The sequence below is a fragment of the Kitasatospora sp. NPDC048296 genome (assembly GCF_043201815.1).
In the GTDB taxonomy this organism is placed as follows: Bacteria; Actinomycetota; Actinomycetes; order Streptomycetales; family Streptomycetaceae; genus Kitasatospora.
Genome location: NZ_JBICZB010000056.1, coordinates 1 through 52,958, shown reverse-complemented (window position 1 = coordinate 52,958; position 52,958 = coordinate 1). Strand labels below are relative to the sequence as shown.

The 52,958-nt window shown below is 71.3% G+C and carries 46 protein-coding genes and 3 pseudogenes; 32 read left to right on the top strand and 17 right to left on the bottom strand.

Annotated features, from left to right (window positions below):
• Positions 1 to 196: 196 nt before the first annotated feature.
• On the top strand, positions 197 to 931 hold the full coding sequence (locus ACGF12_RS27820) for a hypothetical protein (RefSeq protein ID WP_393035583.1): 735 nt from the start codon (positions 197 to 199) through the stop codon (positions 929 to 931).
• Positions 932 to 1,190: 259 nt separating this feature from the next.
• Here the strand turns inward: ACGF12_RS27820 and ACGF12_RS27815 are convergent, their stop codons facing one another.
• Positions 1,191 to 2,318 carry a universal stress protein gene (locus ACGF12_RS27815; protein ID WP_393035580.1) on the bottom strand — a complete coding sequence of 376 codons (1,128 nt, stop codon included), beginning with the start codon at positions 2,316 to 2,318 and terminating at the stop codon, positions 1,191 to 1,193.
• 287 nt (positions 2,319 to 2,605) lie between these two features.
• On the opposite strand from ACGF12_RS27815, the gene ACGF12_RS27810 reads away from it, so the two are divergent.
• Positions 2,606 to 4,153, top strand: a complete 1,548-nt coding sequence (locus ACGF12_RS27810) for a Na+/H+ antiporter (RefSeq protein ID WP_393035577.1) — start codon at positions 2,606 to 2,608, stop codon at positions 4,151 to 4,153.
• Between the two features lie 728 nt (positions 4,154 to 4,881).
• Here ACGF12_RS27810 and ACGF12_RS27805 read toward each other — a convergent pair.
• From ACGF12_RS27805 to ACGF12_RS27780, 6 genes are read right to left on the bottom strand one after another with little or no spacing between them, the layout of a single operon-like run.
• A complete protein-coding gene (locus tag ACGF12_RS27805) occupies positions 4,882 to 5,778 on the bottom strand; it encodes an alpha/beta hydrolase (RefSeq protein ID WP_393035574.1) in 897 nt (298 codons plus the stop codon).
• Positions 5,775 to 6,194: a nuclear transport factor 2 family protein gene (locus ACGF12_RS27800; RefSeq protein WP_393035571.1), complete on the bottom strand. Its 420-nt coding sequence runs from the start codon at positions 6,192 to 6,194 to the stop codon at positions 5,775 to 5,777. Before ACGF12_RS27800 ends, ACGF12_RS27805 begins: the two co-directional genes overlap by 4 nt.
• Positions 6,191 to 6,664 (bottom strand): nuclear transport factor 2 family protein, encoded by a 474-nt coding sequence (locus tag ACGF12_RS27795; protein WP_393035568.1) that lies wholly within the window; start codon positions 6,662 to 6,664, stop codon positions 6,191 to 6,193. The genes ACGF12_RS27800 and ACGF12_RS27795 overlap by 4 nt, the downstream gene beginning before the upstream one ends.
• Entirely contained in the window at positions 6,661 to 7,350 is a 690-nt protein-coding gene (locus ACGF12_RS27790; protein WP_393035565.1) for an EthD family reductase, read from the bottom strand. Before ACGF12_RS27790 ends, ACGF12_RS27795 begins: the two co-directional genes overlap by 4 nt.
• A gap of 29 nt (positions 7,351 to 7,379) precedes the next feature.
• Positions 7,380 to 7,688: a muconolactone Delta-isomerase family protein gene (locus ACGF12_RS27785; protein ID WP_393035563.1), complete on the bottom strand. Its 309-nt coding sequence runs from the start codon at positions 7,686 to 7,688 to the stop codon at positions 7,380 to 7,382.
• Positions 7,689 to 7,698: 10 nt separating this feature from the next.
• Positions 7,699 to 8,739 (bottom strand): ankyrin repeat domain-containing protein, encoded by a 1,041-nt coding sequence (locus ACGF12_RS27780; RefSeq protein WP_393035560.1) that lies wholly within the window; start codon positions 8,737 to 8,739, stop codon positions 7,699 to 7,701.
• A 236-nt stretch (positions 8,740 to 8,975) separates the two neighbouring features.
• Between ACGF12_RS27780 and ACGF12_RS27775 the strand changes: the two genes are divergently transcribed.
• From ACGF12_RS27775 to ACGF12_RS27650, 26 genes and pseudogenes are all read left to right on the top strand, one after another.
• Positions 8,976 to 9,800, top strand: coding sequence for a type 1 glutamine amidotransferase domain-containing protein (locus ACGF12_RS27775; protein ID WP_393035557.1), 825 nt, complete (start codon positions 8,976 to 8,978; stop codon positions 9,798 to 9,800).
• 36 nt (positions 9,801 to 9,836) lie between these two features.
• Entirely contained in the window at positions 9,837 to 11,462 is a 1,626-nt protein-coding gene (locus tag ACGF12_RS27770; RefSeq protein ID WP_393035554.1) for a thiamine pyrophosphate-binding protein, read from the top strand.
• A gap of 25 nt (positions 11,463 to 11,487) precedes the next feature.
• The gene (locus tag ACGF12_RS27765; RefSeq protein ID WP_393035551.1) at positions 11,488 to 11,943 is read left to right on the top strand and encodes a nuclear transport factor 2 family protein; all 456 of its coding nucleotides are present in this window, start codon (positions 11,488 to 11,490) and stop codon (positions 11,941 to 11,943) included.
• A gap of 14 nt (positions 11,944 to 11,957) precedes the next feature.
• A complete protein-coding gene (locus tag ACGF12_RS27760; protein ID WP_393035548.1) occupies positions 11,958 to 12,344 on the top strand; it encodes a nuclear transport factor 2 family protein in 387 nt (128 codons plus the stop codon).
• A complete protein-coding gene (locus tag ACGF12_RS27755) occupies positions 12,344 to 13,894 on the top strand; it encodes a GMC family oxidoreductase (protein ID WP_393035545.1) in 1,551 nt (516 codons plus the stop codon). Before ACGF12_RS27760 ends, ACGF12_RS27755 begins: the two co-directional genes overlap by 1 nt.
• A complete protein-coding gene (locus ACGF12_RS27750; RefSeq protein WP_393035542.1) occupies positions 13,887 to 14,480 on the top strand; it encodes a DJ-1/PfpI family protein in 594 nt (197 codons plus the stop codon). Before ACGF12_RS27755 ends, ACGF12_RS27750 begins: the two co-directional genes overlap by 8 nt.
• Positions 14,480 to 14,917: a VOC family protein gene (locus ACGF12_RS27745; RefSeq protein WP_393035539.1), complete on the top strand. Its 438-nt coding sequence runs from the start codon at positions 14,480 to 14,482 to the stop codon at positions 14,915 to 14,917. Before ACGF12_RS27750 ends, ACGF12_RS27745 begins: the two co-directional genes overlap by 1 nt.
• Entirely contained in the window at positions 14,910 to 16,757 is a 1,848-nt protein-coding gene (locus tag ACGF12_RS27740) for an AGE family epimerase/isomerase (protein WP_393035536.1), read from the top strand. Before ACGF12_RS27745 ends, ACGF12_RS27740 begins: the two co-directional genes overlap by 8 nt.
• Positions 16,754 to 17,095, top strand: a complete 342-nt coding sequence (locus ACGF12_RS27735; protein ID WP_393035533.1) for an STAS domain-containing protein — start codon at positions 16,754 to 16,756, stop codon at positions 17,093 to 17,095. The genes ACGF12_RS27740 and ACGF12_RS27735 overlap by 4 nt, the downstream gene beginning before the upstream one ends.
• Positions 17,092 to 19,158, top strand: coding sequence for a glycogen debranching protein GlgX (glgX, locus tag ACGF12_RS27730; protein WP_393035530.1), 2,067 nt, complete (start codon positions 17,092 to 17,094; stop codon positions 19,156 to 19,158). The genes ACGF12_RS27735 and glgX overlap by 4 nt, the downstream gene beginning before the upstream one ends.
• A gap of 32 nt (positions 19,159 to 19,190) precedes the next feature.
• Positions 19,191 to 19,502, top strand: a complete 312-nt coding sequence (locus ACGF12_RS27725) for an STAS domain-containing protein (RefSeq protein WP_393035527.1) — start codon at positions 19,191 to 19,193, stop codon at positions 19,500 to 19,502.
• A 19-nt stretch (positions 19,503 to 19,521) separates the two neighbouring features.
• Positions 19,522 to 19,938 carry an ATP-binding protein gene (locus tag ACGF12_RS27720; protein ID WP_393035524.1) on the top strand — a complete coding sequence of 139 codons (417 nt, stop codon included), beginning with the start codon at positions 19,522 to 19,524 and terminating at the stop codon, positions 19,936 to 19,938.
• Positions 19,939 to 19,945: 7 nt separating this feature from the next.
• Complete coding sequence (locus tag ACGF12_RS27715; protein ID WP_393035521.1) at positions 19,946 to 21,160, top strand: PP2C family protein-serine/threonine phosphatase; 1,215 nt, start codon at positions 19,946 to 19,948, stop codon at positions 21,158 to 21,160.
• 47 nt (positions 21,161 to 21,207) lie between these two features.
• Entirely contained in the window at positions 21,208 to 21,957 is a 750-nt protein-coding gene (locus tag ACGF12_RS27710; protein ID WP_393035518.1) for a MinD/ParA family protein, read from the top strand.
• 8 nt (positions 21,958 to 21,965) lie between these two features.
• Positions 21,966 to 23,318 (top strand): sugar phosphate nucleotidyltransferase, encoded by a 1,353-nt coding sequence (locus ACGF12_RS27705; protein ID WP_393035516.1) that lies wholly within the window; start codon positions 21,966 to 21,968, stop codon positions 23,316 to 23,318.
• Positions 23,318 to 24,505 (top strand): glycogen synthase, encoded by a 1,188-nt coding sequence (glgA, locus tag ACGF12_RS27700; protein ID WP_393035513.1) that lies wholly within the window; start codon positions 23,318 to 23,320, stop codon positions 24,503 to 24,505. Before ACGF12_RS27705 ends, glgA begins: the two co-directional genes overlap by 1 nt.
• Positions 24,502 to 26,556 (top strand): alpha-1,4-glucan--maltose-1-phosphate maltosyltransferase, encoded by a 2,055-nt coding sequence (locus tag ACGF12_RS27695; RefSeq protein WP_393035510.1) that lies wholly within the window; start codon positions 24,502 to 24,504, stop codon positions 26,554 to 26,556. Before glgA ends, ACGF12_RS27695 begins: the two co-directional genes overlap by 4 nt.
• A complete protein-coding gene (gene glgB, locus ACGF12_RS27690; RefSeq protein WP_393035507.1) occupies positions 26,553 to 28,439 on the top strand; it encodes a 1,4-alpha-glucan branching protein GlgB in 1,887 nt (628 codons plus the stop codon). Before ACGF12_RS27695 ends, glgB begins: the two co-directional genes overlap by 4 nt.
• Positions 28,432 to 30,003 (top strand): Na+/H+ antiporter, encoded by a 1,572-nt coding sequence (locus tag ACGF12_RS27685; protein WP_393035504.1) that lies wholly within the window; start codon positions 28,432 to 28,434, stop codon positions 30,001 to 30,003. Before glgB ends, ACGF12_RS27685 begins: the two co-directional genes overlap by 8 nt.
• Positions 30,004 to 30,303: 300 nt before the next feature.
• Entirely contained in the window at positions 30,304 to 31,512 is a 1,209-nt protein-coding gene (locus ACGF12_RS27680; protein WP_393035502.1) for an IS701 family transposase, read from the top strand.
• Complete coding sequence (locus tag ACGF12_RS27675) at positions 31,509 to 32,408, top strand: ester cyclase (protein ID WP_393035499.1); 900 nt, start codon at positions 31,509 to 31,511, stop codon at positions 32,406 to 32,408. The genes ACGF12_RS27680 and ACGF12_RS27675 overlap by 4 nt, the downstream gene beginning before the upstream one ends.
• A gap of 66 nt (positions 32,409 to 32,474) precedes the next feature.
• Positions 32,475 to 33,059 carry a hypothetical protein gene (locus tag ACGF12_RS27670; protein ID WP_393035496.1) on the top strand — a complete coding sequence of 195 codons (585 nt, stop codon included), beginning with the start codon at positions 32,475 to 32,477 and terminating at the stop codon, positions 33,057 to 33,059.
• Positions 33,060 to 33,087: 28 nt separating this feature from the next.
• Positions 33,088 to 33,288: pseudogene (locus tag ACGF12_RS27665) on the top strand (flavodoxin family protein); the annotation flags it as partial.
• 173 nt (positions 33,289 to 33,461) lie between these two features.
• Positions 33,462 to 33,665 (top strand): hypothetical protein, encoded by a 204-nt coding sequence (locus tag ACGF12_RS27660; RefSeq protein WP_393035494.1) that lies wholly within the window; start codon positions 33,462 to 33,464, stop codon positions 33,663 to 33,665.
• A gap of 104 nt (positions 33,666 to 33,769) precedes the next feature.
• Positions 33,770 to 34,360, top strand: a complete 591-nt coding sequence (locus tag ACGF12_RS27655) for a GNAT family N-acetyltransferase (RefSeq protein ID WP_393035491.1) — start codon at positions 33,770 to 33,772, stop codon at positions 34,358 to 34,360.
• Positions 34,361 to 34,545: 185 nt separating this feature from the next.
• Positions 34,546 to 34,724: pseudogene (locus ACGF12_RS27650) on the top strand (flavodoxin family protein); the annotation flags it as partial.
• 106 nt (positions 34,725 to 34,830) lie between these two features.
• On the opposite strand, the gene ACGF12_RS27645 reads toward ACGF12_RS27650, so the two are convergent.
• The 3 genes from ACGF12_RS27645 to ACGF12_RS27635 form a co-directional block, all read right to left on the bottom strand.
• The gene (locus ACGF12_RS27645) at positions 34,831 to 36,777 is read right to left on the bottom strand and encodes a potassium transporter Kup (protein WP_393035488.1); all 1,947 of its coding nucleotides are present in this window, start codon (positions 36,775 to 36,777) and stop codon (positions 34,831 to 34,833) included.
• 372 nt (positions 36,778 to 37,149) lie between these two features.
• Positions 37,150 to 37,674: a universal stress protein gene (locus tag ACGF12_RS27640; RefSeq protein ID WP_393035485.1), complete on the bottom strand. Its 525-nt coding sequence runs from the start codon at positions 37,672 to 37,674 to the stop codon at positions 37,150 to 37,152.
• A gap of 150 nt (positions 37,675 to 37,824) precedes the next feature.
• Positions 37,825 to 38,598, bottom strand: a complete 774-nt coding sequence (locus ACGF12_RS27635; protein ID WP_393035482.1) for a GNAT family N-acetyltransferase — start codon at positions 38,596 to 38,598, stop codon at positions 37,825 to 37,827.
• Positions 38,599 to 39,203: 605 nt separating this feature from the next.
• On the opposite strand from ACGF12_RS27635, the gene ACGF12_RS27630 reads away from it, so the two are divergent.
• A complete protein-coding gene (locus tag ACGF12_RS27630) occupies positions 39,204 to 39,851 on the top strand; it encodes a hypothetical protein (RefSeq protein WP_393035479.1) in 648 nt (215 codons plus the stop codon).
• A gap of 403 nt (positions 39,852 to 40,254) precedes the next feature.
• Here ACGF12_RS27630 and ACGF12_RS27625 read toward each other — a convergent pair whose 3' ends face one another.
• The 4 genes from ACGF12_RS27625 to ACGF12_RS27610 form a co-directional block, all read right to left on the bottom strand.
• Complete coding sequence (locus ACGF12_RS27625; protein ID WP_393035476.1) at positions 40,255 to 40,707, bottom strand: hypothetical protein; 453 nt, start codon at positions 40,705 to 40,707, stop codon at positions 40,255 to 40,257.
• A 486-nt stretch (positions 40,708 to 41,193) separates the two neighbouring features.
• A complete protein-coding gene (locus ACGF12_RS27620; protein ID WP_393035473.1) occupies positions 41,194 to 42,021 on the bottom strand; it encodes a DUF2092 domain-containing protein in 828 nt (275 codons plus the stop codon).
• Positions 42,022 to 42,709: 688 nt separating this feature from the next.
• Positions 42,710 to 42,946, bottom strand: coding sequence for a hypothetical protein (locus ACGF12_RS27615; RefSeq protein WP_393035470.1), 237 nt, complete (start codon positions 42,944 to 42,946; stop codon positions 42,710 to 42,712).
• A 403-nt stretch (positions 42,947 to 43,349) separates the two neighbouring features.
• Complete coding sequence (locus ACGF12_RS27610) at positions 43,350 to 44,075, bottom strand: G1 family glutamic endopeptidase (RefSeq protein ID WP_393035467.1); 726 nt, start codon at positions 44,073 to 44,075, stop codon at positions 43,350 to 43,352.
• Positions 44,076 to 44,322: 247 nt separating this feature from the next.
• Here ACGF12_RS27610 and ACGF12_RS27605 point away from each other — a divergent pair, with 247 nt between their 5' ends.
• Positions 44,323 to 45,324: a LysR family transcriptional regulator gene (locus tag ACGF12_RS27605; RefSeq protein WP_393035464.1), complete on the top strand. Its 1,002-nt coding sequence runs from the start codon at positions 44,323 to 44,325 to the stop codon at positions 45,322 to 45,324.
• A gap of 64 nt (positions 45,325 to 45,388) precedes the next feature.
• The gene (locus ACGF12_RS27600) at positions 45,389 to 46,627 is read left to right on the top strand and encodes an IS701 family transposase (RefSeq protein WP_393035461.1); all 1,239 of its coding nucleotides are present in this window, start codon (positions 45,389 to 45,391) and stop codon (positions 46,625 to 46,627) included.
• A 77-nt stretch (positions 46,628 to 46,704) separates the two neighbouring features.
• On the opposite strand, the gene ACGF12_RS27595 is transcribed toward ACGF12_RS27600, so the two are convergent.
• From ACGF12_RS27595 to ACGF12_RS27585, 3 genes and pseudogenes are all read right to left on the bottom strand, one after another.
• Entirely contained in the window at positions 46,705 to 47,589 is an 885-nt protein-coding gene (locus ACGF12_RS27595; RefSeq protein ID WP_393035458.1) for a thiopeptide-type bacteriocin biosynthesis protein, read from the bottom strand.
• 15 nt (positions 47,590 to 47,604) lie between these two features.
• Positions 47,605 to 48,783 (bottom strand): annotated as a pseudogene (locus ACGF12_RS27590) (lanthionine synthetase C family protein).
• Positions 48,784 to 48,857: 74 nt separating this feature from the next.
• The gene (locus tag ACGF12_RS27585) at positions 48,858 to 50,159 is read right to left on the bottom strand and encodes a thiopeptide-type bacteriocin biosynthesis protein (protein ID WP_393035456.1); all 1,302 of its coding nucleotides are present in this window, start codon (positions 50,157 to 50,159) and stop codon (positions 48,858 to 48,860) included.
• A gap of 391 nt (positions 50,160 to 50,550) precedes the next feature.
• On the opposite strand from ACGF12_RS27585, the gene ACGF12_RS27580 reads away from it, so the two are divergent.
• Positions 50,551 to 51,801, top strand: a complete 1,251-nt coding sequence (locus ACGF12_RS27580; protein WP_393035453.1) for a hypothetical protein — start codon at positions 50,551 to 50,553, stop codon at positions 51,799 to 51,801.
• Positions 51,802 to 52,958 lie beyond the last annotated feature (1,157 nt).

Sequence of the window (52,958 nt, the reverse complement as noted above, 5' to 3'; positions counted from 1 at the left end):
GGGTAGGCCGGACGCGTCCTTGGCACGATGAACTCCTCCTTGCGGGACCCAGTGTCCCAAAGCGGAAGGTTGTCCATCAAACCGGGGCAACTTCAACAGCGACCAGCGCGAGGCGCTGGCCGGCGGCTGGTGGACGATCCTGGTCTTCGGGCTGCTCGCCCTGGCCGTGCTTGGCCTGCTGCAGAGGCTGCTGGCAGTGCGCTTTCGCCGCCTGGTGAACGTGCCGCTGGCCGTCACCTCCCTGCTCGCCCTCGCCGGGCTGATCACCGCGCTGACGCTGGCTTCCCGGGCGGACCACCAGCTGGTGGTCGCCAAGAGCAACTCCTTCGACTCAGTGATCGCCCTCAGCCGGGCGCGCGCGGTGGCGTACGACCTCAACGCCGACGAGAGCCGCTACCTGACCGACCCCGCCCGGGCGGCCGCCTACGAGCAGAGCTACCTCGACAAGACCCAGGCTTTCGCCCGGGTCGACGGTGTCACCCTCGCCACGTACAACGACAAGCTCGCCGCGCTCGCCGACAAGCACCGGGCCGACCACGGCCAGGTCGGGTTCGGCGGGTACTTGGGCGACGAACTGCGCAACATCACTTTCCCCGGTGAACAGGACGCGGCGGAACGGGTACTGGCCGCGTTCCAGCAGTACCAGCGCGACGACCGGAAGATCCGCGAGCTGAACGCCCAGGGCAAGCTCAAGGAGGCGGTCACCTTCGACACCGGTCTCACCCCGGGGCAGTCCAACGCCGACTTCGGCGCGCTCAGCGCCGCCCTCGACGACGACCAGGCGATCAACCAGCGCGCCTTCGAGCGCGCGGTCGCGACCACCGACGACGACCTCGGTGCCATCACCGCCGGGTTGGGTGCGGCGGCCCTGGTGGTGGCGCTCGCCCTGACCGCGTTGGGAGTGCGGCCGCGCCTGCGCGAGTTCGCCTGAGCCGGAGCGCTGGGGGCGGCGCCGTTCGGCCGGATCGATGACTTCCCGGGAACGCGTGGTCTTCGACATCATTCCGGGTGGGGAACAGGGGAGCCGTGTACCTGAAGGATCTGAAGACCAGGGCGGGGCGGTGGTGCCTTGCGCCACCGGTTGCCCTGATCGGTCTTGTCATGATGGTGCTGGGCGCGGCCTTGCGCGAGACCAACGGTTGTCCGAAACGTTTCCCGTGGGCGGCCTGCCTCGGCCGGAAAGATCGTGGTCAACCCTCTTCGCGAGGCTGGCGGCGGTGCAGGAGATGGCCGTGGGCGGCTTCGGAGTGGGTGACGACGTAGACGTCGATGTCGTCGCCGGAACCCTCGATGATGGTCTCGCCGGTGCCACGGCTGAACAGGCCCTTGAGGCGGCTGCGGCGGGTGGCGCCGATCACGATCTGGGTGGCGTTGATCTGCCGGGCGAACGCCAGGACCGCCTGCGCCGGGTCGCCGCCGGTCACCGTGTGCCAGCTTCCGCCCAGGCTCTCCACCAACGCGCGCTGGCGGGCCAGCAGCTGCGGGGACGCGCAGGCCAACGCGTCGTCGTGAGCAACGTGGACAGCCAGGAACTCGCCACCGGCACCGCGGGAGGCGGTGCGCTTGGCCCGCCGGATCAGGGTGTCGCCCTCGGGACCGCCGGACAGCGCGACCAGGACGCGTTCCCGCGTGCCCCACGGCTGCTGGATGCCGTGGTCGTGGCGATAACGCAGCAAGGCCTCCTCGACCCGGTCGGCTGCCCAGAGCAGGGCGAGCTCCCGTAGGGCGGTCAGGTTGCCGGCGCGGAAGAAGTTTGAGAGCGCCGCGTCGATCCTCTCGGGCGGGTAGATGTTGCCGTGGGCCATCCGCCTGCGCAGGGCCTCGGCGGACATGTCGACCAGCTCGATCTGGTCGGCGCGGCGCACCACGTCGTCCGGGACGGTCTCGCGCTGGCGGATACCGGTGATCTGCTCCACGACGTCGTTCAGCGACTCCAGGTGCTGGATGTTGACCGTGGAGATGACGTCGATCCCGGCCTCCAGGAGTTCCTCGACGTCCTGCCAGCGTTTCTCGTGTCGGCAGCCCGGGACGTTGGTGTGTGCCAGCTCGTCCACCAGGGCGACCTGGGGGCGACGGGCCAGCACCGCCTCCAGGTCCATCTCGGTGAAGGAACACCCCCGGTACGACATGGTCCGGCGGGGAACGGTCTCCAGGCCCTCGGCCATCCGGCGGGTCAGCGGCCGGCCGTAGTCCTCGACGTAGGCGATCACCACGTCGGTGCCGCGCGAGGCGCGGCGCTGGCCCTCGGCGAGCATGTCGTACGTCTTGCCGACCCCGGGCGCGGCCCCGAGGTAGACCCGCAACCGGCCGCGAGGCACCGCCGCCCTCCTTCCCAGCCGCCCGGCGGAACCCGGTACGGCTCGACAGTCTTCGTGTCCATGGTCGTCCTCGCACGCACGGAGGCGCACCGGGAGACCCGCCGCGGTGCTCGCGCTCGGTGTGCGCCGACCGTGCTCCCGGTGACGTGCGGACATGCCCTGCCGCTCCCCGCTAATGTCCCGATAAGATGACCGCAGGTGTGCCGGGAAGTCTGGTCGGCTCGGGGGACGACTGCGGCGATCGGGCGGCGGTGACCCCGCTCGTCGTGATGAGGTCTTCACCGCCGATGCATGTTGTCGGGATCGTTCTCGTTCTGGTGGTTCTGGCCACCACCGTGGCCACCTTCGCCCGGCGCCTGCGCATGCCCGCGCCCTCGTTGCTGGTCCTGGCCGGCGTGGGGGCGGCGCTGATACCCGGTGTCCCCGCCTTGCACGTCCCGCCACAGATCATCGGCATGGTGGTCCTGCCGCCGCTGCTCTACTCCTCCGCCGAGGAGCTGTCGCTGCGCGACCTGCGCACGGTCTGGCGCCCGGTGACCATCCTCTCCTTCGGCCTGGTCTTCGCCTCCGCCGCCGCCGTCGGCTTCACGGCCGTCGCCGTCGCCGGGCTCCCGCCCGCGATGGCCTTCGTGCTCGGCGCCGTGCTGTCCAGCACCGACCCCGTGGCCGTCACCGCGCTCGGCCGCCGCCTCGCCCTGCCCGGGCGGGTCCAGGTCCTGGTGCAGGCGGAGAGCCTGTTCAACGACGCCACCTCGCTGGTGCTGTTCAAGGTGGCCGTGGGCATTGCGGTGGCTGTCGGTGCCTCGGTGAGCGTGCCGGCGGCCGTCGGGGAGTTCCTGCTGCTCGGCGGGGGCGGAAGCCTGGTCGGCGCCGCCGTGGCCGGGCTCGTGTGGCTGGTGCGTCGACGCACCACCGACCCGGTGCTGGAGACGGTGATCGCACTGGTCACCCCGTACGCGGCGTACGTGCTGGCCGAGTCGGTGCACACCTCCGGCGTCACCTCGGTGGTGGTCGCAGGCGTGCTGCTGGGCCGTTCCGGTCACCGGCTCACCGACGCCCACATCCGGCTGCAGTTGAACGCCGTGTACGCGGTCGTGGTGTTCCTGCTGGAGAGCGTCGTCTTCAGCATCGTCGGCCTGGAACTGCCAACCCTGGTCCACGACCTGCCTGCCGGCACCGGACTCTGGCCACTGCAGGCACTCGCTCTCGCCGCTGTGCTGATCGCGGTGCGCGTGCTGTCCACGCTGCCGCTGACCCGCGCGGTCAAGCCCACCCAGGGGCGGCTGTCCTGGCGGGTGGCCGGGGTGGTCACCTGGGCCGGTACTCGCGGCGTCATGCCGCTGGCCGCCGCCCTGTCCATCCCGCTGGCCACCGACGACGGCACCAAGCTCGCCGGACGGCCACTGGTCCTGGTCCTGACCACCGCCGTCGTCGTGTTCACCCTCGTCGTCCAGGGCCTGACCCTCGCCGCCGTCGTCAACCGCTCCGGCCTCGCCCTCGAACCCGAACACACCGCCCGCGAGGAGGACGACGCCCGCGACGCCCTCAACCGCGCGGCCCTCGACCACGTCGACCGCCTCGCCGAGCTGGAGACCCTGCCCGACACCGCCCTCGACCGGGTGCGTCGCGGCCTCACCGCCCGCCTCGACCGCACCCCCGAGACCCCCGACGGCACCACCGCCGACGCCGCCTACCGCCAACTGCGCCACGAGATCATCGCCGTCCAGAGCACCGAGCTGCACCGCCTCTACGACGAGCACCGCATCAGCGACACCACCCGCCGCCGCCTCCAGCACGACCTCGACCGCGAGGAAGCCGCCCTCGGCACTCCGTGACCCGTCGGTCTTCCGAAGGGGAGGTTCAGCGGCGTCGCCGCGGTGGGAACACCGCGGTGAGTGTCGCGCACACGGCCGCCCCGAACAGGAGCCCGCCCCACGGCACCACACCAGCAGGACGGTGCGTCACCAGCCCGCAGACGAAGAGGGCGGTTCCGCCGCACACGAGGAAGAGAACGGAGGCGCGAAGCGCGGACCGCCACCGGTGGCGGACTGTCCCTGAGGTCACGGAAGGGATTATCCACATGACGCGGCAGGTGCCGGAGCTGAGCCCTGCCAGAAGGCGCCAGTGCGTTCATCCCCGACCGTGCAGCGCGTCAGCCAACCGCCCGGTAGCGGTGGATGAACGCGACGGCCATGGCGCCCTCGCCGACACCGGAGGCGACGCGCTTGATCGAATTGGCGCGTACGTCTCCGGCCGCGAACACGCCGGGGACACTCGTAGGGGTCGCGTCCCGGCGGCCAGGAGGCCGGCGGTCTGCCGGAGCCCATGAGGTCGGCCCGGTCAGGACGAAGCCGTGGTCGTCGCAGTCCACGACGCCGTGCAGCCAGTCGGAGCCGGCCGCCAGGCACTGCCCGCAGGTGGCGGGTTCGGCAGGGTCTGTGGGCTCGACGGCGATCGCGTCGAGGTGGAGCAGGCGGGCATCGGAGGTCCATTGCAGGTGAGGGGCCTTCGGGGCGCGGGGAACCCGGAGGCTCCCCGCGCCCCTGACCGGTCGCCCGGTGCCTCAGGCCAGCGTTTCGGCGAAGTGGCGGGCGGCGAGGGTGGCGGCCTCGTCGACGGTGGAGTCCCGGTCGTAGAAGTCGAACTGATTGCCCTCGGTCCAGACGAGGTTCTTCGGCCCGCCCAGGTCGGCGTGGAACTTCTCCGAGCCCTGCGGGATGGCCGCGTCGCGGCTGGTGACGATCATTGTGGGTGCCGTGATCCGGGCCGCTGCCGGGTGCGGGTCGAAGGTGAGCCACTGCGGCCAGGACATCACCGCGAACCGGTTGTCCCAGGCCGGCACGGCACCGCGCTGCGCGTCCAGGTAGTAGTCGAAGGGGCCGAACATGGCGGCCTGCGGGTCCGTGGTGCTCACCGCCGGGACGTAGTCCGCCGGTTGGCCCAGCTCGTACCGGTCCCGCGCGGCGAGCCCGAGGTCCATCTTCTGCCGCACGCCGTCCTCGCCGCCGTAGATGTCGCGGACCAGCGCGGCGTCGTGCAGCCACGGCGCGACCAGCGCCAGGCTGCGCACGCGCGGGTCGTTCGCGGCGTTCACGGCGGTGTACCCGGCTCCGGCGCAGATCCCCAGGGCGCCGATCCGGCGCGGATCGACCCGGGCGTGCCGGCCGAGGAAGGTGACGGCGCTGTGGACGTCCCGGATCTTGCGGGCCGGCGATTCCAACTGCCGTGGCCGGCCGCCGGATTCGCCGTAGCCGGCCGGGTCGAAGGCCAGCGCGTGGAAGCCGGCCTCGGCCATCCACCGGGCGTACCCGGCGGCCATCTGTTCCTTGACGGTCGTCCAGGAGCCGAGGACCACGACCGCCGGCCCGCGGCCCCGGCTTTCGGGGCTGTACAGGGTGCCGACGAGCGTGGTGCCGTCGCTGTCGAAGGAGACGTGCTCGGTGTGGACGGCCTCGGTCATATCGCCGCTCCCTTGATGGCGCGCAGGATCTGCGACGGGTCGGTGAACGACTTCCAGTGCACGATCTTCCCGTCCCTGACGGTGAGCCACTGGACGAACTCGATCTCGAACGCCATGCCGGTCCTCCTGACCGTGGACCGCTCGTGGAGGACGCCCATCGCCTGCTCGCCCTCGACGACCAGCTCGATCAGCTCCTCCTTCCCGAGCTCGACCATGCCGGCGAAGACGCCGAGGCTGTCCATGACGGCCGCTTTGCCGTGCAGGGTGCCGATCCACGGCATCGCGTCGTTCCAGCCGGGCACCGGGGTGTAGTTGATCCACTCGACGTCGTCCGCCAGGTAGCCCAGCGCCCGCTCGAAGTCTCCGCTGGTGAGTGCGTCGAACCAGCCGGTGGCGGTCTCCCGCGTCGTGTTCATCCCTTGGTCCTCTCCAGGCTGTGCCGCTCCAGGATGTGCCGATTGCCCTCGGCCCACACGGCGGTCATCGTCAGTCCGTCGATCCGCCACCCCGCCGCCGTGCGGCGGAGCGTGAACCGGTAGTGCCCGCCCAGCGTCCACAGCGGGCCGCCGAGCGCGTTGGGGAGCAAGTGCGTGGCCTGGAAGTCGGCCGTGGCGAGGGCGGTGTCGCCCTCGATCCGCACCAGGTGGTTGGTCAGCAGGTGCTGCGTGGCGGTCAGGTCGGCGAGCAGGCCGCGCCAGGCGGCGATCAGCTCCTCCGCGTCCAGCTCGGTCGGCGCGCCGCCGTTGAGGCTGGTGTAGTCGACCAGGACCTTGCCGGTGAACACGTCCGTCCGCAGCCGTTCCCACTCGCGCTTGTCGGTGTGCCAGCACATCCGGGTGCACACGTCGACGATGTCGAGGCGGTCGCTCAGCCCGTCGCCGGTCATGCGCCGTCCTCGCGGCCCAGGACCCAGTGCTCCTCCAGCAGGAGGGTGTGGATGTACCGGGGTTCGGCGATCCGGCCGAGGTCGGCGAGCAGCGCCCGGTACTGGGGTGTCTGCCGGGCGGCCTCGTACGCCCGCGCGTCGTCGAACCAGAGCTGGTACGCGGCGTCCAGGACCGCCTCGCCCACGCCGTAGAAGGCGTCGCGGGTGTGATTCTGCACGTACCGGCGCAGACCCGGGACCTTCTCGGCGAACGGGGCGTGCCGGGTGAGGCTGTCGGCCCGGAAGTCGGCGAGCGGCAGGCCCTCGCGGCGCTTGACCAGGATCATCACCTTGACCGTGGGCGCCTCGCCAGCGTCGGGCACGACCACGTGCGCGTCGGTGTCCAGGACGACCGTGCGCCAGAACGCCGCCCACCGGGGCTCGTCAAGGCGGGCGCCCTCCAGGAACTCCGGGGTCTGCAGCGAGGCGAGCTGCTCCTGCTCGTTCTCCAGCCAGATCTCGGCGACCCCGCTCCACAACGGGTCCTCCTCGTCGCCGGGCCTCGCGACACGGGTGTCGACGCAGTACCGCTTGATCTGCGGGATCTTCGCGGCGTACCGGACCGCGTGCTCCTCGACCCAGTAGCGCTGGAACTCCCGCTCGGACATCCCAGGCCTCGGGTGGGCCAGGATGATCTGATGGATCACGTCTTCTCCTTCCGATGAGTGATGGGCCGTCAGACCCGGTAGCGCTTCTTGACGTCCTCCGCGAAGCCGAGGTAGTCGCGCAGCGGCCAGACCTCCTCGAACTCCAGGTACTCGCGCATCGGCAGTCGGCCCAGCGCGGTGCGGTCGAGCTCCTCGGCGTCGGGGGAGTCGATGATCGCGATCACCCGCTTCTGCGCCGCGACCTTCCAGATGCCGACGCAGAAGCCGGAGTCGATGGTCTCGACGGCGTGTTCGGCCTCCTCCCGCTCGACCTCCCACAGCTCGTCGAGCGAGATCCGGCCCTCGTGCTTCCACTTCATCTGGACGTAGAACAGCATGCTGTGCTCCTCAGCGGTCGTCGGTCAGGACGCGGGTCAGGGGGTGCTCGGCGCCGAGGCTCTCGCGCGCGATGTCGGCCGGGAGCTTGCCGTCGTGGCCGACCAGGTCGAGCCGTGCGCCGGCGTCGATCAGGACCCGGGCGCACTCCTCGTAGCCGTGCCAGAGCGCGTCGTGCAGCGGTGTGTAGCCGTTGGTGATGCCCTGGAAGTCCAGGTCGATCCCGGGCGCGGCCACCAGCAGCGCGGTGATCCCGGCATGGCCGTTGTAGACGGCCTTGTGCAGGGGCACGGCGCCGAAGGTGGGCTCGGTGGCGTTGACGTCGGCTCCGGCGGCCAGCAGCGCGCGGGCGATCTCCTGGTGTCCGTCGCGGCAGGCCACCAGCAGCGGGGTGTGCGCGTCGTTGAAACCGTTGACCACCGGGAAGCGGGCATCCACCTCGGCGCCCTCGGCGAGCAGCCCGCGGACGGCGGCGAGATCGCCGGAGACAACCGCGGCCATCAGCCGCTGCTGCTCGGCCGCCGACTCGTCCGCCCGGGTACGGGCGGTCAGCAGGCGCTCGGCCTCCAGCAGCTTGTCCTTGCCGCGGGTGTTGACGTCGAGCTCGTACTCGAAGTGCTCGCGCATCGAGAAGCCGTAGTGCGTCGACAGGTTGAGCCCCGCCCCGTGCTCCAGCAGGACGGCCGTCACGGCCGGCCACTTGTACCAGAGCGCGTCCATCAGCGGCGTGTGCCCGGTTGTGGCCGCGACCGCGTCGACGAAGGCGCCGGCCTCCAGCAGCACCCGGACGGTCTCCGGATCGCCGCCCTGGACGGCCTTGTGCAGTGCGGTGCCGCCGCCGCGCGAGTCCGCGGTGTAGAGGTCGGCGCCGGCCTCCAGCAACTGCCGGACCAGTGCGGCGTCCCCGCGGCCCGCAGCGATCATCAGGGCGGTCAGTCCGCTCCGCGCGTCGCGGGCGCCCGGGTCGGCGCCGGCGGCCAGCGACCGTCGCACGGCGGGACCGTCACCCCGCTTCACGGCCGCGAGGAATTCTTCGGACGGATATCTCGTCATTCTCGTATTCGCCTGCCTTCTTCTCTCCCGAGTCGGCGACGGAGAGATTATCCGGGGCGGGGCGGGTCCATGCGGAGACCTAACAAACTCTGCCGGCCGGGCGTCTTCTTGACGCGGCCCGAACACGACCTGACCAACTTGCGGCAACCTCACAAACTGGATCCTGAACCTTTGACAGGAAAGTTCCCCCACCCTCAACCTCAATGTCGAACGACCCGATGAAGGAGGAGCGGAAAGTGCCCAAGCACATTCTGGCGGTGCTCTCGGAATACGGTTACTGGGCCGAGGAATTGGTCGGCCCGCTCAGTGAGTTCGACCAGCGCGGCTATCGCGTCACCTTCGCGACGCCCAACGGCAAACGGGCCCGGGCACTGCCGCCGAGCCTGGACGAGGGGTACGTCGACCCGCCGCTCGGCCGCTCGGTCACCACCGCCGAGGTGGCGGCCCTCGGCCGTGCCGTGGACAGCGGCAACCGGCTCGACAACCCGCTCAACCTCAACGCGTGGCTCCCCGAGCGCCCCTACACCAGCTCGCCGGATCACCTGCGCAAGCTGGAGGACTACCACGGCGCGCTGGAGCGGATCGACACGGACCTGCGGGAATATGACGCGCTGCTGATCGTCGGCGGCAGCGGCCCGATCGTCGACCTGGCGAACAACGAGCGGGTGCACGATCTGATCCTGGCCTTCCTGCGGGCCGGCAAGCCGATCGGCGCCGAGTGCTACGGCGTCGCCTGCCTCGCCTTCGCCCGTGACTGGGACGACCGGAAGAGCATCATCCGGGGCAAGCACGTGACCGGCCACTGCAAGGAGTACGACTACAAGGACGGCACCGGCTTCCTCGGCACCGACTTCGTGATGGGCCCGCCGCCGTATCCGCTGGAGTACATCCTGCGCGACGCCGCGGGGCCCGACGGCGCCTACCACGGCAATTTCGGAAAGCCGCTCTCGGTCATCGTCGACTACCCGTTCGTCACCGGGCGTTCGACCCCGGACTCCTTCCTCACCGGCCGGAAGATGGTCGAAATGCTGGAGGAAGGCCTCACCAGGTTCGGCTGGTAAGGAAATCGGTCGCCAGAAAAGGGTAGGAGTAATTCGGTGGCGGGAAAGACGGGAAACGTCAAACTCATCGAGCAGTTCCGGGCCGAGGGCATCCGGCTGATGTTCGGGAATCCGGGAACGGTCGAGCAGGGGTTCCTGGACGCAGCGGACCACGCCGAGGGCTTCCAGTACGTGCTGGCGCTGCAGGAGACCGTGGCGGCCGGTATCGCCGACGGCTACGCCCGGGCGACCGGAGGGCCGGCGCTCCTGCAGCTGCACTCGGGCGTCGGCCTCGGCAACGGGATCGGCATGCTCTACCAGTCGCTGCGCGGGCACACCCCGCTGGTCGTCATCGCAGGCGACGCCGGGGTGCGTTTCGACGCCATGGACGCGCAGATGGCGGCCGACCTGGTCGCGATGGCACGGCCGGTGACGAAGTACGCGACCCGGGTGACCGATCCGCGCTCGCTGCTGCGGGTGATCCGTCGTGCGGTCAAGATCGCGATGACCGAGCCGCGCGGCCCGGTGTTCGTGGCCGTTCCGATGGACGTCCTCGACGAGATCAATGACGAGCCCGTCCTGTCCGCCTCCCTGCCGGTCACCGCCTCCGTCCCGCCGGCGGAGGCGGTGACCCGGGCCGCCGGGCTGCTCGCGGGCGCCGAACGGCCGCTGATCCTGGTCGGCGACGGCGTGGCGGTCGCCGGGGCGCAGCCGGAGCTGGTCAGGGTGGCCGAGACCCTCGGAGCCGACGTCTGGTCCGTCGACTCCTCCGAGGTCAACATGCCGGCCTCGCACCCCCTGTCGCGTGGCCAGACCGGCCACATGTTCGGCGAGCGCAGCGCGGCCGTGGTCGCGGAGGCGGACGCCGTGCTGATCGTCGGCACGTACGTCTTCCCCGAGGTCTTCCCGGTGCTCACCAGCCCGTTCCGGGCGGACGCGCGGATCGTGCACATCGATCTCAACGCGTACGAGATCGCCAAGAACCACCCGGTGGACCTCGGTTTGGTCGCCGGCCCGAAGCCGACTTTGGCCGCGCTGGCCGCCGAACTGGCAGCCGGCATGACAGTACGTCGGAAGCGGGCGGCCGCCGCGCGACTGACCGCCCGAACGGTCGAGCAGGAGCCGGTAGCACCCGGGGACACGACGCTGGAGCGGTTCGTCCGGGAACTCGCCCGGCAGACCGGCGGCGACCTGATCGTCTTCGACGAGGCGCTCACCTCCTCGCCGGCCGTGGTCAGGCACCTGCCGCCGGACCGGCCCGGCGACTACTTCCTCACCCGGGGCGGCTCGCTCGGGGTCGGCATCCCCGGGGCGATCGGCGCCAAGCTGGCCCACCCCGGCCGCACCGTGGTCGGCTTCACCGGTGACGGCGGCGCGATGTACACGTACCAGGCGCTGTGGACCGCGGCCCGGTACGGCATCGCCGCCAAGTTCGTGGTCTGCAACAACCGCAAGTACCGGCTGCTGGACGACAACATCGCCCAGTACTGGAAGGAGCGGGACATCCCCGAGCACGCGTTCCCCTCCTCCTTCGACCTCTCCCGCCCGGACATCCGGTTCGCCGAGCTGGCCCGCGCCCTGGGCGCCGACGGCATCCGGGTGGAGAAGCCCGAGGAAGCCTCGGCCGCGGTCGAGCGGATGCTCGCCGCCACCGGCCCCTTCCTGGTCGACCTCCAGGTCTGACGACACCCCCCAAGGAGTCATCGCGATGCCGGAGCCCGCCTCCGCCGGGCCGTTCCTCACCGAGCGGGCCGTCCGGAGCCTCGTCGAACAGTGGTACGCCGCCCTGGACCGCCACCGCGACCCGGAGGAGGTGAAGCGGTTCCTGGTCGACGATGGCCTCGAACTGCGCTTCCCCGAGGGCGTCTTCCGCGGCCACACGGGGTTCGCCGAGTGGTACGCCGTCGCCGTCCACCGTTTCTTCGACGAGCAGCACACTGTGCTCCGGGTCCGCGCGGCCGTCGACGGTGCCGAGGCCGTGGTCCGCGTCAACGTGGCCTGGCAGGCCCGGATGTGGGAGCCACCGGCTGCCGACAGCCGGTGGCTGGGCTTCGACGCCGACCAGACCTGGACCGTGGTGGCCGGGGAGGACGGCCGCACGCCGCTGATCAAGACGTACACCTGCAACGCGCTGGAGCCCATGCCGGGCTCCGCCGCCCTGTGACCGGGAGAGAAGCGATGAACGCCCGCGAGGTGCTGGCCAACTACTACGTCCACGCCAACGAAGGCGACTGGGACAGCTGGTGCGACCTCTTCGCCGAGGACATGGTGATGGACGAACAACTCGCCGGCCGCATCGAGGGGCGCGGCAGACTCCGCTCGATGATGCGGGGCATGGGGGAGATGTACGCCTCCTTCGAGAACCTCCCCCGCTACTTCCTGGTCGACGCCGATGGCGAGGAGGCGGCCGTGGTGTCCCACATCTCGGCCCGCAGCTCCTCCGGCAGGCCGATCGAGGCGGACGTCATGAACTACTTCCGCATCCGCGACGGCCGGATCACCTACATGTCCAACTTCCACGACACCCTGCCGTTCCAGGTGCTGTCCCAGAGCCGGCGGTCGTGATGAGGGAGGAGTTCGACTACGTCGTCGTCGGCGCGGGCACGGCCGGCAGCGTGCTGGCCCACCGCCTCACCGAGGACCCGGACGCGCGCGTGCTGGTCCTGGAGGCCGGCGCCGGCCGCATCCCGGCCGAGGTGGACGACCCCACCGCCTGGATGCGGTTGCTCGGCAGCCGCATCGACTGGCGTTACCGGAGCACCCCGCAGCCGGGCCTGGACGGCAGGGGCATCCGCGAACCGCGCGGCCGGGCGCCCGGCGGCAGCAGCAACCTCAACCTGATGATGCACGTCCGGGGCCACCCGGCGGACTTCGACCACTGGGCCTACCAGGGCGCGGCCGGTTGGTCGTACCGTGACGTCCGGCCCTACTTCGACCGGATGGAGGCGGACCGGCCGTTCACGCACGCGGGCCTGAACGGGCCGAACCCGGCCTCCGAGGCCTTCGTCGAGGCCTGCGTCGAGCTCGGCCACCCGCGGCTCGCGGACTTCGCCGACGGCCCGGTACACGGTGTCGGCTGGCACCTCCTGGACACCGCCGGCGGTCGGCGCCGGGGCGCACTCGCCTCGTACCTCGAACCCGCCCTGCGGCGGCCCAACCTGACGCTGCGCAGCAATGCCCAGGCACTGCGGCTGGTGGTGATCGGCGGTCGCTGCGTCGGCGTCGAGTACCTCCAGCGCCCGGAGCCCGTCGGCCTGGAAGGGCGTGTGGTGCGCGACGTGCACGGCGAGGACCTCCGAGTCGGCATCCACCAGGCGTACGCCGCGGCCGAGGTGATCCTCGCCGCCGGCGCGATCGAGTCGCCGAAGCTGCTGCTGCTCTCCGGCATCGGGAGTCCCGACCGCCTGCGGAGCTTCGGCATAGCGGTCAACGCGGCGCTGCCGGGGGTCGGGGAGAACTTCCACAACCATGTACTGACCGCCGTGATGTCGGAGTCGCGCACCCCCGTACCGGCTGCCCGGCAGAACCTCTCGGAGGCGGCCCTGTTCCTCGCCTCCGAACCGGGACTGCCCGCACCCGACCTCCAACTCGCGTTCGTACACACCTCGTTCGACCCGGAAGCGACCCGCGGGCACCCGGACACAGTGAGCGTCCTGCCCGGCGTCGTCCGGCCCGCCTCCCGTGGCTGGGTCAGGCTCGCCCGGGCCGACGCGCTGGCCCGGCCGCTGGTCAACCCGAACTACCTCGGCGACCACTCCGACCTGGAACGCCTCGTCCGGGGCGTCGAGCTGGCCAGGGAGATCATCGGCACCTCCGCCTTCTCACCCTGGCACAAGCAGGAGCTGTGGCCCGGGCCGGCCGTCCGCGGCGACGAGCAGCTGCGCGCCTTCGTCCGGCGCACAGCCGACAGCTACCACCACCACGCCGGCTCCTGCCGGATGGGCACCGACGACCTGTCGGTGGTGGACCCGCGCCTGCGCGTCCACGGGGTGCGCGGACTGCGCATCGCGGACGCGAGCGTGATGCCCGCCGTGCCCTCCGGAAACCCCCATGCCGCCGTCGTGATGATCGCAGAACGGGCGGCCGACCTGATCAGGAAAGGGACCCATGTCTGACGTCGCCGTCCGGGAAGGACCGCTGACCGGCACCCGCATCGCGGTGCTGGTGGAGAGCGACTACTACGAACCCGAGATCACCTACTACCGGCACCGCTTCGCCGAGGAGGGCGCCGAGGTCGACCTCCTCAGCCGCCTCTGGGGCCAGAGCGAACTCACCTTCACCGGGCATGAGTTCCGTGCGCCCCTCACCGTCACCCGCAGCCTCGAAGGCGACGACCCGCGCCGGTACGGCGCGATCATCGTGCCCTCCGGCATGGTGGCCGACCGGCTGCGCTACAGCGAGGACGTGAACCGGCTGGCCCCCGCCACCCGGCTGCTGCGCTGGGCGTTCTCCGAGCCGGGCGTGGTCAAGGGCATCATCTGCCACGGCATGTGGCTGGCCTCCGCCATCCCGCAGACCGTCAAGGGCCGCAAGGTCGTCTGCCACAACAACCTGATCGGCGACGTGCGGAACACGGGCGCCGAGTACGTCGACCAGGACGTCGTGGTCGACGCCGACCTGGTCACCGCTCGCACCGGCGAGCACCACCACCTCCTCGCCAGGACGGTCATCGACCTGCTCGCCGACCGGAGGAGCCGGTGATGCGCTGGGCCCACGTGGGCCTCAACTGCCACGACCAGTGCGCGACCGAGGAGTTCTACACCCGCTGGTTCGGCTTCCGCCGGGCCCGAACGGTGCCGGTCGGCGACGGGGAGATCCTCTTCCTGCGCAACGGCGACACCCACCTCGAACTCTTCCCGACTCCGGGCGAGCCGGCCGCTCCGAGCGCCACGGCCGACGGCCCGGCACAGCCCGGCGCCGTGCGCCACATCGCGTTCCAGACCGACGACATCGACGAACTGCTCGCCGCCATGGGCGAAGCCGCCCACGTCACCCTCGGCCCGCTGGACTTCGACGACGTCCTGGACGGCTGGCGGACGGTCTGGCTGCGCGACCCGGACGGCGTGGTCGTCGAGGTCAGTCAGGGCTACCGGGACCAGGAAGCCATCGAGATCACGGAAAGGGAGATCCATGTCTAACACGGTGAACTTCACGTTCTCCGACACCATCGGCGGCTACGTCACCGCCCACGACCGCGCCGCCGGACGCTTCACCCTCCGCACCGCCGACGGCCGGGAGTTCGAGATCTCCACCGCCGGGGAGGTCTCCGCCGAACTGCTGCGCAACCTGGAGGAGCCGTACACCGACGCGGGCGGCCACCTCGGCACGATGCTGGAGCCCGGCCGCTACCTCTTCGCCCACGTCCTCTACTACCCGGAGGGCGGCACGACGCGGATCGAGGCCAAGCGTTTGGTCTTCCCCGGCCGCCGGCCCGGGGCGTACCGCTTCGAGGAGACCGACTGGTGGATCCGCCAGCTGGAGTCCATCGCCGGCTTCTACCGCCGAGCCCAGTTCGGCGACGGTCCGATCGACTACACCCGGTACCGCACCCAGCTGCGCCTGGGCGGCGACAAGACCGCCAGCCACGTCCAGGAGACCGACACCATCTCCCGCCTGGTGTACGGCATGGCCTCCGCCTTCATGCTCACCGGCGACGACGAGTACCTGGAAGTCGCCGAGCGCGGCACCGAGTACCTTCGCGAGCACATGCGCGTGGTGGACCCGGAGGAGGACGTCGTCTACTGGTACCACGGGCTCAGCGTGGACGGGGACACCGAGAAGAAGCTCTTCACCTCGGAGTTCGCCGACGACTACGACGCCATCCCGATGTACGAGCAGATCTACGCGCTGGCCGGCCCGGTCCAGACCTACCGGGTCACCGGCGACCCGCGGATCAAGGCCGATGCCGACGCCACCCTGCGACTGTTCGAGAAGTTCTTCCTCGACCGCGAACAGGGCGGCTACTACTCGCACATCGACCCGATCCTGTTCCGCGCCGACCACGACTCGCTCGGGCCCAACAGGGCTCGCAAGAACTGGAACTCGGTCGGAGACCACGCCCCCGCGTACCTGATCAACCTCTACCTGGCCACCGGCGACGAGACCTACGCCCGGATGCTGGAGTACACCTTCGACACCATCGTCGACCATTTCGTTCCGGACAAGCACAGCCCGGACCGCAAGAACAGCCCGTTCGTCCAGGAACGCTTCCACCGCGACTGGTCGCACGACACCACCCACGGTTGGCAGCAGGACCGCGCGGTGGTCGGCCACAACCTGAAGATCGCCTGGAGCCTGATGCGCATGCACGCGCTGCGCCCCAAGCGGGAGTACCTGGAGGCGGCCGCAGAGATCGGCGAGCTGATGCCCGCCGTCGGCAGCGACCGCCAGCGCGGCGGCTGGTACGACGTGGTCGAGCGCGTCCTCGGCGACGGGCAGGAGCACCACCGCTTCGCCTGGCACGACCGCAAGGCCTGGTGGCAGCAGGAACAGGCGATCCTCGCCTACCTGATCCTCCACGGCACCACCGGCCGGGCGGAGTTCCTGCGCGACGCCCGCCACGCGGAGGCGTTCTACAACGCGTTCTTCCTCGACCACGACGAGGGCGCCGTCTACTTCAACGTGCTCGCCTCCGGCACGCCCTACCTGCTCGGCACCGAGCGGCTCAAAGGCAGCCACTCGATGAGCATGTACCACTCGGCCGAGCTGTGCTACCTCGCCGCGGTCTGCAACAACCTGCTGATCGCCGGCCGGGGCATGGACTTCTGGTTCAAGCCCGACCCGGACGGTCTTCCGGGAGGCCTGCTGCGCGTCTCGCCCGACCTCCTGCCGGCCGGCTCGGTGCGGATCGCCGCAGTGGAACTCGACGGCGAGCCGTATTCCGACTACGACGCCGACGCGCTCACCGTGCGTCTGCCGCGTGGCCGGGGCCGGGTGAAGGTCCGGGTCCGCCTCGAACCGGTGGGGAAGGCGTCGTGAAGGTCTCGGTCCGCTCCCGCGAGCAGGACGGCGTCACCGTCGTCGAGCTCGAAGGGGAGATCACCAGTGTCACCTCCGCCGAACTCCAGGGCGTCGTCCTGCCGTTGATCGGCCGTACCGCGACCACCGTGATCGACCTCAGCGCAGTGCCGTACATCTCCAGCGCGGGCCTGCGCACCCTCCTGCTGGCGCACCGGCAGGCGCTGCGCCGGCAGACCGCCACCGTGCTGGTCGGGCTCGCGGAGGAGGTGCGGTTCGTGATGGCCTCCACGGGCTTCCTCGACTTCTTCGACGTCCGGGAGAGCGCGTCGGCAGTCCTCGGGCCGGCCCGCGAATGAGCACCGGCGAGCGCATCGACGCCTACCCGACGCGGACCGTCGCCGGCTACGGCGTCCGGGCCGGCCGCCCGCTGCCCTTCGGCGCCATGCCGGTGCCGGGCGGCGTCAACTTCTCGGTCCACTCGGACCGGGCCACCCGGATGTGGCTGGTGCTGTTCGAAACGGGAGCCTCCCGGCCGTCGGCCGAGCTGGAGTTCCCCGCCGCGTTCCGCACCGGCAGCGTCTTCGCGATGACCGTCTTCGGCCTGGACGAGGAAACACTGGAGTACGGCTTCCGTGCCGAAGGGCCCTTCGACCCCGGGCGCGGCGACCGATTCGACCCGGGCCGGGTGCTCACCGACCCGTACGCGCGGCTGATCTCCGGGCGGGATACGTGGGGCACACCGCCGGACCGCGGCCGCCCCTGCCCGTACCGCTCCCGGCCGGTGCGGGACGACTTCGACTGGGGCGACGACGCGCCGCCGCACATCCCCACCGAGGACCTCGTCGTGTACGAGCTGCACGTGCGCGGTTTCACCCGCCATCCGTCCTCCGGGGTCTCCGCCCCCGGCACCTTCGCGGGCCTGCGCGAGAAGATCCCGTACCTGAGGGAACTCGGCGTCAACTGCGTGGAGTTGATGCCCGTCTTCGAGTTCGACGAGCACGCCAACCCGCGCCGCGACCCGGCGACCGGCGAACCGCTGCTGGACTACTGGGGCTACAACACCCTCGGGTTCTTCGCACCCAAGGCCGGCTACGCGGCGACCGGACGGTTCGGCATGCAGGCCGACGAGTTCAAGACGCTGGTCAAGGACCTGCACGCGGCCGGCATCGAGGTGCTCCTCGACGTGGTCTTCAACCACACCGCCGAAGGCAACGAGCAGGGCCCGACGATCTCCTTCCGGGGCCTGGACAACGCGACCTACTACATGCTGACGCCGGACGGTCATTACCTCAACTTCAGCGGCACCGGGAACACCGTCAACTGCAACCACCCCGTGGTACGCGGTTTCATCCTCGACTGCCTCCGCCACTGGGTGTCCGAGTACCACGTCGACGGCTTCCGCTTCGACCTCGCGGCCATCCTCGACCGGGCACCGGACGGCGCCCCGCTGGCCAATCCGCCGCTGGTCGAGCAGCTGGCGCACGACCCGGTGCTGCGGCACTGCAAGCTGATCGCCGAGGCCTGGGACGCCGCGGGCCTGTACGAGGTCGGCAGCTTCCCCGACTACGGGCGCTGGGCCGAGTGGAACGGCAAGTACCGCGACACCGTGCGCCGGTTCCTCAAGGGGGACGGGGGCACGGTCGGCGAACTGGCCACCCGCCTGGCCGGCTCGCCCGACCTGTACGTCGGCCGCGGCACCGCCGCCTCGGTCAACTTCGTCACCGCCCACGACGGGTTCACCCTGCACGACCTGGTCTCGTACGACGAGAAGCACAACGAGGCCAACGGCGAGGGCAACGCCGACGGCGCGAACGACAACCACAGCTGGAACTGCGGCGCCGAGGGCCCGACCGACGACGAGGGGATCCTGCGGCTGCGCAGGCGCCAGATGAAGAACGCCATGGCGATCCTGCTCACCAGCCAGGGCGTGCCGATGCTACTGGCCGGCGACGAACTCGCCCGCACCCAGGCAGGCAACAACAACACCTACTGCCAGGACAACGAGCTGTCCTGGCTGGACTGGGGCCTGCTGGAGGCCAACGCCGACCTGCACCGCTTCGTCCAGGGCCTGATCGCCTTCCGGCACGCCCACCCGCTGCTGCGCGGCGCCGACCACCCGGGCGGCGAGGTCAGCTGGCACGGTGTGCGCGCGGGGGAGCCCGACTGGTCCCCGGACAGTCGCCTGCTGGCGGTGCTGCGCGAGGGCGACGAGCAGATCTACGTCGCCATGAACGCCCACTGGGAGCCGCGCGACCTCGAACTGCCGCGGCCACGCCCCGGCACGGCCTGGCACCTGGTGGCCGACACCGCCGCCGATGCCCCGCACGATCTCCACCGGCCCGGCGCGGAGCCCCCGTTGGAGGATCCGGGCCGCTACCGGATCGCCCCGCGCTCCACGGTGATCCTGCTCGCCCGCTGACATCACACCGACAGAACCGGAGAACCCACCCCATGTCCCTCACCGTCTCGGTCACCACGTCCACCGACACCGCGACCATCAGCCTCGCCGGCGAGCTGGACGCCGCCAGTGCCCCCGCCTTCCACGACACCATCGAGCAGGCCGCCGCCGCCGGGGTCACCCACGTCGTCATCGAGGCGAGCCGGTTGACGTACATGGCCAGCGCGGGCCTGCGCTCCCTGGTGTTCGCCCGGCAGAAGATGGGCGACGACGTCGTGATCACCGTGTCCGGGCCGAGTGCGCCGGTGGCCCGGACCATCCGGCAGGCCGGCTTCGACCACAGCGTCACGCTCATCGACGAGTGAGACCGGACGGGCCACGCGGATGACCGCCCTGCGCATCGCTGCCGCGCTGACCTCCCTGGACGAGGTCGCGCACTTCTGCCACGAGCTCGCCGAACGGGCCGGGCTCAGCCCCGAGGCCGCGTACCGGCTCCGGCTCGCCGCCGACGAGCTCGCCACCAACGTGGTGATGCACGGCTACCGCGGCGGCGAGGGGGAGTTACGGCTCGCGGGCGGAACGGACGAGGACATCGTCTGGATCCGCCTGGAGGACGACGCCCCACCCTTCGACCCCGCCGCCGGGCGCAAACCCCCGACGCCCGACGTCCCGCTGGCGAAGCGGCCGATCGGCGGTCTGGGGATCCACCTCGCCATCACCGCGCTGGACGACTTCAGCTACCGCTACGCCGACGGCCACAACCGCAGCACCCTCGTGATCCGGCGGCACCGAACCGAATGAGGACCCCATGCCCGACGTGACCGCGCTCCTGGTCGACCAGGAGCGGAACCCGCCCCCCGAGCTGCTGGCCGCCCTCGCCCACGAGAACGTGGCCGTCGAAGTGCGCACCCCGCAGGACGCCCTGGAGGGGGAGGCAGCCCGGGCGGAGGTCCTGCTGGCCCCGGCCGCGATGCCGCCGCGGGCCGTGCGGGAGATCAGCCGGCGCCTCGCCGGGAGCGGGGCGACCCCGATGACGGTGGTGTACGCGGAGGAAGGCTTCGCCGACATCGAGCAGCACATCAGGCTCGGGCACGACTACATCGTCCCGCCGTTCCTCCCGCCGCTGGTGCGGGCCAGACTGCGCAGTTGCTACGAGCAGGCCAAGCTCGGCCGGGCGATGGAGGAGATCGAGGCACAGGCCGAACTCCTCAGTTACGAACGGGAGCTGAAAATCGGCCGGCAGATCCAGGAGGGCTTTCTGCCGGAGGAGCTGCCCGCCCCCGGGGGCTGGGACCTGGACGTCCGCTTCCGGCCCGCCCGCAACGTCGCGGGCGACTTCTACGACGTGTTCGAGCTGGTCAACCGTCGTCGGCTGGCCCTGGTGGTGGCCGACGTGTGCGACAAGGGTGTGGGCGCGGCGCTGTTCATGGCGCTGATCCGCAGCCTGCTGCGGCACACGGCCGAGCACAGCGGCCTGCAGAGCCTGATGACGACCCACCAGGCCGCCGACCACGCACATGTCATCCCCGTGGTCGGGGCCACCCCGCTGCTGAACGCGGTGGTCGGCACCAACGGCTACCTCACCCGCAACCACAGCGGCCAGGGCTACTTCGCCACGATGTTCTTCGCCGTCCTCGACCCGGCCACCGGCAGCCTGGTCTACATCAACGGCGGTCACAACCCGCCCATGCTCGTCCCCAGGGAGGGTGGGGACCCGACGCCGCTGGAACCCACCGGACCGGCCGTCGGCGTCATCCCGGACTGCGCCTTCGACCTCGGGTACGCCCAACTCCGGCCGGGCGACACCCTGTTCGTCTACACCGACGGCGTGACCGAGGCGCGCGACGAGGGCGGCGGGTTCTTCGGCGACGAGCGCGTGCTCGGCCTGCTGCGAGAGCCCGTGCCGTCCGGACGGGCCCTGCTGGAGCGGATGGAGGCGGCGCTGCGGGAGCACACCGGCGCCGCCGAGCAGCATGACGACATCACCATGATGGCCGTCCACCGCACGGCCGGACCGTGCTGACCCGGCGCCGCCGCGCCCACGGTTTCCAGGACGATCGGACAGGAGAGATGGCACAGATCATCGCGATGCACTCGCACCGAGGGGGCACCGGAAGATCCACCCTCGCAGCCAACCTGGCCCGGCTGATGGCCGACGAGGGCCACCGGGTGGCGCTGGTGGACACCGACATCCAGTCACCCGCCGCGCACGCCCTGTTCGGCGGTACCCAGATCCCGGAGCGTACCCTCGCCGACTACCTGGTCGGCCAGTGCGAGGTCGAGGACGCGGCCCTCACGGTGCCCGCCGTACCCGGAGGTACCGAGCTGTACCTCGTCCCCGCCCGGGCGGAGGCCTCCGGGATCCACGAGATCATCGCGCAGGGGTACGACGTCGGCCTGCTGCGCGAGGGCTTCGACCGGCTGATCGACGCACTACGCCTGGACGTCCTGCTGCTCGACACGCACGCGGGTATCAACAACGAGACGGTGACGGCCGTGGCGAGCGCCGACACCCTGGCCGTGGTGACCAGGTCGTGCCGGCTCGACCTCCTCGGCGCGGCGGAGACCGTCGAGTTCGCCGCCCAGCTCGGCTGCCCGCGGCGGGTGCTGCTGGTCAACATGGTCCCGCCGGGCGTGTCGCAGGAGCTGGCCGCGCAGCGAGCGGAGGCGGCGTACGGATCGCCCGTGGAGGCCGCCCTGCCGTACACGCCGGAGCTGGCCATGGCCGCCGGGGCGCGGCTCTTCGTCGACGCCCACCCCGACCACCCGCTGGTGGAACGTTTCCGCAAGATCATCCCTTCCCTGGTACGCCGGAGGTGACGGCAACGATGGAGACCCTGTCCGCGATCGCCCTGGTCGGAGGCCGGGGAGTGCGGGCCCGGCCGCTGACCCTGAACTCCCCCGACTACCTGCGCAGCAAGGCCGCCATGAGCCTGGCCGGCCGCAGCCTCATCGAGTGGGCGGTCGGGATCCTGCAGGCCCAGGGGATCGACCACTTCTACGTCGCCGCCAACGGCGGGGAGAACCGCGCCCAGACCAAGGCCATCCTGGAGCACGGGGAGCAGTTCGGCGTGTCCGTCCGTTACTCCCGCACCCGCTTCGACAGCAGCAACACCGGCTCCGGCGAGGCCACTCTGCGCTGCCTCGAGTACTGGGACCTCACCGGCCTCGCGCTGGTCTTCCCCTCCGACTCGGTCTTCGACTTCGGCCTCGCCGCCATGGCCCGCGCCCACCGGGCACACGACGCCGTGGTCACCCTCGCCACCGTGCTGCGCGCGGCCACCGAGGCCGCGGGCAAGTACGGCGTGGTGCTGCGTGCCCCCGGCGGCCGGGTGGCGGGCTTCCTGGAGAAACCGGACCTGGCCACCCTTCGGGCGGCCGGCGCGATCGACGGCGCGGGCCGGGTCGAGACCAACGCCGGAATGTACCTGGTCGACTGCGACCGGCTGCGGGCGATCGCCCGCGAGCCGGCCCTCGCCGCGCTCGCCCGCCGCAGCCTGGACTGGGGCGGCGACCTGCTGCCGTACCTGGCCGCGCAGGGCCACCGGATCGCCTCCCACCCCATCGCCAAGTTCGGCGACCTGGGCAGCCCCCGCGACTACCTCACCACCCTGCGCGAAGTCCTGCGCGACGAGTACCCGATGCTCAGCGGCCGGATCGACCCGCCGGTGAGCGCCCTGGCCGGCGCACGGATCCACGAGAGCAGCCTGCACCTCAAGGACGAGACCACCGGCCGGACCCTCGCGGAGAAGGTCGCCGACGGCACCGTCCGGATCGGCCCGAACGTGCGGATCGGCCGGGACGTCGAGATCGGCCCCGGCGTCGTCCTCGCCGAGTCCGACATCGGCGACGGCGTGGACCTCGGCGAGGGCGCCTCGCTGCGCGGTGTCGCCTGCGGCGACCACAGCATCGTCGGACCCGGCGCCCTCATCTCCGACGCCTTCCTCGGCGTCATGGTCGACATCCGCTCCAGCCGTGCGCGCCCGGTCGTCCTGGAGGAGTTCTGCGCACTCGGCGACGAGGTCCGGGTCGGGGCCGGCACCCACCTGCGCGGAGTGAGCGTGTTCCCCCGGCTCGACATCGGGAGCGAGGCACGGATACCCACCGGGGCCAGCCTCTCCGGACTCAAGGACCTGCTGCACTGGCTGGGCGAGACCCCCGTGAACGGGAGGGCGGCGTGATGCGCGTCGACGTCCTCACCCGCGAGTACCCGCCGTACGTCTACGGCGGAGCCGGCGTCCACGTGCAGCAACTCGCCCGGGAGCTACGGAAACTGGTGGACCTGCGAGTCCAGTGCTTCGACGGGCCCCGCCCCGCGCCGTACGTCACCGGCCACCGAACGCCCGCCGACCTGGCAGGAGCCAACGGCGCCCTCCAGGCCCTCGGCACCGACCTCGCCATGGCGGCGGCCGCCGCCGGGGCCGACATCGTGCACAGCCACACCTGGTACACCAACCTCGCCGGCCACCACGCGAAACTGCTGTACGGCACCCCGCACGTGGTCACCGCGCACAGCCTGGAACCGCTGCGCCCCTGGAAGGCCGAGCAGCTGGGCGGCGGGCACGCGCTCTCCTCGTTCTGCGAGCGCACCGCCCTCCTCGGCGCCGACCGGGTGATCGCCGTCTCCGGCGCGATGCGCGAGGACGTCCTGCGCTGCTACCCGGAACTCGACCCCGACCGCGTCGTGGTGATCCACAACGGCATCGACACCGACGAGTTCGCACCCGACCCCGACACCGCCGAACTGCGCCGCCTGGGCATCCGCACCGACCGGCCCACCGTCGCCTGCGTCGCCCGCCTCACCCGGCAGAAGGGCCTGACCCACCTGCTGCGCGCAGCGCCGCACCTGGCCCCCGGCACCCAGCTGGTGATGTGTGTCAGTGCTCCCGACACCCCCGAGATCGCCGGGGAGTTCGCCGCCGCGGTCCGCGCGGCACGCGGGCTGGGCGCCGAGGTGGTCCACGTCGAGGAGCCGCTGACCCGCTCGGCGGTGCGCCAACTCCTCTCGTACGCCGACGTGTTCGCCTGCCCCTCGGTCTACGAGCCGCTGGGCATCGTCAACCTGGAGGCGATGGCCTGCGAGACACCGGTGGTCGCCACCGCCGTGGGCGGCATCCCGGAGGTGGTCGCCGACGGGGAGACCGGCCTGCTGGCCCCGTTCGGCGGCGACGGCGGGCCCGCCGAACCCGTGCTCCTCGCCATGGAGTTCGCGGTGCGGATCAACGAGCTGTTGGCCGACCCGGACCGGGCCCGCCGGATGGGCCGGGCCGGGCGCCGCAGGGCGGCCGAGCACTTCTCCTGGACGGCGATCGCCGGCCAGGTCCACGACGTCTACCGATCGGTGGGGGAAAGGTCCGGAGTCCGATGACCGTCGAGTCGATCCTGCCCGCGAAGGAGCTCCGCCCGCACCAACTCCCCTCCCCGGTCGGACGGATCCCGATCACCGAGGTGCGGCCGTCGGTGGATCAGGGGCGTCGGCCCGCGCGGGCGGTGCCGGGCGAGCCGTTCGAGATCTCCGCCACCGTCTTCCGCGAGGGCCACGAGGAGATCGGTGCCCGGGTGGTGCTCACCGGCCCGGACGGCCTGGAGCGCCCAGGGATCCCGATGACCGAGAAGGTGCGCGGCACCGACCGCCGGACCGCAGAGGTCGTCCTGGACCAACTGGGAGAGTGGACCTTCCGGGTGGAGGCCTGGAGCGACCCGCTGGCCACCTGGCGGCACGCGGCAGAGGTGAAGGTCCCGGCCGGCGTGGACGTCGAGCTGAGCCTGAAGGAGGGCGCCGACCTGCTGGCCCGAGCCGCCCTCGGACCCCTCGCCGTCGGGACTCCCACGCAGACCGTGCTCGCCTGGGCGGCGGCCGCCGTACGGGACACCGCCCGCCCGGCCGAGGCGCGGCTGGTCGCCGCTCTCTCGCCCGAGGTCCGCACGGCGGTCGACGCCGGACCGCTGCGCGAACTCCTCACCGTCGGACCGGAGTTCCCACTGCGAGTGGAACGCGAACGGGCGCGCTACGGCTCCTGGTACGAGTTCTTCCCCCGTTCGGAGGGAGCCGTCCTCGACCCGGCCGGTGTACGGCCGCCCCGCTCCGGCACCTTCCGCACCGCGGCGCGTCGGCTCCCCGCCGTCGCCGCGATGGGCTTCCACGTCGTCTACCTCCCGCCGATCCACCCCATCGGCGCCACTCACCGCAAGGGCCCCGACAACAGCCTCACCGCCGGGCCGCACGACCCCGGATCCCCGTGGGCCATCGGCTCGCCCGCCGGCGGGCACGACGCCCTGCACCCGGACCTCGGCACCGACCGCGACTTCCGGCAGTTCGTGCGCACCGCCCGCCGCCTCGGCCTGGAGATCGCGCTCGACTTCGCCCTGCAGTGCTCGCCCGACCACCCCTGGCTCCGCGAACACCCCGAGTGGTTCCGCCGCCGGGCCGACGGCAGCATCGCCCACGCCGAGAACCCGCCGAAGAAGTACCAGGACATCCACCCGATCGACTTCGACGCCGACCCGGACGGCATCCACGATGCCTGCCTGCGGGTGCTCCACCACTGGATGGACCGGGGCGTGCGGATCTTCCGGGTGGACAACCCGCACACCAAACCGCTCGGATTCTGGGAGCGGCTGCTCGCGGACGTCCACGCCACCGACCCGGACGTGCTCTTCCTCTCCGAGGCGTTCACCCGCCCGGCGATGCTGCACGCCCTGGCCCGGGTCGGCTTCCACCAGTCGTACACCTACTTCACCTGGCGCAACACCCGGGAGGAGATCGAGTCCTACCTCGGCGAACTGGCCGGACTCGACGGCGATGAGTCGGCCGACTACCTGCGGCCCAACCTCTTCGTCAACACCCCCGACATCCTCCCGCGTTACCTCCAGCACGGCGGACGCGCCGCCTTCTCGGTGCGGGCGGTGCTGGCCGCGACGGCCAGTCCCTCCTGGGGCGTCTACGCCGGCTACGAGCTGTGCGAGGCGGCCGCGGCCGCGCCCGGGGGCGAGGAGTACGCCGACTCGGAGAAGTACCAGTACCGGCCGCGCGACTGGGCCGGCGGCGAAGGGCGCTCGCTCGCTCCGCTGCTCACCGCGCTCAACCGGATCCGGGAGCGGCATCCGGCGCTGCACCACCTGCGCAACCTGCGCTTCCACTCCTGCGACAACCCGCAGATCCTCGCCTACTCCAAGCGGCTCGGCGAGGACGCCGTCCTGGTGGTGCTCAACCTGGACCCGCACCACGCCCAGCAGGGCACCCTCACCGTCGACCTCGCCGAACTCGGGCTGGAGCCGGGCGCCGCCTTCGGCGTCCACGACGAGCTCACCGGAGCCGACTACCGCTGGGGCGGCGAGAACCACGTCCGGCTCGACCCGCTCGCCGGCCAGGTGGCCCACGTCTTCACCATCCGATCCCTGACGAGGACTCCCCGGTGACCCCACTCCTTGATCCGCTTCCGCCGACGCTCGGCGAGCTCGACCTCCACCTGATCGGCGAGGGCCGCCACGAGCGGCTCTGGCAGGTGCTGGGAGCCCACCCCCGGGCCGACGGCACCGACTTCGCCGTCTGGGCCCCCGGCGCCCGCGCGGTACGGGTGGTCGGCGACTTCAACGGTTGGCACGGCGCCGGGCACGAGATGCTGCCACTCGGCTCCTCGGGCGTCTGGCAGTTGTCCGCGCCCGGGGCCCGCGAGGGTGCCCTGTACAAGTACGAAGTCCTCGGCGCGGACGGTACCTGGCGGCAGAAGGCGGACCCGTTCGCCTTCTCCGCCGAGTGCCCACCAGGGACGGCCTCCAGGATCTACACCTCCTGGCACCGCTGGACCGACGCGGCCTGGATGGCGGGCCGGTCGGCGCGCCCGGCACGGACGAGCGTCTACGAAGTCCACCTGGGCTCCTGGCGTCCGGGCTTGACGTACCGGCAACTCGCCGACGAACTGCCCCCTTACGTCCGGGACGTGGGCTTCACCCACGTCGAGTTCCTGCCGGTCGCCGAGCACCCCTTCGGCGGCTCGTGGGGGTACCAGGTCACCTCGTACTTCGCCCCGACGGCCCGGCTCGGCACCCCGGACGACTTCCGGCACCTGGTCGACGCCCTCCATCGGGCCGGCATCGGCGTGATCGTCGACTGGGTGCCCGCGCACTTCCCCAAGGACGACTGGGCGCTGGCCCGGTTCGACGGCACCCCCCTCTACGAGCACCCCGACCCGCACCGGGGCGAACACCCCGACTGGGGCACCCTGGTCTTCGACTTCGGCCGCCCCGAGGTGCGCAACTTCCTGATCGCCAACGCGCTGTACTGGTGCGAGGAGTTCCACGTGGACGGCCTGCGGGTGGACGCGGTGGCCTCCATGCTCTACCTCGACTACTCGCGCGGCCACGGCCAGTGGACGCCCAACGCCCACGGCGGCCGCGAGAACCTGGAGGCGGTCGCCTTCCTCCGGGAACTCAACACCACCCTTCACCGCTGCTTCCCCGGCGTGCTCACCGTCGCCGAGGAGTCCACCGCCTGGGAGGGCGTGACCCGGCCGACCGAGGCCGGCGGGCTCGGCTTCGACCTGAAGTGGAACATGGGCTGGATGCACGACACCCTGGGCTACCTCCGCCAGGACCCGGTGCACCGGCGCCACCACCACACCGGCATGACCTTCCCGATGATGTACGCCCACGCGGAGAACTACCTGCTGCCCGTCAGCCACGACGAGGTCGTCCACGGCAAGGGTTCGCTGCTCGGCAAGGCCCCTGGCGACTGGTGGCAGCAGCTCGCCTCCGTCCGCGCCTACCTGGCCTTCATGTGGGCCCATCCCGGCAGCCAACTCCTCTTCATGGGGCAGGAGTTCGCCCAGCCGTCCGAGTGGTGGCACGACGGCTCACTGGACTGGCCGGTGCTCGACACACCCGAGCACCGAGGTGTGCGCGACCTGGTCCACGATCTCAACTGGCTCCAACGAGCCGTTCCCGCGCTCTGGCAGCGCGACGGTGAACCCGGCGGCTTCCGCTGGATCGACGCCGACAACGCGGACGAGAACGTCCTCTCCTTCATCCGCTACGACGCCGACGGCGAACCCCTGGTCTGCGTGTACAACTTCTCGCCGGTGGTCCGAGCTCCGTTCCGCCTGGCCTTCCCCCGCGCCGGCCGCTGGCGCGAGGTACTCAACACCGACGCCGGCTGCTACGGGGGCAGCGGCGTCGGCAACCTCGGCGCCGTCACGGCCGAGGCAGGGCACTGGCAGGGGCTGCCCGCCGTCGCCGACATCGCGCTGCCACCGCTCGGCGCGCTCTGGCTGCGTCCGCAGGACGGGGAGGCCGATCGTGGCTGAGCTGCTGCTCCTGGTCGTCGGCGCGACCCTGGTCTCCGCCGCCGCCCACCGCACCGGCGTCTCCCCGCCGATTGCGGCGGTCGTCGCAGGGCTGCTGGTCTCCTTCGTCCCCGGCGTACCCGACTACCACCTCGACCCGGACCTGGCGCTGATCGTCTTCGTGCCCCCGCTGGTGTACTCCGACGCGGTGGAGAGCTCCTACCTGAACCTGCGGGCCAACGCCCGCCCGATAGGCCTGCTCTCCGTAGGGCTCGTCCTGTTCACCACCGCGCTCGTCGGCGCCGCGGCACACGCGGTCGTCCCCGGGATGCCGTGGGCGGACGCCTTCGTCCTGGGCGCGATCCTCGCCCCCACCGACGCGGTCGCCGCCGTGTCGATCGCCCGCCGGCTCGGACTGCCGCGCCGCATCGTCACCATCCTGGTGGCCGAGAGCATCGTCAACGACGCCACCGGCATGACCGTCTTCCGCCTCACGCTCGCGTCCGCCTTGGGCGGCACCAGCACGTTCCTCGACGGCGCGGCCGAGTTCGCGTACACCTCGCTGGCCGGAGTCGCGATCGGCCTGGCGCTCGCCCTCCTGGTCCGGCGGTTGCGCGGCTGGCTGGCCGACGCCGTCACGGAGAACGCCGTGATGCTGCTCGTACCGTTCGGCGCCTACGCGGCCGCCGAGTCTCTCCACGCCTCCGGAGTGCTGGCCGTGCTCGCCGCCGGGCTGTACCTCGGGCACCACTTCGCCGGAGCCTCGCACGAGGCCAGGCTGCAGGAGAAGGCGACCTGGCGGGTGGCCACCTGCGTGCTGGAGGCGGTGTCCTTCGCACTGATCGGACTGCAACTGCGTCCGGTGCTCCAGGCCCTGCGCACCACCGACCCGGCGGCGCTGGGCCGGTACGCGGCCGTGGTGTTCGCCGCCATGCTGCTGGCCAGGGCCGTCTGGGTCTTCCCCGCCACCTACCTGCCCCGCCGGCTGTCGGCGCGGTTGCGCGGGCGCGACCCGGCGCCCCCGTGGCAGCACCCCGCCGCGATCTGCTGGGCCGGTACCCGCGGCGTGGTCTCGCTGGCCGCCGCCTTCGCCGTGCCGCCCGACCTGCCGGGCCGGGACCTGGTGCTCTTCCTCGCCTTCTCGGCCGTGCTCGGCACCCTGCTGGTCCAGGGCGTCGGGTTCCCCGCCGTGGCACGCCGGCTGCGCCTGCGGGACGAGGGGCAGGCGCGTCAGGACGACCTCGCCGAGGCCATGGCGCAGGAGGTCGCGGCCCGGGCGGCCTGGGCCCGGGTGGAGGAGAGGATCGCCAGCGGCCGGGACGACGCGCCCGGTCACGTGCTCGACCGCCTGCGGGACCTGGCCGAGCACCGCTGCTCCACCGCGTGGGAGCGGATCCGGGCGGACGGTGCCCCGCCGCGGGCCGAGCCGCCCACCGCCGCGTACCGGCGGTTGCGCAGGGAGATGCTCGCCACCGAGCGGGGCGTCTTCGTCCGGCTCTGCCGGGAGGGCCGGATCCACGACGAGGTGCTGCGGCGGGTGATGCACGAGCTCGACCTGGAGGAGGCGGCACTCTCGCGGACCTGACCGGCGTTCTCGGTCTTGACCGGAAAGAGGTCCGTATGCTGTGCCAACAATTTCCCGCGATCGCGGCTTTCCCGGTCGAGCCTGATCCGCGCGCACGGCATATGGAACTCGCTAAACCGTCGTCGATCTGTTCTACCGGAGTCGGTTCTCTGCTCTAATGGGCGATCGAGCTCAGCAGTGCAGGTGGATTTTCGGGAAATCCGTCCGAATCGACGATTTCCCCGCCCTGCCATGCCCGGAATGGCGAACGATTTCCGCCGGGCCGTGGTATTCGCGCATTGCTTTCGAGGAGGGATGGGTGTGGACGCCGGATTCGATGGCTTCGGTCCGCAGGACCTTTCTCAGGATCAGGTGGACCGGATGTGCGGGCAGTTGCTCGCCTCCGTACCGCGCAGTGACCAGCGACGATGGGGTGAGCTGTACGTCCGGGGCTTGCTGTCCGCGAAGGGGCGCAAGACCATGAAGGGCATCGCCGAGGCCGCCGACGCCGGCGCGATGCAGAGCCTCCAGCAGTTCATCACCACCTCCCCCTGGGAGTGGAAGCCGGTGCGCCAGTCCCTGGCGCGTTTCGTGGACCGGGAGCTCCAGCCGGTCGCTTGGATCGTCGAGCCGCTCGCCGTGCCCAAGGCGGGCCGGTACTCCGTCGGCGTCGAGCGCCAGTTAGTCCCCGGACTCGGCCGGATGGCCAACTGCCAGCAGAGCGCCGGCGTCTGGCTGGCCTCCGAGGAGGCGAGCTGCCCGGTGGACTGGCAGCTCGCGTTGCCGGCCACCTGGGTCCCGGGCAGCGAACAGCGCAGAAGAGCCGCCGTCCCCGATCACGTGAGATCCCAGACCCCGGTGGAGTGCGCCGTCGGTTCGGTCGTCTCGATGGCCGAGGAGTGGCGCCTCACACCACGCCCGGTGGTGATGGCCGCGACCGGTGACGACCTCGCCGGGGTCCTCACGGCGTTCGTGCCGCGCCGGATCCCGTTCGTCCTGCGTGTCGACGCCTCCCTGCAGGTGACCCCCGCCGACCCGCGGCTGCCCGTCGGGGACGGGCGGCGACTGCCCGCGGAGCACCTCATCGCCTCCGTACGGGAGCTGGGCGCGGCCGTGGAGTGGCGCGACAGCTGGTACGCCCGGCACCGGGTGGCCAAGGTGGTCGGCGTACGGGTCGCGCTGCCGACCCTCCACGACCGCGCCGCGAGCATGCCGCCGCTCTTCCTGATCGGCGCCTGGACCGACCCGAAACAGGCACGGCCCACCGAGCTCTTCCTCTCCAACATCGGCCACCTCTCCTCGTCGGCGCTCTTCCGGATCGCCAAGCTGACCAGGCGGGTCTCCCGCGACCTGCAGGACGTCTGCGACCGGGTGGGCATCCGCGACTTCGCCGGGCGCTCCTTCCGCGGCTGGCACCACCACGCCACACTCGTCTCGATTGCGCACGCGATCTCCGTCCTGGCCAGGCTGCCCCGCCAGTCGGGACGGCTGCTGTCGCAGCGACGCCTGCCGCTGATCGGATCGCGGTGACCGCGCCCGCCCGGTCCTGCGGGGAGCTGCGGACGGCGGGCCCGCGCATCCGCTCGCGTGGTTCCCGGCGACACCTGGTTCATCGTGCGGATTCCCGCACCGACCCGAGAGGAACTCGAATGGCGGAAATCATCACAACGGACGCACGAACGGTTTTCGAGAAGCAGCTCGCGGCGGTGACCGCCGGCGATCTCGAATCGGTCGTCGAGAATTACGCCGTGGATGCCGTGCTCATTCGGACCGACCGGAGTTTCGCCGGTACGGAAGGAATTCGCGAGGCGTTCTCCGGGTACCTCGCCCTCCGGCCGAAGCTGGCGGAATTGGTGGAGTACGCCGAGCACGGCGACACGGTCTGCTACCGGGCGGTCATGGAGGTCTCGGGCGAACGGAAGGACACGGTCGGCACCATGGTGATGAAGGACGGCCGGATCTGGCGGCAGACGGCCTTGTCCCGCCCGGACACCCCGGCGAACACGACGCCGCTGGAGGTGTACCGGGCCTGGAACGACTGCCTGCTGGCGGGCGACATCGAGGGGGCCACGCGTCTGATCGACGCCGACCGGTGGACCGAGAAGTGCCTCGGGCTGACCGGCTGGCTCACCGACTTCCAGGTCGCGCTCACGCACTACGCGCGGAACATGGTCGAGCCGTGGGAGGGCCTGGAGATGTCCGAGGAGGAGGTGGTCGAGGGGCGGGACGCCGTCACCATCCGGTTCCGCGTCGAGGCCACCCATGTCGGGGAGTTCATGGGCGTCCCCGCTACCGGCCGAAGGGTCTCCTTCGATGCCATCCGTATCGTCCACGTCAGGGACGGCAAGGTCACGGGACAGTGGGCGCAGCTCGATCTCTGGGGCCTCCACCGGCAACTGACGGGTGATCGGCCGAAGACGTCCTGAGGCAAGTCCGTCAGAGTACCGTCAAAGGAACATTCCGGGCCCTTCGAGGCTGGTTCGATCGTGGCCATGGATTTCACCTGGTTGGCCGACCGGCTCGACGGCAGGCCGAGGGTGGTCGTGTCGACGACCAGCACCGGTATGGAGCTGCGCCACGAACTGTGGGTCGCGTACCTGTACGGCTACCGGCCGGTGGAGCACCGACCGGCGGCCGGGTCCGGGGCCTGGACCGTGCTGGTCCTGGACCCGGACTCGGCAGCCCGTCGCCGGGCCGAGTGGATGCGCACCCCCGACCTGCGGCCGGAAGCCTCCTCGCTGGTCGACTGGACGGACGATTGGACGACGAACCTCTGGACACCTCCGGGCTGGCCTCCAGGGGTCGGCCCGGTCCCGCCGCCCGACCACCTGCTCCCTCGGGTTCCTCTGCGTGACCGGGGGAGCAGGCGCCGTACGATCTGGCTCACTTGTGGCGTGATCACGGCCTGGACGATCAACGTCGTGAGGTGGGCCTGGTCCGGCGCCCCCGGAGTGGCCGGCCTGGTGCTGTCCGGATTCCTGGGCAGCCTGGTGCTGCTGGCCTGCGCGATCGCGGTTCGGCGCTCGCGCCGCCGACTCCGGGACTCGCAGGCGGACGCGCAACGGTGGGGGTCGTGACGGAGTGTCCCGGGCGGGGAGCGGGGAAGTCGTGTGTGTTCCGCCGATCTGGCTCGGGGACGACTCCTCCGTGATGAAGAAGGTCATCGAGCGGTTGTACGCCTGCGCCTCGATCCTCGACTTCGAGGGACAGTACGCCTACTACGGCGGGGCCGGCGGCTGCCTGATCTCCGGGAACGAGGACGGCGCCAAGCACTATGCGATGAACGTTTTCTACAGCCTCCAGCACGGGGCGTCGATCAGGAGCCTGGCGGCGGTCGACGTCCGAGACCGAGCCCGGGGCGTCCGCAGACCCTGGACCTGCGGGCCCGGCCGGTGCGACCAGGTGGCGTTGACCGGATGTCTACCCACGGCAGGTCTACTGCGAGCACTGACCCCTTCGAGACCTTGGGAGGACCAACAGTGGTCAAGCGAGCAGTACTCGGCCTGGCGGCGGCGGCCCTGTGCGTGATCGGCGGCGGGGCGGCGCTCGCCTACGCGGGCACGGACGGTGCTGCCCGTCCGTCGGCGCATCAGGGCGCCGACGGACGGACCGGTCACGCCGAGCACGAGTCCGTCATCCTCGCGTGGGGCTGGCTCGACAAGCCCCGCGAGCACGTCCTGTAGGCCGGCGAGCCCGCCCCGTTGGTGCAGGTCAGCGCCGCACCGGCGGGGCGGGCCCGACTCCCCGCAATCACACACCAGCTCATTGGGGTTCGAACATGAATCGCATGCCTGTACATCCGTCCGCGACGCTGCCGGTCCTGGAGACCGCCCGCGTCCGCCTGCGGGACCACCGCGCCGACGACCTCGGCGCCATGCGCCAGGTCTGGGGCGACGCCGCCGGGATGCGCCACCTCTCGACCGGCGTCATGGACGACAGTCGGATCCGGCACAGGCTGGACGAGGCCGTGGCGACCGCCACCGAGGTGCCGCGCCGTCACTACCAGCTGGCCGCCTGTCTCCAGGGCGACGACCGCCCCGTCGGCGGCATCCGCCTCGACGTCGAGGACGATGTCACCGGGTACTCCGGCGTCTTCACCATGGCCCGGCACCTCCGCGGCTCAGGGTGCGCCCCCGAGATCGGCTGGCTCATGCTCAAGCTCGCCTTCGCCGAACTCGGCCTCACCCGGGTGTGGAGCATGGCGTCCCTGGAGAACACCGACGCGGTCCGCGCGATCACCCGCTTCGGCTTCACCCCCACCGGCGAGACCGAGCGCTACTTCGCCGAAGCCGACGTCACCATGCGCCTGGTGACCATGGAGGTCACCGCGGACACCTGGCGCAGCATGCCCGTCCCGGCCACCCCTGGCCCCGCCTGACCCTGCGCCATCTGCTCCTGCCCGCCACCAGCCGACCCCAACTGCCGGACAGTGCGCACTGGTTGCCGGAGGAATCGCACGCATGCCGACCGCATCGAGCTCAGCCGACAGCAACCGGGACGACCTGCTCCAGCGAGGGACCGGCCCGGTGCAGGAGTCGTTCCTGGACCTGGTCAGGAACATCCGGCACTGCGCGGGCTGCAAGCCGGATCCTTCACAGCCTGCAGCATCTCGGCTACACCTCCGCCCGCAGGCCAACGCCGGCTGGGTCGGTGAGGCGGGCCCCGGGCCGTCTCACCTCGACCGGGATTCCGGCGGGCCGGAGAACGACCCTGGAGGGCGGAGGCGGACGCGGAATGGCTGGGCACGATTCAGGAGGCGCGCACGGTTCAGGGCATGGACCTCGGGTTCATGCCCTGAACCGTTGCCGGACCTCGGTGCGCTCTCCCGATGGACGGCGGAAGACACGCCTACACCTCGATGTGCGCGCCCATGATGACCGTGCGCTCGCGGGGAAGACCGAAGTACTCGGCGGCGTCGGCCGTGATGTACGAGGTGGCGATGAACAGCCGCTTGCGCCAGGGGGCCATGGTCGGGGCCTTCCCGCGCCGCAGCTCGATCTTGGACAGGAAGTAGGACACCTGGTCGAGCTGCAACGGCCCCTCGGTCCGGGTGGGGTCGAGCATCGAGAGCGCGCCCGGCACGTCCGGTGTCTCCATGTAGCCGAACCGGGCGGTGACGTGGATGATCCCGTCCTCGGCGTAGCCGAGGTCGTCGACGACGAGCCGCCGGTCGTCGGGGAGGCGCGGCAGCGGCTCGGTCTCGATGGACAGGATGACGACGTGGTCGTGCCGCACGTGGTTGCGCTCGACGTTGGCCCGCATGGCCAGCGGCGCCGTCTGTTTGCCCCGGTTGAGGAAGACGGCGGTGCCGGGGACTCGCAGCGCCGGCATCGCCCCGCTGTGCAGGCGGTCGACGAATTCGCGCAAGGGGCCCTCGTGGCGTGCCCGCTCCGCGGTGACGACCTCGCGCCCGCGCTGCCAGGTCGTCATGACGGTGAACACGGTGATGCCGATCAGCAGCGGCAGCCACGCGCCGTGGACGAGCTTGGTCACGTTGGCCGCCACGAACAGCAGGTCCACGGTGAGCAGCACCGTCGCGCCGGTGACGAGCAGCCAGACCGGGGTGGCCCACTTCTCCCGGGCGACGTAGAAGAACAGCAGGGTGGAGATGGTGATGGTTCCGGTGACCGCCATGCCGAACGCGAAGGCCAGCGCGGTGGAGCTGCGGAAGGCGAAGACCAGGGTGAGCACCGAGACCATCAGCAGCCAGTTGATCCAGGGGACGTAGATCTGGCCCACGGTGGACTCGGAGGTGTGTGCGATGCGCAGCCTCGGCAGGTAGCCGAGCTGGGCGGCCTGGGAGGTGACCGAGTAGGCGCCGGTGATCACCGCCTGGGAGGCGATCACGGTCGCGGCCGTGGCCAGTACGACCATCGGCAGCCGTCCCCAGTGGGGAACGAGCAGGAAGAACGGGCTGCTCACGTTGGCCGGACCGGCGAGGATCAGCGCGCCCTGACCGAGGTAGCTCAGGATGCAGGCGGGGAAGACGAGGACCAACCAGGCCCGGGTGATCGACCGGCGGCCGAAATGCCCCATGTCGGCGTAGAGCGCCTCGGCGCCGGTGACCGCGAGCACGACGGCGGCCAGCGCGAAGAACGCGGTGCCGAAGTGGCCGAACAGGAAGCCCAGGGCGTAACCCGGTGACAGCGCCCTGAGGATCTGCGGGTGGCCGGCGATCCCGGTCACTCCGCAGGCCCCGATGGCCACGAACCAGGCGATCATCACAGGTCCGAACAGCCGGCCCACAGCCGCGGACCCCCTGCGCTGCACCAGGAACAGCAGCACGATGATCACTGCGGTGAGTGGGACGACGGCGCTTTCCAGCGACGGCTCGACGACCTTGAGCCCTTCGATCGCCGACAGCACCGAGATCGCCGGGGTGATCATGCTGTCGCCGAAGAACAGCGACGCGCCGAAGATGCCGAGTGCGGCCAGTACGGCGGTGGTCCGCCGGCCGCGCGGTGAGCCGGACCGCCGCAGGAGCGTGATCAGCGCCATGATGCCGCCCTCGCCGTCGTTGTCGGCGCGCATCGCCAGGAACACGTAGGTGACCAGGACGATGATCACCACCGACCAGAACACCAGCGACACCACCCCGTACACGTTCTCCGTGGTGACCGGGACGGGGTGCGGGTCGCTCGGGTTGAACACGGTCTGGAGGGTGTAGATCGGGCTGGTCCCGATGTCGCCGAAGACCACCCCGAGCGCGGCGATCACCACCGCCAGACGCACGGAGTCGTGCACGCCTTGACGAGGAACGTCCGGCCGCCGCGCCGGGGAGCCGCTGTCGGCCATGGTGGATCTCCTCCGTGCGGGGACTGCTGGGCCGCAGACCAGGGGCATCCTGGCGGACGATACCGATCCCGCCGTGCGATCGTCGGGAGGCGTGCGCCGCCGCTCCCCGAACGGCCGGTTGTGTGAACGGGGTCCTGGGGCGGCGCATGCGGATGCCCTTGGCAGTAGTGGCCAAGGGCATCGGTGTTCGTACGGGTCCGAGGCCGGTGCGGTGCGTCGGGAAGCAGTCGTTGGCGGCGGGAACTATTTTCCGGGCCGGCAACCTGGGTGCACTGTCGGAACCGGAGCCGGCGCCGGTCGCCGAGGAGCTGCCGCGGGCCCCGGCCGATCCGGGCCCACGTCGTCGGCCTGCCGCTCGCAGTCGGCCGATCGTCAGCGCAGACCGGCGGTCGGGGCGTACCGGCCGCCCGTGACGAGGGGGAGCGGCTCTCCGCTGCGGGCGGCGACGTCCAACTGCTGGAGCAGCTCGTCCGGGGAGACGGCGATGATCGGGCAGGTCGCGTAGGTGCGGCAGTAGTGCAGGACGGAGCCGTGCAGCAGGTGGTCGAGGCGGCCGTGCCTCCCGGTGCCGACGACGAGCAGATCGGTCGGCGCGGTGACGGCGCGGACCAGGGCCGCTCCGGCGTGGCCCCTGACCACCAGCGGGTGGATGACCAGGTCGGCCGGGTAGCCGCCGAACGCCTGCTCGAAGGCGGTGTCGACGCGCTTGCGGGCTGCGTGCTCCAGCTCGGACAGCGGGCGCAGGTGGTCGCGGTCGGTGCCGTCGGAAGGAACCCACGCGACGACCGGCACCAGCGTGGCCCCGCGCCGGGCCGCCTCGTCCACGGCACGTCGCAACGCGGCGAGACTGCTCAACGAGCCATTCAGCCCGACGATCACCCGGGTGGTTCCGGTCATGGCCGTTCGCCTCCGTCAGAGGATGGTTCACTGTGTTCAGTGAACGCGCCACGCGGGCCGGGCGGACGGCCGCTGACGGCATCATGACGCCCGGCCGCGGGTTCCTGACGGACCTCTGACGTGTGCGGTTCCCGGTGACGACCGGCCCGCTCACCGGGTGAGGGCGGGGCCGGCCCAGTACACCACCTCGCGCCGGAGGGGCCGGAAGCCGGCGGCCGCGGCCAGGGCCCGGCTCGCGTGGTTGCTGTCCGGCGCCGACCACGTCGGGACGAGGCCGTGTGTGTGCGCGGCGGCGGTGGCGGCCTGGATGCAGGCGAGGGCCAGGTCGAGGCGGCGGAAGGCCGGGTCGGTGGCGACGGCGAGGTCGATGTGCTCGCGTCCGACCAGGTAGCCGCAGGCGACTGCGGCGAGGTACGGGCCGAGGAAGGCGCCCCAGGCGAAGCCGCTCGCGGCGACCGCGCCGTGGCCGCCCCAGGTCCGGGCGGTCCAGTGCGGTCCGTCCGGGGCCAGGACGCCCCGTGAGGCGAAGCGGTCGAGCAGTGTCTCGTCCCCGGGACGCAGCGGACGCACCCAGGCGGCGGTGTGTGGCGACACCCGCCGTCGCGGCTGCTCCACGTACACGTGCAGCACGCGAACCCACGGGGTGAGGTGGGTGAAGGTGCGGCCCAGCAGGGGCAGGAATCGGTCCGGGGCGTGGAACTGGCCGCGCCCGAACCGGCCCAGGATGCCGGGCTCCAGTCGGCTCGGGTCGCCGGCCAGTAGACGCTCCGGCCCGCAGTGGACCAGCAGCGCGCGGACGTCCGAGGGGTCGTCAGCCCACCAGCCGCCATGGGAACTGCGCTGGACATGGGCGGGGAGAACAGTGGCCCCGGGGCGCTCGGGGCTGAACCAGTCGGTGGACGGCAAGGCGGCGGTGAGGAGCATGTTCCCATTGAGGAGGGCAGGAGGAGACCGGGGCTGGTCGTTGACGGAAGCCTGGCGGCGCGGTGGCCGACTCTGACGGTTCCCTGTCACCGGCACGCGGGTGAGCGGTACCTGGTCGTGGAGGGCCACCGGTTGAGCCCCGACAGCCTGGACCGGTTCACCATCGCGCGGGCCGTCGACCGCAGCTGACCGTCCTCGTGCGAGCGCGACGCCGCGGTTCGTCCCCCCGGTCGGTGGTCGGGGAGACGAACGATCCGTCGTGCGGAGCACGGCATCAACGGGGTCCGGGAGACCGGGGAGCGGGTGGTGGTGGCGCTCACCGGCCGGCCCGAGGCGAGACGCTGATCCGCCGGGCCGCCCGGATTGCCGCCCGGACGGGGAGGGGACATCCTCGCCGTGCAGGTGGGCGCCCACGAAGCCTCTGGCAGCGGCAACCTCCGTTCCCGTTGGGTGAGTTCGGGCCGGGGTGGGGCCTCTTGCGTCCGGTGTCCGATCGCGTACAGTCGGTAGCGGTGTGCCGGGAAGTCTGGTCGGCGTGAAGGTCGTGCGCGCCTCCGTGCGGTCGGGTGGCGCTGTCGACGTGGTCCCGATCGCTGGAGCGCGCCATGGACGTCGTCGTTCCGCTCGTGTTCTTCCTCGCCCTGGTCTCCCTGGTGCTCACCGCGCCGCGCCTCGACGCGCTCCGCGGGCGACGCCGGGCGGGGGTGCTCGCCAATCAACTGATGAAGCGTCATGGCTTCCTGTCCAGGTTGGAGTTCACCGTCTCCCGACTCCCGGTGGCCGGTCCGCCCTTCCACTACGGCGCCGCGCAGCGGCTAGCCGACCAGGTGGGCGGCGTGGTCGACGGCCTGCCGCTCACCGTGGCGGGGTACAGCTGCCGGTACAACGGCGCGACCCACGTCTACGGGATCGCGGTGGTGTCGCTGCCGTCCCCGGTCGACGGGATCGAGGTGCGGCACGAACGCGTCTTCCACTCCGTCCTCGTCGTCGAGCCGGTGCCCGAGGGCCGGAGCAGCAGTGGGGAGACGGAGTTCGACCGCCGATACCGGAGCTACGCGGCCGATCCGGACCAGGCCCGGCGGGTGCTCTCGGCCCAGGGCGTGCGTGAACTGTCGGCCGCGCCGGAGCCGTTCAGCTGGCGCGTGGACGGCACGGACCTGCTGCTCTGGCGCTCCGGCGGGTGGGACTCGGCGGACTCGCTGCTCGGGTGCGTACGGGCGGTGACCGCCGTGCTCCGACCCGAGGACGGGTGACGGGGCCCGGAGTGCGGTTCTCCATGCCCAGGTTGTCGAGGAGAAGGCCGTGGGTGTCGTGGACCTCGCCGACGACGGCGAAGACGGCGTGCAATCGGGTGGGTGCCTCGCGCTCGCAGCGTAGTCCGGGGGTCTTGGGGAAGACCTCGGGGTCGTAGATGCAGCCGGCCGAAGTAGAGGCTTTCAGCTGCCGCCAGACCTCGGCTGCCGCCGCGTCGGTGCCCAGCGAGGCGCCATCACCTACCAGGACACCGCGCTCACCCGGTAGATCCGGGACCTGATCACCGAGCACCGCATCGACACCGTCCTGTTCACCGACGCCCTGTGGGGGGCTCGGCCGGCTGCGCGGCGACATCCCCGGCCACGTCCGCCGCGCACTCGCCGCCCGCGCTCGCCCGCGCTGCTACATCTCAGCCGTGAGACTCGACGGGCCCAGGCGCGGCGCGCCGTCGGCGGCCGCCGTGTGCCGCCCGCGCCACCACGACCCAGCCTCCGACTTCACCTTTGCGCCCGGCATCGCGACGGACTTGATCAGCTCCCCGGAGCGCCCGCGGATATCAATGCGGACCGGCAGCGTGCGGCCCCGCACGATGGTCCCGCCGGGCCCGGCCGGGTGCTGCTGGCCCAGTACCTCGGTCACGGCCGTGACGAGCGCCGCCGCTACGGCGTCCTCGGTGATCTGCCCGGTGTCGTCCCTGAGCCAGTGCAGGACGAGCGTCCAGTCGCCCCTTCGGGTTCCCGTGCGGGGCTGGGTGGGCTCCGCGCTGAGGCCGAGCTCGGCGAGGGCCTCGATCAGCGACTCCACGTCCTGGCCGTCGAGGTGCTGGAAGTTCTCTTCGATGAGCAGCTGTGCCATGAACGTTCCCCCGTGTGATGGTCGGTCGGACGCGGTCGCGGACGGTGCGCCCGCGAGACGTCGTCCTGCGACGATGCCGAACCCCAAGACCGACAGGACGTGCTGCCGGAGAACCCTAACGATGATGGTGAGTCGGGCCGCTGCCGGGGCCGACGAGCTCGACCCCGCGGTGCGCATCGCCGCCGCCTACGCGCTCGCGGCCGCCACCGGCCGCGCCCAGGACCTCCTCACCGCCCTCCACGCCCGCCTGCCCGCCGAACACGACCCAGCGGTCCGTGCGGGCCTGGTGCTGGCGATTGCACAACTGGCCCGAGCCCGCCACGATGCGCAGACCACGGTGTGGATGCGGGCCTGCTGGTCACCGGGGATAGGCGCAGCTCGGCGGGTTGCCCCCCGGGCGGTCTTGCGGGCCGTCGGGGGCCTGCGTGGATTGGGGGGTGGCGCCTGCGGCGCCACCGGTTGCGGGCGTGGTCCGTGTGGCCTTGGTTATTTCGCGTGTCGGGAGGTTGCCTTCAGCTTCGAGACGTCGATGGTGTCGCTGTTGGCCGGCGGGGTCACGTCGACCGGCACGTTGAACGCGCTGAAGGTCATCGTGGCGCTGCCGCTGCTGTCGTTGCCCGCCATCTTCAGCGGCCACGGCGTGCCCTGAGCAGCAACCCACAGGTCCGCCGGGCTGTCGTTGGTGGAGGTGATGTGCAGTTTCACCGCGGGCTGGCCGTTGACCGTATCGGTGCCGACCTTGGTGGCTTTGTTACTGCTGTTGGTGAGCTCCTTGGTGAGCTGCGAGAGGTCGCAGAGGTGCGCCATGTCTTTGAGGTCGGCGTCGTCCTGGACGCCGGTCATCCAGCGGCCGTTGAAGAGTTTGGCGCCTTCGGTGTTGCCGCCCGAGATGTCCTTCAGCATTGTGGCGTCGGGCCGCATGTAGGTTTGCTGCGGGGTGCGCAGGAGGTCCGCACGTCCCTTGGCGCCCATGCCGATGCTGCCGTTGCAGTCGCCCTTGGTGTCTATGGACATGTGCATCTCGACGGGGCTTCCGCTGTTCGTGACGTTGGCGTCGAGCTTCAGCGAGCTGGCTCCCTTCAGGGCGGCGGTCGCCTGCTGGAGGATCTGGTTGCCGGTCATCGTCGACAGGTCCGGGCCAGTCGGGGAGGGCGAGGCCGAGGGGGCCGCCGAGGTCTGGGCGCTGGAAGCGGCGGACGAGCCCGGGGCGGGAACGGCAGCCGGCTTGGTGCCGCTTCCCGAACCGCAGGCCGTGACGCCGAGGGCGAGAACCGCACAGGTAGCTGCGATCCGGAGCGGGGTGGTGAGACGCAATGTTCAGCTCCGTTACGGGATAGGACTTGCGATCGAGAAGAAGAGGTCCGACACGGACAAGATCCGCACGAACCGACGCGGCGCAGACGCCCCGGCACAACCACCGTGAGGATCCGGCGTCCGAACGCCGACACGGCAGACGGCCGCCCTGGACCCAAAACCGCCTGCGCCCCGGACAAACCGCCGCACCGCCCCTCCCCGGTTTCGCCCTGACGTCGTTGCCGCGAAGGAGTCTCGTCGGGGAATGATGAGGATTTGATGAGGAAGGGGATGACGTACTGGGCGTTCAGGTTGGGGGACTGGGTGGTGTTGCCGAAGTGTGCGGCCGCCTTGACTGCTTCAGCGGCGAGATCGGAGGCGGCGGCGCTGTCGGGGGCGGCGCGGGAGTTGTCGAACCAGGTCCCGGCGAGCGGCGAGGAGGTGGGGTGGTTGACGTGGGTGCCCTGGTCGCCGCAGGTCACGGTGCCTTGCGCAAGGCCCTCGCAGTACTGGTTCAGGATGGTGCCCCAGGTGTCCTGGCTGCTGCAGAGGCCGCCGGACAGGCTCTGCAGATCGGGGGCGACACCGGCCGGGTCGTTGGACCACTGCGATCCCCAGAACACCAGGTACACCTGGGGGTTGGGAGAAGCCACGCCCTGCTGGTTCGACGATCTCAGCGAGAGCGTGCCGTCACCCGCGGCGGTCCGGCTCAGCGTGTGGGCCTGGTACTTGACGCCGTGGTGGTGCTTGCCGGCAGCGCCTGGGCGGCCGTGATCTCGCTGCAGGCGCTGCGGCGGGCCGAGGAGTTCCACAACAGCCGCCTTTTCGCATCGGTCAGGGCGAGGAACAGCAGGCCGTGCGCCTCATGTTTCCCCGAGTAGTTCTTCCGGTTCGCCCGCCCGCTGCGCCGCCGGGTTCGGATCAGCGTGCCGTCCAGCAGCACCACGCATCCGCTGTATGTTCGGGCCGTAGCGGTGCGCCACGAGACGTTCCAAGCAGGCCGTCGGCCCCAGCTCCGTAGAGCTGGGGCCGACGGTGGCGGGGAGGTCGGGTTCAGTTGGGTTCCGGTGGCCAGGTGAAGCTGAGGGTTTCTGCGGCCTCCCGACAGCCGCAGCGGCGTGGGCCGCCAGGACTCGTGGGGCGCACCACCGCCGGACGCTACGGCGTGGTCGCTCACCGTCGAGCCGTGAATGTCCCAGGTCGCCCACGCCGCGGCGTCGGAGGATCGGACAGTGCTGACGGTGTAACAGGCTCAACCCCTCCGGTGCTCTGCTCGGACAACAGAGAGATCATCAGGGCCGCGCTTGTGTGTTACCGCGATACCCGGCATCGCCGGGGCGACCGCTCTGTCAGGAGTGTCGCCAGGCGACGGAGAACGCGTCGCTGTTGAGCGCGCCGGTGGTGGCCAGCGTCGTCGTGCTCCGGGTGATGGTGGACAGATGGGTGGCGTAGTCGCCGATCGGCCGGCCGTCGACGGTGACGCTGGTGAACTTCAGCGGGCCGAACTTCGCCAGGGTCGGCACGGAGCCCGAGCCGATAGGTTCGACGATGGCCTCGGCGTTGACGGAGGACGCGGTGGCGAGGTACTTCTGGAAGGACTTCGTCCAGCCCTTGGTGGTGTCGCTCAAGGTCAGCGTGTACCAGTGCCCGCCGTCGTCGGTGACGGTGCCGGTCATGGAGTCGCCGGCCTGGACAGGCTCGCTGAAGTAGATGCTGTCCTGCGGATACATCTCGACCCACGTGTTGTACTGAGCCCGACCGGTCGAGCAGTCGAGGTCGATGCCGATCTGCTCGACGGTGTCGCTGTCCCACCCGTCGAACCCGACCCAGGGGGAGGCGATTCCGCGGTTCTGGGTGCAGTCGAGCGCCGGGATGTTCCAGGTACCCGATATCGCCGTGAACGTGGAGCCGTAGGTGATGTAGCCACCCCAGATGTTGTCCGCGTGCTTGCGGGTGTGGTCGCTGCGGTGACTCGCCGTGGCGGCGGCCGGGGCCGCCACGCTCAGGGCGGTTGCCAGGCCGACGGCCGTCGTGACGAGCAGGGCGAGTGTGCGGGTGTGGGGGCGGGCGATCATGGGATCCTCTTCGAGTGGCAGATGGGCGCCGGATGAACGTCAGGGGTCGTATCCGGCCGGGGACACGCCGAAGTCTGCGCCGGCCGGGCCAGGCCGGCGCAGATGCCACTTGGTGATACCTCCGCAGTTATCGGGGGACGTCACTTGTCGTACCGTCGGAGACCGGGCGCCGACGCCAGCCACCTGAACGCAGAACCCGCTGAAGAGATCTGGAGGTGCACGGCCCGCCTCGGTAGCATCTGACCGTATGAGACTGGGCTTTCATCACCTGGAGGTCCTGGTCGCTGTTGCGGATGCCGGCAGCATTCGCAAAGCGGCTCAGCTGCTGCAGGTCGCCCAGCCGGCGCTGACGACCCAACTGCACCGCATTGAGCTGGCATTGGGCAGTAGTTTGTTCCACCGCCACCGCGACGGAGTCACCCCGACCGAAGTCGGCCGGTACGCGATCACCCGTGCTCGCGAGCTCCTGGCGGGCATCGACGACCTCGAGACGACGCTGCGCACCCTGGCCAAGGACGAACAACCGGTCGGGGCCTTGCGGGTGGGCGGTGTGGCGGGGCCGTTCCTGCCGATTCTCGTGGACGTGCTGCGCGAACTGCTGCCCGGGCGCGACATCCCCACCGTCATGGAACCGATGGTCGGCACACTCCTGGAGCGCTTGTCCACCGGCGCACTCGACATCGTGGTCGTCCACGAGTTTCCCGGCTTCGAGGTGCGCGCCCCGGAGAACATCGACTTGCACGTCATCATTGCCGCCGAGCCGATCTTCGCCATGGTCGCCGAATCCCACCCAACGGCAGGCAAATCCGAGATCTGCCTCGCCGACCTGGCCGACGACGACTGGGTCATGATGACCCCCGACGACACAGGCCTCTACGCCCGGCTGCGGATCGTCTGCGCATCCGCCGGGTTCACCCCGCGCATCCGGCACGCAGCCAGCGACTCCTCCGCGGCCATCGCTCTGATCTCTGCGGGACAGGCCGTCGGCGGCCTCTACGCGACCGGTCGCCCAGCCCCTGGTGTCACGGTCCGCCCGATCGCCGGCACCCCGCACTGCCGTCAGATCATGCTCGGCTGGCGCCGGGACTCGGAAGTCGCCGGCCTCGGTGACGAACTTGCCGAGCGACTCCTCCAACAGTATTTCGACCTCGCCAACGACCGCCCACACTACGCAAGTTGGCTTGCTGTCCGGGGCCGGGACGCGATCCTCACCCTCCCGCCACGCGCGCACGTATCCACCCGGACCTGAGACCTAGTAGTACTTCGTTAGGTCGATTTGATCTTGGGGGTTGTGGCGGTGCATGCTGCGGCCTGTGGATCTTGGTGAGGTGGAGGCGCTTCGTGGGGATCTCGGCGAGTTCGTGGCCGAGGTGTTCGCGTCGTTGGCACGTAAGGACCAGCGGCGGCAGGGTGATTGCTATCTGCGCGGGCTGATGCTGGACGGGCGGCGCAAGTCGATCCAGCCGATGGCCGAGCGGCTGCCGGACGGGAACATGCAGGCCCTGCAGCAGTTCGTCAGCCAGTCGCCGTGGGACCACCTGCCGGTGCTGCGACAGGTCGCCCGGAAGATGACCGCCGCGATCGCGCCCGAGGCATGGGTGATCGACGACACCTCGTTCCCGAAGGCCGGCGACCAATCGGTAGCGACGTCCCGGCAGTACTGCGGCGCGCTGGGCAAACGCTCGCTGTGCCAGGTCGGGGTGAGTGTCCATGCCGTCACCGACCAGGCCTCCAGCCCGCTGTCCTGGCGGCTGTTCGTGCCGCCGGAGTGGGACGACCGCGACGATGCCCGCAGACACCGGACCGGCCTGCCGTCGGAGGTCGGGCACGTCGAGAAGTGGCGGCTGGCCGTCGACATGCTCGACGAGGCGACCGCCTGGGGGCTTGCTCCGCAGGTCGTGGTCGCCGACGCGGGCTACGGCCAGTCGGCGGCCTTCCGGCACGCTCTGCGCTCCCGGGACCTGGGCTACATCGTGGCGGTGCGCGGGGACGAGACCGCGCACCGCCACGACGCGGAGCCGGTGGTGCCCGCCTACGGCGGCGCCGGCCGCAGGACACTGCCCCGCTACCGCACCGACTCCACCGCACTGCACGAGCTCGCCACCGCGGGCGGGCGCCGGGCGTTTCGGCAGGTCACCTGGCGCCAGGGCACCCGCGGGGCGATGCGCTCGCGGTTCCGCGTCCTGCAGGTGCGGCCCGCCGGAAAGATCCCCCGGGCGCTCGCCGCCGCCGACGCGGGCGGCGGCGCCGCCTGGGACGGCGTGCTTCCGGCCGAGACCCTGCTGGCCGAGTGGCCAGCGGGCGCCAACGCTCCCACCGACTACTGGCTCACGAACCTGCCGCCCGACACCGCGATCCGCCGCCTCGTGCGGCTGGCCAAGATCCGCTGGCGCATCGAGCACGACTACCGCGAGATGAAGCACGGCCTGGGCCTGGACCACTTCGAGGGCCGCACCTGGCGAGGCTGGCACCACCACGTCACCCTGGTCACCGCCGCCCACGCCTTCCTCACCCTCCGGCGCCTCGACCCAAAAGTCGAGGCGCCGGCCTGACCTTCTACCGAGTCCTCGACGCGATCCAGGACCTGATACGGGCCTGGACCGGCGAATGCCCCACCTGCCACCGCGAGTTACCCGACCCACGTCGGCCGGTGCACTCCCGAATACTTCAGACCTAACGAAGTACTACTAGTGGTTGTGCGGATGGTGGAAGCCGGGGGCATGGGGCCCTCGTCGGAGTGGAAGACGGCGTCCAACGCCCGTGCGGCCATGGCGGTTTGGTGGTCCACCGGCAGGCCGGCGCGGTTGGCGTGGAAGACAATGTGGTGCGCGAGGACGGCGCGCAGACCGCGGGTGAGAACACCGTCGCGGGCGAGGCGGGCGAGGTCCTGACCGGTTTGCTGGAAGGCGTGGACCCAGCGGCCGTGGTGGGCGAGCGGGGCGGTGTCGCGGGTGAGCGCCCAGGTGTCGAGGCGCATCAGGTGATGCATGGCGGAGGTCATGGCAGCCGCCCGCTCGGGGGCCACGGGGGCGGGGGCGTCACGGAGCATGGCGAACTGGGCCCAGACGTCGGCCTGTTCGCACCAGTCGAGTCCGGCCGCGCGGAGCATGGCGGAGACGAGGACGACGACGGTCTCGGCCCGGCCGAGTGCGGGCGGCCCGGGCTCGGCCGCCCGGGCCAGCAAGTGCTGGCTGTCGGTATGGAAGAGCCGGTGGGCGACCTCCATGGCCTCGGGGCCGCCGAACGCCTCGATCTCCGGCTCGTAGATCACGGTGGCCCAGACCCCGACGAGCCCCTCCTCGACGAGCGCGTTCGCCAGCGCGGTGATGGAGGGTTCGGGGGCGGCGGCGCGGTAGCGCAATCGCAGGCCCTCCTTGCGCATGTACCACCATCCGTCCAGCGCGCCGGAGTCCTGGGCGGCAGTGAGGACGGGGGCGAGGCGGTCGGCGGAGAGGCGCTCGGTGGCTTTTCGGTCGACGGGAGTGATGGTGTGCTGGATCCAGCCGGTGGTCATCGGATCGGTCCTCAGTCAGGCGGTCAGGAGGCAGGCGTCCCAGCGGGTCGCGGACGCGATGCCGGTGGCTGGGGCGAGTAGAGCGAGGGCAGTGCCGGCCGCGCCCTCCAGGAACGCGGGCCCCGCCGTCGCCAGGAGGCGACGTGCTTGCTCGTCGGGGTCGGTGTGCGGAGGGTGGGTGGTGTCCAGGAGCAGGTCGGCGGCCGAGCGCAGCCGGGCGGCGTTGCGCGGCGAGGCGTCGGTGGCGGCGCGGTGGGCGATGTGGGCGAGCCCGGCGTAGCCGTGGCAGGCCGACAGGTCGGTGGTCGCGGCGAGTGTCTTCGGGTCCACCAGCGCGCTGGCGAGGGCGGTCTCGGCGTCGTGGCGCAGGTGGGCGTCGTCGAGGGCGCGGGCGGCGAGCTGCTGGGCACGCGCGACTCCGGCGGTGCCGTAGCACCAGCTCGGCCGCTGTGGCAGTGGCTTGCGGTCGGGGCCGGTCAGGTGTGCGGGCGTGATCCAGTACGGCCAGGCGTGGCCGTCGCGCCAGCGCTCCAGCCAGGCCCGGATGGTGCGGATCGCCTCGCGCTGCCCGTCGACCTCGACACCGCTGCGCAGCGCAAGGGAGAGCAGTGCGAGCGGGCCCGCGATGCCGTGCGCCACGCCGGTGTTGGCGTGCCCGCCCGGGAACCGCTCGTCCGGCTTGCCGGACGGGCCGTCCGGGGTCCACCAGCCCGGCAGGGCCTAGCCGTTGTGCTTGACGTCCTCAGCCAGGCGGACCAGGCAGCCCAGGATCCGCCGGATCGTCTCGCCGCCGGGGGCCCGGCGCAGGAGCACGGTGCCGACGCCGGCCAGGCCGCGGATGGCGTCGAACTCGGCCAGCGCCGGTAAGTCGGCGCGGTCGATGCGGGCGAGAGCTTCGTCGCAGCGGCGCATCGCGTTGGCCGCCACGGTCTGGTCGAGGTGGTCGAGGGCGCGTTGGTAGGAGCCGGGCCGCGCGTGGGCGGCGCAGGTGAGAGCGTGTGCGAGCGCAGGCGCGCCGTAGTACAGGTAGCTGTCGGCCCCGCTCGTGACCGGGGCGTCGGCCGCGATCGACAGCCAGGCGCGCACCGGCTCCCATGGGCCCCGTCCGGTGGCGGCGCGTTCGATGTGAAGCAGGGCGATACCCGGGGCGCCGTGGGCGAGGGACTGGCGCCACTGTGGCCGAGACGTCCACACTGGCGGCGCGTCGGCAGGGTCGGCGAGCAGTTCGGCGATCCGGTCGGACAGGCGCAGGGCGGGGTGCGGGGTGGTCACTGGTCACCGTCCCGGGAGAGGCGGGCGAGGGCGGCTGCGCGGGCCAGGTAGAGGACCTGGGCCTCGTCGTCGAAGTCGATGCGGTGCGCGCGGATGTAGGAGCAGTGCAGGAGGGATCCGAGCACGTCGTCCGCCTGCACGCCTTGGGTGTGCGGGCCGGGGAAGTGCTGGCGGTAGGCGTCGAGGGCCCGATGGCGGTCCGTCCAGGCGTCGACGACGGTGGCACCCCCGGGCTCGGCGCGCAGCGCCGCCCAGTCGCGAGCTGGGTCCGCAAGGCGCACGGCTTCGCGGAAGACCGGCCTGGGCACGGCGGCCGGGGCCTGGGCAGGGACGTTGTCGACGAGCCAGTGAAGCCCGGCGGTGGTCGAGCCGGTGAACCCTGCGGCGATGGCGACCGCGTGGGCGGCGAGCAGCGCCTTTCGGTCGGGCAGCGCGGGCTGGGCCAGCTGGGCGAGGACGGCGGCTGAGTCCGCGCGGAAGACCTCCTCCGCCTCGGCCCAGGCAGGTCCCTCGCCCCACCGTCCGGTCTCCGCGCAGGAGGTCGGGTACACGACTTCGGACAGCAGCCCGGCCTGGTGGAGTTCGGCGGTCCAGATGCTGATGGCGATGGCGGCGGGGCCGAAGGCGGCCGGGTCGGGCAGGGCGATGCGCAGCCGCAGGCGCTGGCGCGGGTCGCGGAATCGGACGAACCACCACTTCGGGCTGGTGCCCCGGGTGTACGCCCGGGGCACCATGGGACGGTCCGGTGTTCGGGCCGGGCGGTGACGCCCAGGGCGCGGGCGGTCGAGTCGCTGCTGCTCGCCGCCGGGGTCGGCGTGGCGAGGTCGGTCTTCGCGTTCGCGGTGGCGCCCGTCTTCGGCGTCGCGCCGGGGGCGGCAGCCGGGGTCGCGGTGTCGCCGTCCTCGGCCGTCGCGGCGGTCAGGTGCAGGACCGGTGCCGGGTGTTCGGGTTCGGGGCTGGCTGTACCGGGCCTCGTCGATCCAGCGCACGATGGTGCTGTTGCCGCAGGTCTGCAGGGTCTTGAAGACGAGCTTGTCGGTGCAGTCGGGCAGCGCGCCGAGGCCGACGGTGAAGTCCTGGTAGTGGCCAGGGGTGATCTGGCCGCCGGTCCACACGATCCGGGAGACGGCGTCGGTGATGTCGCCGTCGTCGGTGTGGATCGGGGTGGCGAGCTTGGTGGTCTGGATCTGGTCGGTCCGGCCTGGGATCGCGGCGACCTTGGCGGACGGGACCGGGCGGTCGGTGGGAACGTCGATCTCCACCTTCACCGTGCTGTTCTTGTGGTCCTCGTTGGGCATGCCGCGCTTCCTGCCGCGAGATGCGGCATTGCCGCCGTGGAGTGTCCGCCGCGTCCAACCGCAGCAAGGGCGACAAGTCACCGGACGCCTGACACCCACCGGCAACTACCTACTTGCTGTGACCGCATACGTTCGCCGGGTTGGGTACTGCGGGCCTTCGGCCGGTGGATGTCGCCGCGCGTCGGCTGGGAGGAATCCGCCGGCTTCGGTGATTCAGGCCGTCTCCGGTTAGCCCGGGAGGCGGAAACGCTGCCATGGATCCGCGAGCATCCCGAACGTGTGCCGGATGTGTCAGATCGTCACTTGCTGACCCTGGTCGTGGAACCGGACCAGGCCAACCGGACCGAGGCAGGGCACATCACGGTGCGCTGCCGCACACATGGGAGACGACGTGAGGAACCGGCAGAGACTCGTCAGCTGTGGGCTTGCCGCCGCGGTCGCGGTGGTCAGCACCGCAACAGGTCTGGGCGTCACCTCGGCCGTTGCCAGTCCGCAGCCTCACCACTGGGCCGCCGCGGCCGCCTGCGTGCCCGTACCGCTGTGGGCGAACACCGGCGGCGGTAGCGACCGCCTGATCGAGTACAACCCACTCACCGGGGCAGAGCTGCAGAACGTCCCGGTGGCGCGGGACTACGGCGACATCGCCTTCAGCGCCGACGGCACCACCCTGTACGGCGTCACGTTCTCGGGTGCGCCCAGGCTGGTCGTGATCAACACCGGAACCGGGGCAGAGACCTCGACGGTCGCGGTCAGCGGCCCCGCAGCCTCGCCGGGAGCTCTCAACGCGCTGACGTCGCTGTCGAACGGGATGCTGCTCGCCGCTACCAGCCGCTCCGGGAACCTGTACACCATCGACCCCGCCACGGGAGTCAGCACCGCCTTCCCGGCCCAGTTCCCCCCCGGGATCACCTCCGCCGGCGACCTCACCCAACTCAGTGACGGTGACATCCTCGCTCTCGGCGCCACCAGCACAGGCACGACCGTGGCCTTCCGGATCGCCCCCGACAACACCCTCACCGAGATCGGTACCCTGCCGCGCTCCTTCGGGGTGACGCAGTCGGGAGGCCAGGTGTACGTGTTCGAGTCGGGCGGCAACATCGACCAGCTCACCTCGGTCCCGACCGCGCCGTCGACGGCGCCGCTGCCCTTCACCGTTCTGGCGGCCACCGGCCGCCCGTTCTTCGGCGCCGGCTCCGCCCAGGACAGCGGCCAGTGCAACCTGCAACCCGGAACCTCGTACTCCGTCGCCAAGGCGTCCTCGCCGACCGGACCGGTCTGCCCCGGCGAACGCGTCACCTACACCGTGACCGTGAAGAACACCGGCACCACCCCCTACTTCGGTGACTCCGCCGGCTTCGTCGACGACCTCAGCAAGGTCCTGGACCACGCCACCGTCGTGGGCTCACCGACCGCGTCCGCGGGAACGGCCACCATCAGCGGCACCACCCTGACCTGGGCGGGCCCCCTCGACGTCGGCGACACCGTCACCGTGACGTACACGATCAGGGTGCGTGCACACGCCCGCGGACACCTCACCAACAACGTCCAGCCGACCGCGCCCGGGGGCAGCTGCGCCACCATGGGGGGCTGCACGACCTCCACGGACGTCAAGCGGCACGGGAGATGGTGGGCAGCGAAGTGAACGCGCGGAGCAGGAGCGGGGACGAGATCCCGGCCACCTGAGCGGAGCTTCGTGCCGACGGCGTCGCGGGTGTGTCCGCGGCGCCGTCCTGGTCTGTCGGACGGACAAGGATCCCCGGCACGGGCTCGGGCCGGGGAACCGGGGACGGGAGACGGGATGGGCGCGTCGCGGACGTCCGAGGCGGCGGAGGGGGGCCGGGGTTGCGGGGGATGGTCGGCTTCGCCGCATCCGCGGGTTCGGGCCGCACTTCACCCGGGTCGGGCTCCCCCGATGCCTCGGGGCCGGCGACGTTGTCGCCGCCCGGGGCCAGCACCTCCTCGACCCGCGAGCGGGCGACGACCCACTCGTTCCAGTCCTGCTCGGCCACTGTGCACTCCACCCCGGCCCGACGCAGGGCACCGATCGACTGGAAGTCCGGCGTGAGCGGGCTCAGCGGCTTCGACGTCCTGCCCGACAAGCTCGTGGGCACCTACACCACAGCCGGGGTTGGCGCCGGAAGCGTGCCACCTCTGTGGCGAGAGGTGCGTCCGCAGGGGCGGACCCCGCCGCAGCCTGACCACCGCGGCGAAACATGGGGTCCCGACCGGCCTATTCGGGTGGAGTCGGCAGCGGTGCGAGGGTGCGGACGGTGTTGTGGGGGCGGGCGCAGGGGTTCGCTCGGCGTGGAGGGCGTGTCGAAGGAGTCGTGGTGGAAACCGGTGATGTTGCTGCCGACGGGGGCGCTGGACTCCAGGCCGCCAATCTGACGATACGTCAGCAAAGTCAGCATTGAGTCAGCATTGGTCCGGCCATGTGCTGGAACAGACGGTCGGACTCTGTGAAGCGCAGGCTGTGCGAGACGAGCGCCCTGCGGGTTGGGCGGAAGCTCGCGGGGGCCATGGTGGAGGGCCAGGATAGGGAATGCGGCGGACCTGGCTGCCGCGCTCCCCGCTGGGAGAAAGTGCAGGTCAGCGCACGCGTCCGCGCGGTTTCAGGGGGATGCCCGGGAGCTCGGGGGCGGGGAGGCGGTCGCCCGGGTAACCGTGGACCTCGCCGAAGCGGTTGGTGTGCATCCAGTCCGAACCCGCGTTCGACATAATTCCGCGGCCTGGAGCTGCGAATCCGGGGTCTGACCTGGGCGGACGTGCGTGTGTCCGCCTGGAGGGCGTTTCTCTAGG

Coding starts and splice junctions, on each gene's coding strand:
- ACGF12_RS27810 (WP_393035577.1), top strand. CDS start 2,606: ATGCATGTTGTCGGGATCGTTCTCGTTCTGGTGGTTCTGGCCACCACC.
- ACGF12_RS27805 (WP_393035574.1), bottom strand. CDS start 5,778: ATGACCGAGGCCGTCCACACCGAGCACGTCTCCTTCGACAGCGACGGC.
- ACGF12_RS27800 (WP_393035571.1), bottom strand. CDS start 6,194: ATGAACACGACGCGGGAGACCGCCACCGGCTGGTTCGACGCACTCACC.
- ACGF12_RS27795 (WP_393035568.1), bottom strand. CDS start 6,664: ATGACCGGCGACGGGCTGAGCGACCGCCTCGACATCGTCGACGTGTGC.
- ACGF12_RS27785 (WP_393035563.1), bottom strand. CDS start 7,688: ATGCTGTTCTACGTCCAGATGAAGTGGAAGCACGAGGGCCGGATCTCG.
- ACGF12_RS27780 (WP_393035560.1), bottom strand. CDS start 8,739: ATGACGAGATATCCGTCCGAAGAATTCCTCGCGGCCGTGAAGCGGGGT.
- ACGF12_RS27765 (WP_393035551.1), top strand. CDS start 11,488: ATGCCGGAGCCCGCCTCCGCCGGGCCGTTCCTCACCGAGCGGGCCGTC.
- ACGF12_RS27760 (WP_393035548.1), top strand. CDS start 11,958: ATGAACGCCCGCGAGGTGCTGGCCAACTACTACGTCCACGCCAACGAA.
- ACGF12_RS27755 (WP_393035545.1), top strand. CDS start 12,344: ATGAGGGAGGAGTTCGACTACGTCGTCGTCGGCGCGGGCACGGCCGGC.
- ACGF12_RS27750 (WP_393035542.1), top strand. CDS start 13,887: ATGTCTGACGTCGCCGTCCGGGAAGGACCGCTGACCGGCACCCGCATC.
- ACGF12_RS27745 (WP_393035539.1), top strand. CDS start 14,480: ATGCGCTGGGCCCACGTGGGCCTCAACTGCCACGACCAGTGCGCGACC.
- ACGF12_RS27740 (WP_393035536.1), top strand. CDS start 14,910: ATGTCTAACACGGTGAACTTCACGTTCTCCGACACCATCGGCGGCTAC.
- glgX (WP_393035530.1), top strand. CDS start 17,092: ATGAGCACCGGCGAGCGCATCGACGCCTACCCGACGCGGACCGTCGCC.
- ACGF12_RS27725 (WP_393035527.1), top strand. CDS start 19,191: ATGTCCCTCACCGTCTCGGTCACCACGTCCACCGACACCGCGACCATC.
- ACGF12_RS27720 (WP_393035524.1), top strand. CDS start 19,522: ATGACCGCCCTGCGCATCGCTGCCGCGCTGACCTCCCTGGACGAGGTC.
- ACGF12_RS27715 (WP_393035521.1), top strand. CDS start 19,946: ATGCCCGACGTGACCGCGCTCCTGGTCGACCAGGAGCGGAACCCGCCC.
- ACGF12_RS27710 (WP_393035518.1), top strand. CDS start 21,208: ATGGCACAGATCATCGCGATGCACTCGCACCGAGGGGGCACCGGAAGA.
- ACGF12_RS27705 (WP_393035516.1), top strand. CDS start 21,966: ATGGAGACCCTGTCCGCGATCGCCCTGGTCGGAGGCCGGGGAGTGCGG.
- glgA (WP_393035513.1), top strand. CDS start 23,318: ATGCGCGTCGACGTCCTCACCCGCGAGTACCCGCCGTACGTCTACGGC.
- ACGF12_RS27695 (WP_393035510.1), top strand. CDS start 24,502: ATGACCGTCGAGTCGATCCTGCCCGCGAAGGAGCTCCGCCCGCACCAA.
- ACGF12_RS27670 (WP_393035496.1), top strand. CDS start 32,475: ATGGATTTCACCTGGTTGGCCGACCGGCTCGACGGCAGGCCGAGGGTG.
- ACGF12_RS27655 (WP_393035491.1), top strand. CDS start 33,770: ATGCCTGTACATCCGTCCGCGACGCTGCCGGTCCTGGAGACCGCCCGC.
- ACGF12_RS27645 (WP_393035488.1), bottom strand. CDS start 36,777: ATGGCCGACAGCGGCTCCCCGGCGCGGCGGCCGGACGTTCCTCGTCAA.
- ACGF12_RS27640 (WP_393035485.1), bottom strand. CDS start 37,674: ATGACCGGAACCACCCGGGTGATCGTCGGGCTGAATGGCTCGTTGAGC.
- ACGF12_RS27635 (WP_393035482.1), bottom strand. CDS start 38,598: ATGCTCCTCACCGCCGCCTTGCCGTCCACCGACTGGTTCAGCCCCGAG.
- ACGF12_RS27630 (WP_393035479.1), top strand. CDS start 39,204: ATGGACGTCGTCGTTCCGCTCGTGTTCTTCCTCGCCCTGGTCTCCCTG.
- ACGF12_RS27625 (WP_393035476.1), bottom strand. CDS start 40,707: ATGGCACAGCTGCTCATCGAAGAGAACTTCCAGCACCTCGACGGCCAG.
- ACGF12_RS27610 (WP_393035467.1), bottom strand. CDS start 44,075: ATGATCGCCCGCCCCCACACCCGCACACTCGCCCTGCTCGTCACGACG.
- ACGF12_RS27605 (WP_393035464.1), top strand. CDS start 44,323: ATGAGACTGGGCTTTCATCACCTGGAGGTCCTGGTCGCTGTTGCGGAT.
- ACGF12_RS27595 (WP_393035458.1), bottom strand. CDS start 47,589: ATGACCACCGGCTGGATCCAGCACACCATCACTCCCGTCGACCGAAAA.
- ACGF12_RS27585 (WP_393035456.1), bottom strand. CDS start 50,159: ATGCCCAACGAGGACCACAAGAACAGCACGGTGAAGGTGGAGATCGAC.